Raw genomic sequence first — 57,671 nt, forward strand, 5'->3', positions numbered from 1 at the left:
AGGAAAGGCCCACACCAGAGATGGTGTGGGCCTTTTCTGTGTCCACCCACCGGCCGGGTCGGCCGGCTCGGGGCCGGCCGTTCTCAGTGTCGCGTCTGTGCGGCGGAGCGGATGTCGCCGAACAGCTTCGCAGCGTCGTCGACCGTGCGGCCGGGGAACATGGCCAGGGCGAGACTGCCGTGGTCGGCCCAGCCGCAGACCGGCATGTCGGCGCCGTCCGCCTTCGTCGTACCGCACTTCATCGTGCCGCCGAGCGGGCCGGCCGGCACGTCGTGCAGCCCCGTGACCGCCCCCTGCTCGTCGGCCACCAGGTCGAAGGCCGTCACCAGGTCGCTTTCCGGCGTCCAGAACAGGGTCGTGCCGCCGAAGAACAGCACGTCGTTGCCGGAGCCGTCGGTGAGCACCGCCCCGACCGCGCGGTCCAGATCCACGTCGGCCGACAACGCGGTCTGCAGGTAGTCGGCCGTGGTCCGGCCGTCGTCGCTGCTGTCGACGCTGAAGCCGGCGACCTTCGTGGGCACCGTCAGCGTCGCGTCCTTCTGCGAGGCGACCCGCCAGCCCGCGTACCCCAGGACGGACGCGCCGGCCAGGCCCACCGCCAGCAGTGAGCTGAGCACGATGGTGCGGGTCTTCGACCGGGGAGCGCGGTCCTCCGGCTCGTCCTCGCCGGCGGTCTCGGTGAGCGGGAACGGGTCGTCGGCGATCTCCACCGGCGCTGCGTCGGGAAGCGGAGACGGACCTGGGCGTTCGGACATCGTGCGAGCCTAACAACCGTCATTTTCCGGCGGGCGTTATCCACAGACCCGCCCTGTCCACAGGAAGGTGATGCGATCGCAGGTCCCCGCCGCGGCCTCCGTAGACTTGTCGGGTGAGCGAAGCAACCGACACCCGTACCCCCGACACCCGGCCCACCGGTGGCCTCTCCGCCCAGTACCAGCCGGGCGAGGTAGAGCAGCGGCGGTACGAGCAGTGGGTATCGGCGGGTTACTTCACGGCGGACCCGGCCAGCGACAAGCCACCCTTCTCCATCGTCATCCCGCCGCCCAACGTCACCGGCTCCATGCACGTCGGCCACGCCCTCGAGCACACCATCATGGATACCCTGAGCCGCTTCAAGCGGATGCAGGGATTCGAGGTGCTCTGGCTGCCCGGCATGGACCACGCCGGCATCGCCACCCAGAACGTCGTCGAGCGGCAGCTCGCCGCCCAGCAACTCTCCCGCCACGACCTCGGCCGGGAGGCGTTCGTCGAGAAGGTCTGGCAGTGGAAGGCCGAGTCCGGCGGTGCGATCACCGGGCAGATGCGCCGTCTCGGCGACTCCGTCGACTGGAGCCGCGAGCGGTTCACCATGGACGAGGGCCTCTCCAAGGCCGTGCAGACCATCTTCAAGCGGTTGTACGACGACGGCCTGATCTACCGCGCCGAGCGCATCATCAACTGGTGCCCGCGCTGCCTCACCGCGCTCAGCGACATCGAGGTCGAGCACACCGACGACGACGGCGAGCTGGTCTCCATCCGCTACGGCGACGGTGCCGACGCGATCGTCGTCGCCACCACGCGGGCCGAGACGATGCTCGGGGACACCGCGGTCGCGGTGCACCCCGACGACGAGCGCTACCAGCACCTGATCGGCACCGAGGTCGAGCTGCCGCTGACCGGGCGGCGCATCCCGATCGTCGCCGACGAGCACGTCGACCCCGCGTTCGGCACGGGCGCGGTCAAGGTCACGCCCGCGCACGACCCGAACGACTTCGAGATCGGCCGGCGGCACAACCTGCCGAGCATGACGATCATGGATGAGCGGGCCGTCGTCACCGTACCGGGGCCGTTCGAAGGGCTCGACCGGTACGAGGCGCGTCCGGCTATCGTCGCGGCCCTGCGTGAGCAGGGGCGCATCGTCGCCGAGAAGCGGCCCTACCAGCACTCCGTCGGGCACTGCTCGCGGTGCAAGACGACCGTGGAGCCGCGTCTGTCGCTGCAGTGGTTCGTCAACACCGGGCCGCTCGCCAAGGCGGCCGGCGACGCCGTGCGCGACGGCCGGGTGTCCATCGAGCCGCCGGAGCTGGCGAAGCGGTACTTCGCCTGGGTCGACAACATGCACGACTGGTGCATTTCCCGCCAGCTGTGGTGGGGACACCGCATCCCGGTCTGGTACGGCCCGGCCGGCGAGGTCGTCTGCGTCGGACCGGACGAGGAACCGCCGAGCGGCGAGGGCTGGCGGCAGGACGAGGACGTGCTGGACACCTGGTTCTCGTCCGGGCTGTGGCCGTTCTCGACGATGGGCTGGCCCCAGCAGACCGAGACGCTGGCCAAGTTCTACCCGACCAGCGTGCTGGTCACCGGCTACGACATCCTGTTCTTCTGGGTCGCCCGGATGATGATGTTCGGCCTGTACGCGATGGACGGCGTGCAGCCGTTCGACGTGGTCGCGCTGCACGGCCTGGTCCGCGACGCGCACGGCAAGAAGATGTCCAAGTCGTTCGGCAACGCCGTCGACCCGCTGGACTGGATCGAGCGGTACGGCGCCGACGCCACCCGCTTCACGCTGGCCCGCGGCGCCAACCCAGGCTCCGACGTGCCGATCAGCGAGGAGTGGTGCCAGGGCTCGCGCAACTTCTGCAACAAGCTCTGGAACGCCACGCGGTTCGCGCTGATGAACGGGGCCACCGTCGAGGGCGAGTTGCCGGCCTCGGCCGAGCTGTCGAGCGTCGACAAGTGGATCCTCTCCCGGCTGCAGCACGTCATCGCCGAGGTCGGCGAGCAGCTCGCCACCTACGAGTTCGCCAAGGCCTGCGACACGCTGTACCACTTCGCGTGGGACGACGTCTGTGACTGGTACGTCGAGCTCAGCAAGCCGGTGCTGGCCACCGACGGCGCCGAGGCCGCGCGTTCGCGCCGGGTGCTCGGGCACGTCCTCGACCAGCTGCTGCGCCTGTTGCACCCGGTCATCCCGTTCGTCACCGAGGAGCTGTGGACGGTGCTGACCGGCGCCGAGTCGGTCGTCGTCGCGGCGTGGCCGGTGGCCGACGCCGCCCGCATCGACGATGTGGCCGAGGAGGAGCTGGCGGCGCTGCAGAAGGTTGTCACCGAGGTGCGGCGCTTCCGTTCCGACCAGGGGCTGCGTCCCGGCCAGCGGGTCAGCGCCGCGCTGACCGGCCTCGGCAACGTCGGGATCGACGTGCACGAGCCGTTGATCCGGGCGCTGGCCCGGCTCGACGCGCCCAGCGCCGAGTTCGCCGCCACGGCGACGCTCGCGGTCACCGGCGGCATCACCGTCGACCTGGACACCCGGGGCACCATCGACGTCGCGGCCGAGCGGGCCCGTCTCGACAAGGACCGCGCCGCCGCCGAGAAGGAAGCGGCGCAGTGCCGGGCCAAGCTCGACAACGACGCGTTCATCGGCAAGGCGCCCGAGCAGGTCGTGGCGAAGATCAAGGATCGGCTTGCCACGGCGGAGGCCGACCTCGCAAGAATTGCGGCGGCCCTGAAAGCGTTGCCCTCAGCATGAGCACATACCAAGAGGTGGTCGCCGCGCTCGACGGGCGCGGCTTCACCCGCATGGCCTTCGACATGCAGAAGATCCGTGACCTGATGGACGTGCTCGGCAGTCCGCAGCGGGCGTACCCGTCCATCCACCTGACCGGGACCAACGGCAAGACGTCCACGGCCCGGATGATCGACGGTCTGCTGCGGGCGCACGGTCTGCACACCGGTCGCTACACCAGCCCGCACCTGGAAACGGTTCGCGAGCGGATCAGCCTCGACGGCGAGCCGGTCTCCGAGGAACGGCTGGCCGCCGTCTACGACGAGATCGCCCCGCTGGCCCAGCTGATCGACGAGCGGTCGGCCGAGCCGCTCACCTACTTCGACATGACCACGGCGCTGGCGTACGCGACGTTCGCCGACGCGCCCGTGGACATCGCCGTGGTGGAGGTCGGGCTCGGCGGCGAGGAGGACGCCACCAACGTCCTCGAGGCCGCCGTCTGCGTCATCACCCCGATCGGCCTCGACCACACCGAGTGGCTGGGCGACACGATCGAGGACATCGCCTGGGCCAAGGCCGGCATCATCCACAAGGACGCCACCGTGATCAGCGCGCTGCAGACCGAGGACGCGATGCGGCCGCTGCTGGAACGCTCCGCACAGGTGGGGGCGACCGTGGCCCGCGAGGGCAGCGAGTTCGGCGTGATCCGGCGGGACCAGGCGGTCGGCGGCCAGGTCCTCACCATGCAGGGCCTCGGCGGCGTGTACGACGAGGTGTTCCTGCCGCTGTTCGGCGCCCACCAGGCGCAGAACGCCGCCCTCGCCCTCGCGGCGGTCGAGGCGTTCCTGGGCGCCGGCGCGGCCAAGCAACTCGACGTTGACCTGGTCCGGGAAGGCTTCGGCGGCGTCGACTCGCCGGGCCGCCTCGAACGGGTACGCAGCGCGCCGACCATCCTGCTCGACGGCGCCCACAACCCGCACGGCATGGCGGCGACCGTGACCGCCCTGGAGGAGGAGTTCGCGTTCCGCCACCTCGTCGCGGTCGTCGGGGTGCTCGGCGACAAGGACGTGGCCGGTCTGCTCGAGCTGCTCGAGCCCGTCGCGGCTCAGCTCGTGGTGACGCAGAACAGCTCACCGCGGGCGATGCCGGTCGACGAGCTGGCCCAGATCGCCGAGGAGATCTTCGGCGAGGACAGGGTGACCATCACGCAGAACATGCCGGACGCCATCGAAGAAGCGGTCGTGCTGGCCGAGACGAACACGGACGGCGAGCACAGCGGCGTCGCGGTGCTGATCACCGGCTCCATCGTGACCGTCGCCGACGCGCGGAAGCTGCTGAAGAAATGACCACGCCGCCGCCCGAACCGGCCTCGCCCGTGTCGCCCGAGGATGCACCGGGCGGCGTCGAGGGAGACGAGCCGCGGCGCTCCGGCCTGCGCAACCCCGAGGCGGCGGTACGCGGGCTGGGCGCGGGCACGCTCGCGCTGGAAGCGATCGTGCTGCTGCTGGCGATCCAGCCGATCCGCATCCTGGGTGGCGACCTCAGCGGCTGGGGCATCGGCGCGGTGGTGACCCTGGCGGTGCTGGCGGCCGTGGTGGCGGGAAGCATGCGCCGGCCGTGGGCCTGGCACGCGGGTACGGCGCTTCAGGTGCTGCTGCTGGCCTCCGGGCTGCTGCACTGGTCGCTGGCGGCGCTGGGACTGATCTTCGGGGCGGCTTGGGGATACGCGACTTCGGTGCGGCGGCGGATTCTCGGATAGGGCGCCGGAGCCTGGCCGGGATCGACCGGCCGCGGGGTGGTTTGCGGCCGGGCCGCCCGCTTCGGGTTGACTGCCACCATGACACCGACCGGCGCGCGACGGGCGTGCCTGTTGCCCGTTGCAGGGCAGCCGCCCGGTTGCGAGCACGGGCAGGCCGTATGCCGCTAGCTGGTGCTGCCCGTCATTCGGCTGCCCGTCATGCGGCGGCGAGGATCCCGCTCGTGTTGAGGCGCACCGGGGCCTGCCCGCTCGTGCCAACCCGGGCCGACCGCGCCTGGGCGGACCCTGCACGCCGACCCCGCGCGGGCCTGAGTGCGTGCCCAGTCCCCCGCGCGGGTCGCAACCCGGCCACTCGCGCCGAGCCGTCACCCGTCCTGGGGCGCGGCTGGCGGGTCGTCGGGTGGGGTCAGCGGATGGCGCGCCACTGGGTGATGGCGATGTTGTGCTCGTCGGGGTCGTGGAACGCGGCCGCCCAGAGTTCCAGCTTTTCGCCGCGGTTCACCGGACGCGGGCCGTGGACGAACTTGGCGCCCTTGCGCTTCAGTTCCTCGTAGACCGCCTCCACGTCGCCCACCTCGAGGTTCAGGTAGATCTGGCGGCCGGCGACGCCGGACAGGTCGCGGACGGTGCGCAGGACAAGCCTGGTGTCGCCCGAGGCCAGCACCGCGCTTCCGGAGCCGGTGTCGATCTCGTAGAAGCCGAGCATCTCGCGGTAGAACGCCACCGACCGTTGCAGGTCCGTTACCAGCACGGTGATTCCCACGCCGTGGATGGCGCCGGCCGGGCCCGGGCGGGCGCTCGGATAGGCGGTGATGACGTCGTCGGCTCGTTCGTCGGGCTCGAAGCCGCCGTCGAGGTCGGCCCAAGGCCGTCCGCGCCGGGGCGAGGCTGCCTTGGCAGCCGCGCCGGTGGTGACCGCTCCGGCGGTGGCCGAGCCAATCGAGGCCGAGCCCTTCGCCTCAGGGCCGACGGCGGCCCGGCCGGTGGCCACCGAGCCGGTGTTGGCTGAGCCGGTGCTGGCGCTCGTGGGCGAGCCGGTGCTGGGCGCGCTGGCGGTCGCGGGAGCGGCGGTGCCGGGGGCGGGGTCAGCCGGGCTGGAAGCGGGGCCGGCGGATGAGGTTGCTTCAGCGGCGGGAACCGTTGGTGGGGCGGCCGGGGGAGATCCGGCTTCGGTGGTGGGGATGGCTTCCGGGCGGGTCGGGGCCGGGGCGCGGCGCGGCTTGATGTCGGCTGGATCGCCGGTGCCGGAGCCGCCGCCCGGGCCGAACGCCGTCGGGGAGGCGTAGACCTGTCCCGGGACCGCCGTGCGGCCCGGCGTCGGGGCGGGACCGCCGTCGGGGGCCGGTGCGGCGTTCGGGGCGGTGGCAGATACGGCTCCGGGCGGCGCGGTGGGATCGGCGGGTGGGGGCGTGCCGGTGTCTGGCTCGGGGGACGGGCTGGTTGCCGAGACCGCACCCAGGCGGGTCGACCGGGCACCGGTAACGGGCTCGGCGGGCGCGTTCGGGCGGGGAGGAGTGGCCGTGTCGCGTTCGGGGGATCGGCGCTGTTCGGCGGTGGAGGGTTCGGTGGGGCCGGAGGATGCGACGGAATCCTGGTCAGCAGCTGAACTCGCGGGCCGGGGTGCGGTCGGAGCGGCTGGAGCAGCAGCCCGACTCGCGCCGGCCGACGGGCCGGGCGGGGGTCCGGCCGAAGCAGCCGGCTCCGGAGCCGCAGGAACGGCCGGGTCCGGACCGCCCGGGGCAGCCGGGTCCAGACCGCCCGGGGCAGCCGGGGCCGAGACGGCCGGGTCCGGGGCGGATGGAGCTGCGGTGGTCGGGGCTGCGGCGGCAGGGGCCGGGGCGGTCGGGGCTGCGGCGGGCGGGACCGGGGCGGATGGAGCTGCGGTGGTCGGGGCTGCGGCGGCAGAGGCCGGGGCGGTCGGGGCTGGGGCGGGCGGGGCCGGGGTGGCCCTGCCTGCCGGTTGGGGACGGTTGGCGGTCGGGCTCGGGCGGGCGGCCGACGGGCGGCGTTCCTCCTGCTTCTTGCCTCGGAACGCCTTGCCGAGAGCTGCGAATCCCGCCGCCACGGCTGCCCCCGCTGCCGCGAGGCCGGTCGTCTGGGCCGCGGTGCTCGGCTGGTCGACGCGGGACGGGTCGGTTGTCGCCGACGGGTGGGGGCGTGGCCGGGGGCGGGGCTCCGGCGTCGGGCGCGGTGGCTCGTAGGTCAGGTCCAACGGGTCGCCGGGGAGGATGTCGCGTTCCGGGGTGGTCTGTGAGGCCGCACCCGGGTCCGATGTCTCGGGGGAGGCCGAGGAAGACCGGGAGGGCGAAGATTCATCGGGGTCGGACGGTGGCTGGGCGCGTACCGCCCAGGGCGGTGGTTCCAGGTCACCGAGCAGGTCGTCGTCCGCCGATCTGGGTGGGGCGGCGGCCGGTGGGGCCATGATGTCCGCGTCCATCGCCGCGCGGGCCTGCGGCCTGGTCTCCGGGGCCGGTTCCGGGTCCTCGTCCAGCGGCAGGTCGATCTCGGGATCGTAGTCGGCCGGCGCGGCGGCGGCCGGGGGTGTGCGTTGGGCCGGGGCGGGGTTCGACGGCTCGTCCTCCGGAGCGTCCGACGAGGCCTTTGCGGCGGACGGCGAGGCCTCCGGAGCGACCGACGAAGCCCTTGCGGCGAACGGCGAGGCGTCCGGGGCGACCGACGAGGACTGGGGGGCGAACGGCGAGGCCTCCGGAGTGAGAGGCGGGGCCTCCGGAGTCAACGGCGAGGCCTCCGGGGCGGCCGACGAGGACTGGGAGGACGCGGTGGACGGGGTAGACGGGCGGGAGGACGCGGTGGACGGGCGGGAGGGTGGCGTGGGGGCGGGGTGGGGTGCTGCTTCTGGGGGCTCTGTGTCCGTACCCTCGTCGGTTTCGGGGTCCAGGGTTGCCGTTGCCTGCGGCCTCGGCCGGGGCCGGGGTTTCTCCGCCGCGCGCGGCGGCGCTGCCGTCGCCGTGCGGGCGCGTTGCGGCAGTGGCGTCGTGTAGTCGTAGTCCGGCTCCACCAGCTGGCCTTCGACGATCGGGCCGCCGGGGGCGTCGCGGACGATCACCGGCGGGGGCGGGTCCTCCACCAGGCCGGCGCGCGGGGGCGGCGGCGGGGGCGGGTCGTCGAAGTCGCCGGTGCGGGGGGACGGCGGGGGCGGCGGGGGCGGTTCGTCCGGGCCGCGGCCCCACTGCCTGTCCCGGTTGGCCCACGGCGGGGGTTCCGGTTCGCCGCCGAGCAGGTCGTCGTCCGGCAGGTCGTCCTCGTAGTACGCCGGCGGCGCGTTCAGCGTCGTGGTCCCGTAGGTCTCCGCCTCGTCCCAGTCGATGCGGACCCGGCGCATGTCGTCCACGTCCACCGTCACCGGCAGGGTGTCGCCCACCCGCGGCCACTTCGAGACCGGGACGCGGGGGTCGCGCACCGTGACCTCCGAGGTCGGCAGGCCCGGCGCCACGATCACGATGAGCAGCTCCGCGCGGCCGTAGATCGCCGTCGCGGGAGGCTCGGACACCGCCTTGACCTGCGCCGATCCGGCCACCCAGGCGCGGGCGCCGCGGCGCACCACGTTGACCATGCCCAGCGCCACCGCCAGGATCAGTATCGCCAGGCCCAGCGCGACGATCGCCCAGCTCGACATGCCTAGGCCGAACAGCATCACGAAGACCGCGATCGTGCCGACGACCGCCGCCACGAGCTTGCGGGCCGGTGCGACCGGCCGGCCGTTCTGGTTCGCCACAGTGGACCTCCCGGGTTACTCGTCAGGTTACGTAGCGCGACCGCCGGTGGAAAGTGCGCTACCGGGCGGTTGCCGCTCGCGCCGTGGGCGGTACCGATAGGCTGACATCCCGGTGTCATCACCCGGCGTGTCGGCTTCCCCATGTACTGACCAGGAGGATCTTCCGGTGTCCACTGCCACCGAGCGCACGCTCGTGCTCGTCAAGCCCGATGCGCTGCGGCGCGGCCTGCTCGGGGAGATCCTCGGCCGGTTCGAACGCAAGGGCCTCACGATCGACGCACTCGTGGTGCGGACCATGGACGCGCAGCTGGCAGACCAACACTACGCCGAGCACGTGGACAAGGCCTTCTACCCGCCGCTGAAGGAGTTCATGACCAGCGGGCCGCTGGCCGCCCTGGTGCTCTCCGGCGACGAGGTCATCGCGGTCGTCCGGGCCCTGGTCGGCGCCACCGACGGGCGCAAGGCCGCCGCGGGGACGATCCGCGGCGACCTGTCGCTGTCGAACCGGGAGAACCTCGTGCACGCCTCCGATTCCCCCGACAGCGCCAAGCGCGAGCTGGCGCTCTGGTTCCCCGAGCTCTAGACCTCCAGCGGGGGCTCCTTGCGCGTGGCGATCGAGAGCCGGTTCCACACGTTGATCGTCGCGATCGCCATGAGCAGGTTGCCCAGCTCCTCCGCGGAGAACGCCTTGGCGGCCGGCGCCCAGACCTCGTCCGGGACGCCGTGCTCGCCGAGGCGGGTCACCGCGTCGGTCAGCGCCAGCGCGGCCCGCTCCCGCTCGGTGAAGAACGGGGCGTCGTGCCAGGCCGCGACGGCGAACAGCCGCCGGCTCGACTCGCCGGCGGCCAGCGCCTCGCGGCTGTGCATGTCGGTGCAGAACGCGCAGCCGTTCACGATCGAGGCGCGCAGCTTGACCAGCTCGTACAGGACCGGGTCGACGTTCTGACGGCAGTACCTCTCCATCCCCAGGACGGCGCGCTGCGCGCCCGGTGCCACCTCGTCGATCGCCAAGCGGGACATGGGTCCTCCTCGTAGTGGGTTACCGAGCAGGGACGATCCGGCGTTCGGGAACGTGACAGCGGGCGGCCACGGCCGGGACACGTGTGCTTCACGTCATACCGAGAGTCTTCGGTCATGACCCCCATCGATCGACGCAGCCTGCTGCGGGCCGGCCTGGCCGGCGGAGTGCTCGGAGTCCTGCCCGCCGCCCCCGCCTTCGCGGGCTGGTCGGCGAGCCGCCCGGTGCTCACCCACGGCGTGCAGACCGGCGACGCGGCCGCCGGCGGCGCGGTCGTCTGGAGCCGGGCCGACCGGCCGAGCCGGATGTGGGTCGAGGCGAGCCGGCGCCCGGATCTGCGGGGCGCGCGCCGGGTACGCGGCCCGGTGCTGACCCCGGACACCGATTTCACCGGCAAGGTGCGGCTGCGCGGCCTGCCCGCCGGGGAGAAGATCTATTACCGGGTACGGGCGGAGAGCCTCGACCGCCCGGGCCTGCTCAGCGAGCCCCTCGACGGCTCCCTGAGCACCGCCCCGGCCCGCCGGCAGGACGTCGCCTTCGTCTGGACCGGCGACGTCGTCGGCCAGGGCTGGGGCATCGACCCCGCGTACGGCGGGCTGCGCCTGTTCGAGTCGATGCGCCGGCGGCAGCCCGACTTCCTGCTGCACAGCGGCGACACCGTCTACGCCGACGGCCCCCTCGTACCGGCGGTGACGCTGCCGGACGGCCGGGTCTGGCGCAACCTGGTCACGCCGGAGAAGTCCAAGGTCGCCGAGACCCTGGGCGAGTACCGCGGCCAGTACGCGTACAACCTGCTGGACGACGCGTACCGGGCGTTCGCCGCCGAGGTGCCGCAGGTCAACCAGTGGGACGACCACGAGGTGCTCAACAACTGGTACCCGGGGGAGATCCTGGACGACGCCCGGTACACCGAGAAGCGGGTCGACGTGCTGGCGGCGCGGGCGCACCGGGCGTACCACGAATGGGTGCCGACCCCGCGGCGCTCCGGGCCGGTGTACCGCAGGATCCCGTACGGGCCGCTGCTCGACGTGTTCGTGCTCGACATGCGCACGTTCAAGGACGTCAACGACGGCAACACGTACGCCGACCCGGACCGCGGCCTGCTCGGCGCCGAGCAGCGCGAGTGGCTGATCCGCGGGCTGCGCTCGTCCCGGGCCACCTGGAAGGTGATCGCCAACGACCTGCCGCTGGGACTGGTGGTGCCGGACGGCCCCGCCGCGCAGGAAGGTGTGGCCCAGGGCGACCCGGGCGCGCCGCGGGGCCGGGAGCTGGAGTTCGCGCAGGTCCTGCGGTCGGCCCACCGGCACGGGGTGACCGGGATCGTGCTGCTCACCGCCGACGTGCACTACACCGCGGCGCACCACTACGACCCGGCCCGGGCCGCGGTGCCGGACTTCACGCCGTTCTGGGAATTCGTCTCCGGGCCGGCCCACGCCGGGGCGTTCGGCCCGAACGCGCTCGACGCCACGTTCGGGCCCGAGGCGGTCTTCGTGCACGCCCCGCCGGTGGCGAACACCTCCCCGGCCGACGGCTACCAGCACTTCGGCGAGGTCCGTATCGACGGGCGGACCGGTGCGCTGCGGGTCGACCTGCGCGACCGCGACGGCGTCTCGCTGTGGAGCACGACCCTGCCCGCGCCGTCGGGGAACAAATGACAGCCGGTATCGTTGTGTAGTCAGGCGCTGATCCGGCCATCACCGGGGAGCCTCCGGAAGAACAGACCCTCGCGGTCCCAGTAGAACCGGGCGGAACCGGCCCGCACCCCCAGCCGGCGAACGAGCGGGCGGCTCCGGCCGCCAAGCGAGGTGGTACCGCGGGCCCCGGCTCGTCCTCGCAGTCCACGACGTGTGAACTGCATGAGGAGCGAGCGCCCGATGGCCTACCCGAAGCACACCGACGCGGCCGGCGTACCGGCGAGCCCCGACCTGCCCGCGGTCGAGCGGGCCGTGCTCGAGCACTGGGCCGCCGACAAGACCTTCGAGGCCAGCGTCGACGCGCGCCCGGCCGGGCAGAACGGCAGCAACGAGTACGTCTTCTACGACGGCCCGCCGTTCGCCAACGGGCTGCCGCACTACGGCCACCTGTTCACCGGCTACGTCAAGGACCTGGTCCCGCGCTACCAGACCATGCGCGGCCGGCGCGTCGAGCGCCGCTTCGGCTGGGACACCCACGGGCTGCCCGCCGAGGTCGAGGCCGAGAAGCAGCTGGGCATCACCACCAAGGCGCAGATCCTCGAGCTGGGCGTCGACAAGTTCAACGACGCCTGCCGGACCAGCGTGCTGGCCTACACCAAGGACTGGGAGCGCTACGTCACGCGTCAGGCCCGGTGGGTGGACTTCGGCAACGACTACAAGACCCTCGACCCCAGCTACATGGAGTCGGTCATGTGGGCGTTCAAGACCCTGCACTCCAAGGGTCTGATCTATGAGGGCTTCCGGGTGCTGGCGTACTGCTTCCGGTGCGAGACGCCGCTGTCGAACACCGAGACCCGGATGGACGACGTCTACCGCGACCGGACCGACCCGGCGCTGACGGTGACCTTCGAGCTGGAGACCGGCGAGCGGATCGCGGTGTGGACCACCACGCCGTGGACCCTGCCGTCGAACCTTGCGCTCGCGGTCGGCCCGGACATCGAGTACGCGATCCTGGAGAAGGACGGCTCGCGCCTCATCGTCGGCGCGTCCCGGGTGGCCGCCTACGCCAAGGAGCTGGACGGGTACGAGCAGGTCGGCACGGTGCTGGGCCGGGAATTGGCCGGGCGCCGGTACACCCCGATGTTCGACTTCCTGGTCGAGCAGGCCGGCCCGAACGCCTACCAGGTGCTGGCGGCCGACTACGTGAGCGACGAGGACGGCACCGGCGTCGTGCACCAGGCGCCGGCCTTCGGCGAGGACGACCAGAACGTCTGCAACGCCGCCGGCATCCCCACCATCGTGACCGTCGACGACCACACCCGGTTCACCGCGCTCGTGCCCGACTACCAGGGCCAGCAGGTGTTCGACGCGAACAAGCCCATCACCGCCGAGCTCAAGAGCCGCGGCGTGGTGCTGCGGCACGAGGGTTACACGCACTCGTACCCGCACTGCTGGCGCTGCGACACCCCGCTGGTCTACAAGGCCGTGTCCTCGTGGTTCGTCGCGGTCAGCACGTTCCGGGACCGGATGGTGGAGCTGAACCAGGAGATCACCTGGACGCCGGCGCACATCAAGGACGGCTCGTTCGGCAAGTGGCTGGCCAATGCCCGGGACTGGTCGATCAGCCGGAACAGGTTCTGGGGCTCGCCCATCCCGGTGTGGAAGTCCGACGACCCGACGTACCCGCGGGTCGACGTCTACGGCTCGCTGGCCCAGCTCAGCGAGGACTTCGGCGTGGAGGTCACCGACCTGCACCGGCCGTACGTGGACGAGCTGACCCGGCCCAACCCGGACGACCCGACCGGGCGGTCCACCATGCGCCGGGTGCCCGAGGTGCTGGACTGCTGGTTCGAGTCCGGCTCGATGCCGTTCGCCCAGGTGCACTACCCGTTCGAGAACAAGGAGTGGTTCGAGCACCACTACCCGGGCGACTTCATCGTCGAGTACATCGGCCAGACCCGCGGCTGGTTCTACACCATGCACGTGCTGGCCACGGCCCTGTTCGACCGGCCGGCGTTCCGCAACTGCCTGAGCCACGGCATCCTGCAGGGCGCCGACGGCCGCAAGATGTCCAAGAGCCTGCGCAACTACCCGGACGTCTACGAGGTCTTCGACTCCTACGGCTCGGACGCGATGCGCTGGATGCTGATGTCGTCGCCGGTGCTGCGCGGCGGCGACATGCCGGTCACCGAGGTGGCGATCCGCGACTCGGTGCGCCAGGTGCTGCTGCCGCTGTGGAACGTCTGGTACTTCTTCAGCCTGTACGCCAACGCGGCGAACTACACGGCGCGCTTCCGTACCGACTCGACGCACCTGCTGGACCGCTACATCCTGGCCAAGACCAGCGAGCTGGTCGCCGACACCACCCGGCAGCTCGACGACTACGACATCTCGGGCGCGGCCGCGTCGGTGCGGTCGTACCTGGACGCGCTGACCAACTGGTACGTGCGGCGCTCCCGGGACCGCTTCTGGGCCGGCGACGCCGACGCGTTCGACACTCTGGCCACGGTGCTGGAGACGCTGTGCCGGGTGATGGCCCCGCTGGCGCCGCTGACCGCCGAGGAGATCTGGCGCGGCCTGACCGGGGAGCGGTCGGTGCACCTGACCGACTGGCCGGCCGCGGACGCGTACCCCGGCGACCACGAGCTGGTCGCCTCCATGGACGCGATCCGCGAGGTGGCCTCGGCGGCGCTGTCGCTGCGCAAGGCCAAGGCGCTGCGGGTGCGGCTGCCGCTGGCCCGGCTGACCGTCGCCACGCCGGCCGCCGAGGCGCTGCGGCCGTTCGCGGATCTGCTGGCCGACGAGGTGAACGTCAAGGACGTGCAGCTCAGCGCCGATCTGGCCGCGTACTCCGAGCAGGTCCTGACCGTGGTGCCGCGGGCCCTCGGCCCGCGCCTGGGCAAGCAGGTCCAGATGGTCATCAAGGCCGTCAAGGCCGGCGACTGGGAGCTGGTCGACGGCGCGCCGGTCGCCGCCGGCGTCACCCTGCAGGAGGGCGAGTACGAGCTGAAGCTCGTCGCCGCCGACGCGGAGAACTCCGCGCCGCTACCGGCCGGCCGGGGTGTGGTCCTGCTCGACACCGAGGTCACGCCGGAGCTGGCGGCCGAAGGGCTGGCCCGGGACATGATCCGGGTCGTGCAGCAGGCCCGCCGCGACGCCGACCTGGACGTGTCCGACCGCATCGCCCTGCGGATCGCCGCGGCGCCCGCGGTCGCGGCGGCCGTCGAGGCGCACCGGGACTTCGTCGCCGCGGAGACCCTGGCCACCTCGCTGACCCTGGACGAGGCGGCGACCGGCTTCAGCGGTGAGGTCGGCGACGGCGAATCGGTAACGGTGGCCGTCACCCGCGCGGTGTGAATCCCGCCTCCCGGCTCGGCATTTGCCGCATTGCGCGGTAAATGCCGAGCCGGCCGGCAGTCGCTCGACGGGAGTTTTCCGGGCTGTTTCCGTTAACCTCACATCGCCCCCCACTTGGTTTGCAGTCCCCGCCCGGAGGAACACGTTGCCGCTGCTCTACTCGATCGGCAAAGTCACTGTCGGTCACGCGATGACCCTCGGCTGGCGGCCGCACGTCGAAGGCCTGGAAAACATCCCGAAGACCGGCGGCGCCATCTTCGCCGGTAACCACCTGTCCGTCGCCGACGAGCTCTTCCTCGGCTCGGTCGTGCCCCGGCACATCGCCTTCTGGGCCAAGGCCGAGTACTTCCGCGGCGGCGGCATCGGCGGCAACATCACCAAGTTCGTGATGCATGGCCTCGGCGCGATCAAGGTCGAGCGCGGCGGCGGCCGGGCCGCACTGACCGCCTTCGACGGCGCGATCCCGGTGCTCAAGGCCGGTGACATGGTCGCGGTCTACCCCGAGGGCACCCGCTCGCCGGACGGCCGGCTCTACCGCGGGCGCACCGGCGTGGCCCGGCTGGCCGTCGCGGCCGGCGTGCCGATCATCCCGGTGGGCATGCTCGGCACGGACAAGGTCCAGCCGATCGGGCAGCGCCTGCCCCGGCCCGGCAAGGGCAAGGTCGTCGTCAAGTTCGGCACGCCCATCCCGACGGCCGGGCGCAGCGACGACCGCACCGCGCTGCGCGCGCTGACCGACGAGGTCATGGCCGAGATCCAGAAGCTCACCGGCCAGGAGTACGTGCCCCGGTACGCCCCGCCGCGCGGGACCACCCCGCCGGCCGACTAGGGCGCCCGGGAGCCGCGGGCCTGCTCCTGCTCGACCAGGGCGTCGAGATCGGCGAGCCGGTGCAGGCCCTGCACCGGCCGGCGCATCCGGTGGTTCCCGGCCAGCCGCTGCTCGTTGCGGGCCAGGAAAGCCCAGTAGCCGGCCGTGTACGGGCAGGCGTCGTCACCCACGCGCACCTTGGGGTCGTACCGGCAGCCGCCGCAGTAGTCGCTCATCCGGTTGATGTAGGCCCCGCCGCCCGCGTACGGCTTGGTGCTCATCCGGCCGCCGTCGGCGTACTGGCTCATGCCGACGACGTTGGCGGTCATCACCCACTCGTAGCCGTCGACGAACGCCCGGTGGAACCAGTCGGCCATCGCCCCCGGCCGCCAGCCGCGCTGCATCGCGTAGTTGCCCAGCACCATGAGCCGGGGGATGTGGTGCACCCAGCCGCGGTCGCGGACCCCGGCCAGCACGTCGGACAGGCACCGGGCCTCGACCGCGTCGGCGTCCAGCTCGGCGAACCAGCGCGGCAGCGGCTCGCTCGCCCCGAGCTCGTTGGCGCGCCGGTAGCCGGGCTCGAAGTACCAGTACAGGTGCCAGACGAAGTCGCGCCAGCCGATCAGCTGCCGGACGAAGCCCTCCACGCTCGCCAGCCCGGCCCGGCCCGCGCGGTACGCCGCCTCGGCCTGCTCGACGGCCTCCAGCGGGTCGAGCAGGCCCAGGTTGAACGCGGCGCTGAGCCGGCTGTGGGCCAGGAACGGGTCCCCGGCCAGCATCGCGTCCTCGTGCGGCCCGAACGCCGGCAGCCGGTGCCCGACGAAGTGCCGCAGCCGCTCGACCGCCTCGGCGCGGGTGGCGGGGAACAGCCGCGGGCCGTCACGGCCGATGAAGGTGATGCCGTCGTCGCGTTCCCAGCGGTCCAGATCCTCCCGGACGGCCGCGTCGATGTCGTCCTCGCGGATCTCGGGCGGCTCCGGGACGTCGAGCCGGGTGACGCCGCGCGGCGGTGGCTCCCGGTTCTCCGCGTCCAGGTTCCAGGTGCCGCCGGCCGGCTCGGCGCCGTCCATCAGGATGCCCAGGCGCCGCCGGGCGTCCCGGTAGAAGTCCTCCATCCGCAGGCCGCGCCGCCCGCCGGCCCAGGCGGTGAACTCCGGCGGGGCGGTCACGAAGCCCCGCGGCGGCAGCAGCTCGGCGCCGAGGCGCTGGACCAGGCCCCGGGCCGCGCGGGAGGTGGGGTGGCAGACGCTCAGTGGTTCGCCGAGGTCACGTACCGCCTCGCCGTACGTCTCGGTCCGCACGAACACCGCCTGCTCGCCGAGCTCGGCCGCCCGGTGCCGCAGCGCCGAGAGCACCAGGTGGGCCTTCTGCCGGTGGAACGCCCGGCGCCGGAACACCGCCCGGGACTCCACCAGCAGCACGGGCTGGGCCGGGTCGTCGAGGAAGTGCGGGCCGAGCTGATCGGCGAACAGCCAGCGTCGGGTCATCCCGCCGTTCTACCCGCGGGTGAGCGCCGCACTCCGCAGGACACCCGTGAGATCCGCGCTTTCCTCGACGGAACGCCTGGTCAGCAGCACCGTGGCCAGGCTGCCGTGGTCGGCCCAGGCGCAGACGACGACGCCCTTGCCGCCGGAACGGCCGACGCCGCAGCGTTCGTGCGCGCCGGTCTCGCCCAGGTCGAAGGACTGGACGTCCTTGATGTCGTACTCGCCGGCCAGGTGGGCGATCTCGGCCTCGACGTCCGATTCCGGGGTGAGGCGCAGCCCGGTGGCGCCGAAGACGGTGACCCGCTTGCCGTTGCCGTCGGCATAGACCCCGGAGAAGACGTCGCCCTCGATCAGGCTGCTGCCGCTGAGCTGCTCGGACAGCCGCTCGACGGCCCGGCGGCCGGCGCCGTCGTCGCGCAGCTCGAGGTCGGACACCTCCCGGGGCAGGGCGGCCGAGACCGGATACTGCCGGGCGGCGGGCCAGCTGAGATAGGCCGGTACGCCGCCGCAGCAGAGGAGGCCCAGCAGCGCGAGGGTCAGGAGCCGGCGTGGCCGGCGGCGCTGACGCCGGGGTGGCGGCGGTGGTCCCGGTGGTGTCGGCCGGCCCTGCGCGGGCCGGGCGGGCGGGGGTGGCGGCGCGGGCCGGGACTGGACCGGGATGCGGTTGGCCGGGGCAGGCGCCGGTTGCGCTGCCGGCCGGCGGCGTCCCCACCCGCGCCGGCGTGGCGGGCTGGGGGCGGGCGGCGGGGGAGCGGCTGCGGGCGGGCCGGCCACCGGCAGCTGCACCCAGGTGGGCCGCGGGGGTGCCGGCGCGTGGCCCGGCGGCTGGGCCTGCGCGCGCCGCAGCAGCGCCTCGGCCTGCGCGGGCGGCAGCGGCGCTGGGGGCGCTTCCATCCGGGTGGGCGGCAGCGGTGGTTCCGTCCGGGTCGGCGGGAGCGGCGCCTCCATCCGGGTCGGCGGGAGCGCGCTCTCGACCCGGGTCGGCGGCAGCGCCTCGGGGAACGGCAGCTGGGGTTCCCAGGGGGTGTCCTGGTCGGCCCACGGGTCGACCGCCGGGGTGGCCGACCAGTCCTCGCTGTCGGCCCACGGATCGGCCGGCGGGGCCGGTTCGGGATCCGCTTCGCCGCGGCGCGACCACCACGGGCGCTTGGCCACGGGCGCGGGAACCGCCGCGGATCCGCTCCAGCGCGCGGGGGCCGGGTCCGGGCTCTCGTCCCCGGGCGCGGCGGCCTCGGCGGGCGGCGCCGCCGGGCCGGTGTCGACGCGGGTCGGGTCGGGGGTGGTCCGCGGGGCCCCGGCGGCCGGGTCCGCCGGCTGCTCATCGGTCATCCGTCGTGCTCCTCCCGCTGCTCAACCCGAGTCCGCGCGCCGCCTCGAGGCCGGGCGTCCATCGCCAGGTTAGAGCCGGCCCGCCACCCATCGCCGCTGATCGAAGCGGAGGATCGACGGGCGTGCGGCCCGGCTATGGTGAGCACGGTTCGTAAAAAACGGACACCCGGGGCGATGTGAGGGACGGTGCGGAGTCGTATGGTGACCCGGGGGTGAGTGCGGAATGACGAGGATCGAACGCAACGCGGTGACCGTGACCGGCCGGGCGCACGGCCAGCCGATGATGTTCGCGCACGGCTACGGCTGCGATCAGAACATGTGGCGCTCGGTGGCGCCCGCGTTCCTCGACACCCACCGGGTGGTGCTCTTCGACCACGTCGGCGCCGGCCGTTCCGACCTGCGCGCCTACGACGACCAGCGGTATTCCACCCTCGACGGCTACGCCGAGGACGTCCTGGAGATCATTCACGAGCTGGACCTGCGGGACGTCGTCTTCGTCGGCCACTCCGTGAGCGCGATGATCGGCGTGCTGGCGGCCAACCGGGAGCCGGAGCGGTTCGCCAAGCTGATCCTCGTCGGCCCGTCGCCCCGCTACCTCAACGACGGTGACTACGTCGGCGGCTTCGACAAGGCCGACATCGAGGCCATGCTGGAGTCGCTCGACAGCAACTACCTGGGCTGGTCGAGCGCGATGGCGCCGGTCATCATGGGCAACCCGGACCGGCCCGAGCTGGGCGCCGAGCTCACCAACAGCTTCTGTGCCACCGATCCGGACATCGCCCGCAAGTTCGCCCACGTGACCTTCATGTCGGACAACCGGGACGACCTGGGCCGGGTCCGGGTCCCGGTCCTCATCCTGCAGTGCACCGACGACGTCATCGCGCCGGCGGTCGTCGGGGACTACGTGCACGAGCACGTCCCCGGGAGCACACTGGTCACCATGAATGCGACCGGGCACTGCCCCAACCTCAGCGCGCCGGAGGAGACCATCGCCGCGATCAGGACCTTTCTGTAGAGCGATGACGGAGAACGGTGGCGGTGGGCCGGAAGTGACGCACGATCTGCGGGTTCCGTGGGAAGAGGATCCCGGAGATCTCTACGAGCACGCGCCGTGCGGCTACCTGACGATGTTGCCGGACGGCACGATCGTCAAGGTCAACGAGACGTTCCTGGCCTGGACCGGCTACGCCCGCGCGGAGCTGATCGGGCAGCGGCGGTTCCGGGACCTGCTCAGCGCCGGCGACAAGATCTACTACGAGACCCACTACGCGCCGCTGCTGAGCATGCAGAACGACGTGCACGAGCTGGCCTTCGACCTGATCCGCGCCGACGGGGAACGGCTGCCCATCCTGGTCAACTCCGTCCTGGGCCGCGACGACGCGGGGCTGCCCCGGGTCATCCGCACCACCATCCTCAACGCCACCGAGCGGCGCGGCTACGAGAAGGAGCTGCTCGCGGCCCGGCGGGCGGCCGAGGCGTCGGAGCGGCGCGTCCGGGTGCTCCAGCAGATCGTGGCCGATCTCGCCGCCGCCCCGACCGCGGCCGAGGCGGCCGACGCCATCGTCCGGGCGCCCGGCCCGGCGTTCGGCGCCGCGTCGGCGACCGTGTGGCTGGCCCAGGCGGACCGCGACCAGCTCGCGGCGGTGGCCGGCACCGACTCGGCGGCCCTGACGGACGCCCCGGTCCCGCGCGACTCGTCGCGGGCGATCGCCGAGGTGGCCCGCCGCGGCGACCTGCACGTGATCGGCTCGCTGGCCGAGGCCGAGCAGCATTTCCCGGAGCTGGCCGACACCATGCGCCGCACCGCCCGGGCCGCGGTCGTGCTGCTGCCGCTGACCGCGGCGTCCGCCGACGACCCGGGCGCCGCCGAGGTGCTCGGCGTGCTCGGCTTCGACTTCGCCACGCCGCGGGAGCTGACCGACAGCGAGTTGCGGGTGGTCCGGCTGCTCGGCCACCAGGCCGGGCAGGCCCTGGACCGGGCCCGGCTCTACGACGACGCCCGCCGGCGCGAGGAGCGGGCGACGTTCCTGGCCGACACCACCCGGGCGCTGGAGGTGCTGCCGCGGCTCATGCCGCGGGCCCGCACGCTCGTCGAGCGGATGGTTCCGCGGGTCGCGCGGTGGGCGGCGGTCCGGCTCCAGGTCGGCCCGGCCGGCCTGCTCGCCGAGGCCGGCGAGCCCGCGCCCGAGCCGCACCGGCTCGCCGACCGGGTGGCCGAGGTGCTGCTGAGCGGCCAGGCCCAGCTCACCGACGACAAGGAGCCCGACGGCGGCTGCGCGGTGCTGCCGCTGGTCGCCAACGGCCGGGTGTTCGGCACGCTCGCGCTGCGGCCGCCGCTCGGCCGGCGTACGGCGACGGCCGAGGTCGCCTTCCTGCGCGACCTGGCCGACCGGGCCGCGCTCGCCCTGGAGAACGCCCGCCTCTACGAGCAGGAACGGGCCATCGCGCGGACCCTGCAGCGCAGCCTGCTCGCCGGCGACCTGCCCGCCGACCCCCGGTTCGCGGTCGAGACGCACTACCAGGCCGCCGCGCAGGACCTCGAGGTCGGCGGCGACTGGTTCGACGCCTTCCTGATCACGCCGGACAAGCTCGCCGTGGTCGTCGGCGACGTGGTGGGCCGGGGCATCGACGCCGCCACCACGATGGGTCAGCTGCGCAGCGCCATCCGCGCCCTGGCCTCGGCCGAGGCGGGCCCGGCCCGGCTGCTGGAACGGCTGGACCGGTTCGTCGAGCGGGTCGAGTCAGCCCGGATGGCCACGGTGGCGTACGCGGAGATCGACCTGGCGGCCAACGAGATGACCTACGCCTGCGCCGGCCACCTGCCGCCGCTGCTCGCCGAGCCGGGTGAGTCGCCGCGCTACCTGCTCGACGCCCGGTCCGGGGCGATCGGGTCGCGGGCCGGGCGCCAGGCCCGCATCGAGGACCGCATCCACCTGCCGTCCGGCAGCCGGCTGCTGCTCTACACCGACGGGCTCATCGAGCGGCGCAACCGCCGCATCGACGCCGGCTTCGAGCTGCTGGCCCGCACGTACGCCGGCAAGCGCGACTCCCCGCTGCCGGGACTGACGGCGTCGCTGGCCGACATGCTGGTCGGCCCGGAGCACGCCGACGACGTCTGCCTGCTGTGCCTGTCGCTGGGCACCGAGCGGCGGCTGGAACGCACGATCGGCGCCGACCCGGTGCAGATCGCCCTGCTGCGCAAGGACCTGCGGGGCTGGCTGGTGGCCCACGGCGTCGACGACGAGAGCACCCAGGCGGTGCTGCTGGCCTCCTCCGAGGCGGTGGCCAACTCGATCGAGCACGGCTACCGGGCCGACCCGCTGGGCGTGGTCGAGATCGTCGCCACGGTGTCGCCGGAGGCCATCCAGGTCCGGGTGGCCGACACGGGCGTCTGGATCGCGCCCAACGCCCGCGGGGCGCGCGGGCGCGGCCTCCAGCTCATCCGCCAGGTGATGGACGACGTGACGTTCGACCACGACGACGGGACCACAGTGACGATGCGACGGCTTCGCCGGGGAGCGCGGGAATGACGGACCAGTGGGTGACTTTCGCCAAGTTGGGCACGGCCGACCTGGTGCGGCTGGCGGGCGAGATCGACCTGGCCAACGCCCCGGAGATCGGCCGGGAGATCGTCCGGCAGACCGGGCGGGCCGGGGCCGTGGTGATCGACCTCACGGCCGTGTCGTTCCTGGACAGCGCCGGGGTGCGGCTGCTCGACGCGCTGGTCGGCGACCTCGATGATCAAGGTACGCCGATCCGTCTGGTGGTCGGCGAGACGGGCGCGGCCCGGATGACGCTGCAACTGTGCGCGTTCCGCGATGATCTGCTGGCGACCGACCTGGACCGGGCCGCGGACGAATTGGGGGGTTGAGCCGCGTACCCTGGTGCCTCATGAGCGTACGTTCCGTGTTCCCGCAGCTCGAGCAGCTGCTGCCCAGGGTCAGCAAGCCGATCCAGTACGTGGGCGGCGAGCTCGGCGCCGTCGTCAAGGACTGGGACGCCACCACCGTGCGGTGGGCGCTGATGTATCCCGACGCGTACGAGGTGGGCCTCCCCAACCAGGGCGTGCAGATCCTCTACGAGGTCCTCAACGAGCAGCCCGACGTGCTGGCCGAGCGCACGTACGCGGTCTGGCCGGACCTCGAGGCGCTGATGAAGGAGCACGGCGTCCCGCAGTTCACGGTCGACGCGCACCGCCCGGTGCACGCCTTCGACGTGCTGGGCCTGTCCTTCGCCACCGAGCTCGGCTACACCAACATGCTCTCGGCCCTGGACCTGGCGGGCATCCCGCTGGAGTCCAAGGACCGCACGGTGGACCACCCGGTCGTGCTGGCCGGCGGCCACGCCAGCTTCAACCCGGAGCCGATCGCCGACTTCATCGACGCCGCCGTGCTCGGCGACGGCGAGGAGGCGGTTCTCGAGATCACCGGGATCATCCGGCAGTGGAAGGCCGAGGGCTGCCCCGGCGGCCGCGACGAGCTGCTGCTGCGCCTGGCCCGCACCGAGAGCATCTACGTCCCGCGCTTCTACGACGTCGACTACCTGCCGGACGGCCGCATCCAGCGGGTCGTGCCGAACCGGCCGGACGTGCCGTTCCGGGTGCACAAGCGCACGACCATGGACCTCGACGCCTGGCCGTACCCGAAGAAGCCGCTGGTCCCGCTGGCCGAGACGGTGCACGAGCGGTACGCCGTGGAGATCTTCCGGGGTTGCACCCGGGGCTGCCGGTTCTGCCAGGCCGGCATGATCACCCGGCCGGTGCGCGAGCGCTCGATCACCACGGTCGGCCAGATGGTCAAGGAGGGCCTGGAGTTCTCCGGCTTCTCCGAGGTGGGCCTGCTGTCGCTGAGCAGCGCGGACCACTCCGAGATCGGCGACATGTGCTCCGGCCTGGCCGAGCAGTACGCCGACACCAACGTGTCGCTGTCGCTGCCGTCGACCCGGGTGGACGCCTTCAACATCGACCTGGCCCAGGAGCTGTCCCGCAACGGGCGGCGCACCGGCCTGACGTTCGCGCCCGAGGGCGGCTCGGAACGGATCCGCAAGGTCATCAACAAGATGGTGACCGAGGAGGACCTGATCCGTACGGTCGTCACGGCGTACTCCAACGGCTGGCGCAGCGTGAAGCTGTACTTCATGTGCGGCCTGCCCACCGAGACCGACGACGACGTGCTGCAGATCGGCCGGATGGCGCACGAGGTCATCAAGGCCGGCCGGATCGCCACCGGCACCAAGGACATCAAGTGCACGGTCTCCATCGGCGCGTTCGTGCCCAAGCCGCACACCCCGTTCCAGTGGGCCGCGATGGAGCGCCCCGAGGTGATCGACAACCGGCTGCGGATGCTCAAGCAGGAGATCAACAGCGACCGCTCGCTGGGCCGGGCCATCGGCTACCGCTACCACGACGGCCAGCCGTCGCTGATCGAGGGCCTGCTGTCGCGCGGTGACCGCCGGGTCGGCGCGGTGATCCGCCGGGCCTGGGACAAGGGCCAGCGGTTCGACGGCTGGAGCGAGCACTTCTCGTACACCCGCTGGGTCGAGGCCGCCGCCGAGACGCTGCCGGCGTTCGGGGTGGACCTGGACTGGTTCACCACCCGTGAGCGCGAGCAGCTCGAGGTGCTGCCCTGGGACCACCTGGACTCGGGCCTGGACAAGGACTGGCTCTGGCAGGACTGGCAGGACTCGATGAGCTCCTACGAGCAGGACGACTGCCGGTGGACCCCGTGCTTCGACTGCGGCGTCTGCCCGTCGATGGACACCGAGATCCAGATCGGCCCCACCGGCAAGAAGCTGCTGCCGCTCACGCCCGTGAAGTCCCTGCGGGTACCGGTCTGAGATGGCGAAGAATCAGCCGGTGGGCGGCCAGGCCCCCGTGGTGCAGCGCGTCCGCCTTCGCTACGCCAAGCGCGGACCGCTGCGCTTCACCTCGCACCGGGACTTCGCCCGGGCCTTCGAGCGGGCGCTGCGCCGGGCGGCCGTGCCGATCGCGTACTCCCAGGGCTTCACCCCGCACCCCAAGATCTCGTACGCGAGCGCCGCGCCCACCGGCGTGGGCAGCGAGGCGGAGTACCTGGAGATCGGCCTGCAGGCCGAGGTCGACCCCGCGCAGCTGATCGTGGCCCTGGACGCGGCGCTCTCGCCCGGGATCGACATCCTGGAGGCCGTGGTGGCCCGCGAGGGCAGCAGCCTGGCCGACCGGATCGACGCCTCGCGCTGGCTGATCGAGCTGCCCGGGATCGAGCCGCAGGCGGCGGCCGACGCCGTCGCGACCTTCCTGGCGGCGCCGGAGGTGCAGGTCGAGCGCATGACCAAGCAGGGCCGGCGGTCGTTCGACGCCCGGTCCGCAGTGACGTTCTTCGCTGTGACCAAGCAGTCTGGCGCACCTTCCGAGGCGGCGGCCGCACCGTGTGCGATAATCGACCTTGTCGTGCGGCAGGTCACTCCCGCCGTACGGCCCGATGACGTCCTTTCCGGCCTGCGTGTGGTGGCTGGCCTGGAGCCGCCGGTGCCCCCTCGGGTGACCCGGCTGGCGCAGGGCACTCTCACGCCGCAGGGGGAGATCGTCGATCCGTTGGAAGCGGATCGCGAGGACGCCCCCATCGGAGGGCACTGACCGACTCGGTCGGCGTCCGCGTTGGCAGACTTCGGCAGCCCGTCCGACTCGGTCGGGGCCGAAAAACTTGCGGCGACCCTGCGTGGCAGCGCTCACCCGCGCCCGGGGCCGCCAGAACTGGAGAGCGCCCCATGCTCGATAACGAGCCGCAGGGCGGTGAACGGGACGGAGCTACCACTCCTTCCGTCGATGCCGCCGAAAGCACCACACCCGTGCGCCGTACGCGTGCCCCGAGGCGGAAGGCGACCCCGGCCGCCGCTCCGGCGGTGGACGCTCCCGGCGCCGAGCCGGGTGCGGCCGACGAGGCCGCCGGCGCGGTCGACGCGGCGGCGGAGCAGGCGCCCGCCGCTCCGGTCCGCCGCCGTCGCAAGGCTGCGGCGCCCGCCGCCGCCCCGGCCGCCGAGCCGATAGCCGCCGACCCGGCCCCGGTGGCCGAGGACGCGCCCGGCGACAGTGAGCCGGTCGCGCCGGTGAAGGCCGTCCGCAGCCGCCGCAAGAAGGCCGTGCCGCCCGCCGCGCCGGTGGAGCCCGTGGAGCCCGTGGTCGAGGAGCCCGCCGCGGAGGAGGAGGAGCCGGTCGCCGAGGCCGCTCCCGCCGAGCCCGTCGCGCCGCCGGCCGCTCCGGTGATCGGCGTGCTGCCGCTCGACAACGACCTGGTGGAGGAGACTCCCGCCCCCCGCACCCGGGCCCGCAAGGCCGCCGCCCTGCCCCCGGCCGTGCTGTTCATGCCGCCGGAGCCCGAGACCGAGCCGGCGCCCACCCGTCGGACCCGCCGGGGTGCCGCGGCCGCTCCGGTGGCCGCACCCGTGGCGGACGAGACCGTCGCCGACGAGCCGCCGGCCGACGAGGTGGACGAGGCCGTCGAGGCCGAGGTCGCCGAGGCGCCGCGCCGGGCCACCCGCAGCCGGCGCCGCCGGGGCGCGGCCGCCGACGAGCCGGCCGAGGTGGCCGAGGTCGCCGAGCAGCCCGTGCTCGAGGAGGTCGACGAGACCGCCGACGACATCGAGGACGGCGCCGAGGACGAGCTCGACGAGGACGGCAACAGCCGCCGCCGTCGCCGGCGCGGGCGCCGGGGCCGGGGCCGCGGCAAGGGCCCGTCCGACGAGGGCGACGACATCGACGGCGAGGCCGAGGCCGGCGCGGAGGGCTCCGCGGAGACCGAGGCCGAGGACGAGGAGGACGCCGAGGACGGTGACGGGGTCACCCGCCGCCGGCGCCGCCGGCGTCGCAAGGGCGCCGGGGACGGCGAGACCGGTGGCATCGAGGACGGCGTGCACACGGTCGTCCGGGTCCGCGAGCCGCGCACCCGGGAGCGCTCGGACGAGGTCCAGGGCGTGTCCGGTTCGACCCGGCTGGAGGCCAAGCGCCAGCGTCGCCGGGACGGGCGCGAGCAGCGCCGCACCCGGCCGCCGATCCTGAGCGAGTCGGAGTTCCTGGCCCGCCGCGAGGCGGTCGACCGGGTCATGGTCGTGCGGCAGAAGCCCGACCGGACCCAGATCGCCGTGCTCGAGGACGGCGTGCTCGTGGAGCACTACGTCTCCCGCACCACGTCCGGGACCATGGTCGGCAACGTCTACCTCGGCAAGGTGCAGAACGTGCTGCCGAGCATGGAGGCGGCGTTCGTCGACGTCGGCCGGGGCCGCAACGCGGTGCTCTACGCCGGCGAGGTCAACTGGGACGCGACCGGGCTGGAGGGCCGGGCCCGCTCCATCGAGCAGGCGCTGCGCTCCGGCGACTCGGTGCTGGTGCAGGTCACCAAGGACCCGATCGGGCACAAGGGCGCCCGGCTGAGCAGCCACATCGCGCTCTCCGGCCGGCACCTGGTCTACGTGCCGAACGGCAACGCGTCCGGGATCAGCCGCAAGCTGCCCGACAACGAGCGCAAGCGCCTGCGCGACGTGCTGAAGAAGCTGGTGCCGGACGGCGCCGGGGTCATCGTGCGGACCGCCGCCGAGGGCGCCAGCGAGGACGAGCTGGCCCGCGACGTCAAGCGGCTGCAGGCGCAGTGGGACGACATCCAGGCCAAGGCGGCCGAGGGCCACGCGCCCGCGGCGCTGTCCGAGGAGCCCGACCTGGTCATCCGGGTGGTCCGGGACCTGTTCAACGAGGACTTCCGCGAGGTGGTCATCCAGGGCGAGCAGGCCTACGGCGAGGTGGAGAGCTACCTCGAGTCGGTCTCGCCCGAGCTGCTCGAACGGCTGCACCGCTACACCGGCACGGCCGACATCTTCGCCGACAAGCGCATCGACGAGCAGATCCTCAAGGGCCTGGACCGCAAGGTCTTCCTGCCCTCGGGTGGCCACCTGGTGATCGACCGCACCGAGGCGATGACGGTGGTCGACGTCAACACCGGCAAGTACACCGGCGCGGGCGGCAACCTCGAGGAGACGGTCACCCGCAACAACCTGGAAGCGGCCGAGGAGATCGTCCGCCAGCTGCGGCTGCGCGACATCGGCGGCATCGTGGTGATCGACTTCATCGACATGGTGCTGGAGAGCAACCGCGAGCTGGTGCTGCGCCGGCTGACCGAGTGCCTGGGCCGGGACCGGACCAAGCACCAGGTCACCGAGATCACCTCGCTGGGCCTGGTGCAGATGACCCGCAAGCGGATCGGCGCGGGTCTGCTCGAGGCGTTCACCGAGACCTGCGACCACTGCAAGGGCCGCGGTCTGATCATCCACACCGAGCCGGTGCCGGAGAAGCGGGTACCGGGCGCGGCGACCCAGGTCAAGGCGGTCGCCGCGGCGGCCCGCACCGAGGCGCCGGCCCAGCCGGCGGGCACCACCAAGTCGCGCCGCCGCCGTGGCGGCGGCAGTGCCGAGCAGGCCCCGGTCGAGACCGAGCCGGTCGTCGCGGAAGCGGCTCCGGCTTCGACCCCGGCTCCGGCTCCGGCTTCGACCCCGGCCCCGGCCGTGGCGCCGGCGGTCCACGACCGGACCACCGAGGACCCGGCCGCGGAGACGGCCGGTCTGCCGGCCGGCGAGTCGCCGACCCGGGCCTCCGGTTCCGGCGCGGCCCCGGCGGCGGGTTCCGGGATCGTCGCGCGTACGGCGCCGGCGGCCACCACGGCCGGCGACGACGAGTACGACATCAGCGGCTACGACCTGTCCCGGTACGAGGGCGGCGCCGGCACGGCGTACCCGGCGGCCGAGCCGTTGCAGCTGACCGGCTCCGACGACCCGGACGCGGCCGAGGAGGACGACGAGGACGGCGACGACGACGAGCCCGTCGGCGCGGGAGCGGGCGGCCGGCGTCGTTCGCGGCGCGGCGGCACCCGGCGGCGGACCCGCCCGTAAGCGTGGTGGCCGGCGGCCTCGGCGGGGTTCTCCCGGCCGGGGCCGCCCGGCGCAGCCACCATGATCTATCTCGGTTACCCTCGTGATTCCCCCGAGCCCCACCCGCGAGGAGTACCGATCCCCGATGCGACGCCTGCTGTGCGTGACCGCCGTGAGCGGCGCCTTCCTTCTGTCCGGCGCCGGTTGCTCGTCCGACGAGCCGGCGGGCACCGCCTCCGCGCCGACATCGGTCACCCCCGGGGCCTCGGCGCCGGCGGCCGGCGGCAGCGCCGGCCCGGCCGCGGCCGGCCCGTCGGCCGGCTCGGGTGACGCGGCGCTGTCGGGCAACAGCGAGGCCATCTGCCAGCAGGCGGCGAAGACCGGCGGCGACGCCGCCAAGAACTTCGCGCAGGACCTGAAGCTGCTCATCGACGCCCAGTCGGCGCAGGACGCCGACCAGGTCGCCAAGGCCAAGGCGAAGACCACCCGAGACGTCGAGAACTACTCGTACGCGCTGACCGACATGTCGAAGCTGGCCGCCGATCCCGCGCTCAAGGCGGCCCTGGCCGACATGGGCCGGCAGGTCACCGCCCTCAAGGGTGACGTGACCAAGCTCGACGCCGACCGGCTCACGAAGCTCCAGGAGACCCTCGACCAGGCCTGCGGCAAGGGCTGAGCCCTCCCCGGTTTGGGTCCCGGGCGTTCGATGAAGTAGTCTTTCTGACGGCGCATTTTCGTGCGCCTGTTCCGTGCGCGCCGTGGCCCTTCCCCCTCCGGAAGCCGGGCGCCCGCCGGGATTCAGTTTCATCCGCCAGCAGCTCTTTCGCTGCGTAAGTCTCAGGGAGTCCGCGTCGATGTACGCGATCGTCAAGACCGGCGGCAAGCAGTACAAGGTTGCCGAGGGCGACGTGATCGAGGTCGAGAAGCTCGCGGGTGTGCCCGGCGACGCCCTGACCCTCGCCGCGGTCCTCCTCGTCGACGGTGACAACCTGGTGACCGATGCGGCCAAGCTTGCCAGCGTGACGGTGTCCGGCGAGATCGCCGAGCACACCAAGGGTCCGAAGATCCGGATCCACAAGTTCAAGAACAAGACCGGCTACCACAAGCGCCAGGGGCACCGTCAGCCGCTGACCCGCGTCAAGGTGACCGGCATCAAGAGCGGGAAGTAGGGGCAGCCATGGCTCACAAAAAGGGTGCGTCCAGCTCCCGCAACGGCCGCGACTCCGCCGCCCAGCGGCTGGGCGTCAAGCGGTTCGGCGGCCAGCTGGTCAACGCCGGCGAGATCATCATCCGCCAGCGGGGCACGAAGTTCCACCCGGGAGAGCTCGTCGGCCGCGGCGGCGACGACACGCTGTTCGCGCTGGCCAAGGGCAATGTGCTCTTCGGCCACACGCGGGGTCGCAAGACCATCAGCATCGTGCCGGTGGCGGAGTAAAGCACCACGTCACAGCGGGCCGCGGACCTCTCGGGGTCCGTGGCCCGCTGTTTGCTTTTTCTGGTTGAGGTAGGAGAACACAGTGGCTACGTTCGTCGACCGGGTTGTGCTGCACCTGCAGGCAGGTGACGGCGGCCACGGCTGTGTCTCCGTGCGCCGCGAGAAGTTCAAGCCGCTCGGGGGTCCCGACGGCGGTGACGGCGGGCACGGCGGCGGCATCACGCTCGTCGTCGATCCGCAGCAGCACACCCTGCTGGACTTTCACTTCCATCCGCACGTCAAGGCGCCCAGCGGCACCGGCGGCATGGGCGCCAACCGCGACGGCGCCAAGGGCCGCGACCTGATCCTGCAGGTGCCCGACGGCACGGTCGTGCAGACGCCCGACGGTGAGGTGCTGGCCGACATGATCGGCGAGGGCACCACCTTCGAGGTGGCCCGCGGCGGGCGCGGCGGGCGCGGCAACGCCTCGCTGGCCAACGCCCGGCGCAAGGTGCCCGGCTTCGCCGAGCTGGGTGAGCCCGGCGACCAGCTCGACGTCGTGCTCGAGCTCAAGAGCGTGGCCGACGTCGGCCTGGTGGGTTTCCCCTCGGCCGGCAAGTCCTCGCTGATCTCGGTGATGTCGGCGGCCAAGCCGAAGATCGCCGACTACCCGTTCACCACGCTGGTGCCGAACCTGGGCGTCGTGCAGGCCGGCGACCAGACCTTCACGGTCGCCGACGTGCCCGGCCTGATCCCGGGCGCGGCCACCGGCAAGGGGCTGGGCCTGGAGTTCCTGCGGCACATCGAGCGGACCTCGGTGCTGGTGCACGTGCTGGACGCCGCGGCGCCCGAGATCGAGCGGGACCCGCTGGCCGACCTGGAGGCGATCGAGGCGGAGCTGGCCGCGTACGGCGGGCTCGAGGAGCGGCCGCGGCTGGTCGTGCTCAACAAGATCGACATCCCGGACGGCCGCGACCTCGCGGAGATGGTGCGCCCCGAGCTCGAGGCCCGCGGCATGCCGGTGCACGAGGTCAGCGCGGTGACCCGGGAGGGCCTCAAGGAGCTGGTCTACGCCCTGGCCGAGGCCGTCGCGGCGCACCGGCTGGCCAAGCCCGCCCCCGAGGCGACCCGGGCCGTGGTGCGGCCCCGCGCGGTCGACGAGAAGGGCTTCACCATCGAGGTCGACGGCGACGGCGTGTACGTCGTCCGCGGCGCCCAGGTGGAGCGCTGGGTCCGGCAGACCAACTTCGACAACGACGAGGCGATCGGCTACCTCGGCGACCGGCTCGACCGCCTCGGCGTCGAGGCCGCGCTGGCCAAGCAGGGCGCCAAGGCCGGTGACCCGGTGCGGATCGGCGACCGCGAGTTCGACTGGCAGCCCAACACCGGCGAGTACATCTCGGGCCCGCGGGGCACGGACATCCGGCTCGAGGAGACCAACACCCGGGCCAGCGCCGCGGCGCGGCTGGCGGCCCGCAAGGCCCGCCGGGTCCGCGGCGACGACGAGCTGCTGCACATGGCCGAGGACGGCACCGTCTCGACGGTCTCCATGGCGTCGCGGCCGGTGCTGGTCTCCGACGACGAGGACGACGACGAGTAGGCCGTTTCGCCGGGTGCCGGCCAGATCCCCGCAACCCGGCGGAAACGGGCCCGATCTAGGGTGACCGGCGTGCTGATCGAATCGCGTGCCTCGTCCGACGCCGAACTGTCCGCCCTGGTGATCGCCCAGCAGAAGGAGCTGAGCGACGCCGACGGCGGGGCCGACGGCGTCGTCTACATGCCGCGCGACGACGCCGCGTACCTGGTGGTGGTGCTGCACGGTCGGGCGGTGGCGTGCGGTGCGTGGCAGCCGCTGGAGCCCGGCGTGGCCGAGCTGAAGCGGATGTACGTGCGTCCGGCGTTCCGTGGCCGCGGCATCGCCCGCCAGCTCATCGTGGCGCTCGAGGAGGAGGCGCTGGCCGACGGCCGGCCGGTGCTGCGGCTGGAGACCGGCACCTACCTGCCGGCGGCGATCGGCCTCTACCGCTCGGCGGGCTACCACCCGATCCCGGTCTTCGGCGAGTACCTCGGCAACCCGTACAGCGTGTGCTTCGAGAAGTCGCTGGTGGCGGCCCCGGCCCGGGGATAGGCCGGCGGTCACCGGGAGTCGGACTGCGTCATGACCATGGCGACCGGCATGATGGGCGGATGCCGAGCCTGACCCGCGCCGAGGCCACCGCCCGGGCCGCCGCCCTGACCGTCACCGGGTACGACATCGATCTCGACCTGACCGGCGGGGGTGACACCTTCCGGTCCCGGACGGTGCTGCGCTTCGCCGCCGAGCCGGGCGGCTCGGCCTTCGTCGAGTTCGAGCCGGCCGAGCTGGTCTCGGTCACGCTCAACGGCAAGCCGGTGGACCCGGCCGAGCCGGTCGGGGAACGGCTCGCCCTCACCGGGCTGGCCGAGCGCAACGAACTGGTCGTCGAGGCGCTGATGACCTACTCGAACACGGGGGAGGGGCTGCACCGCTTCACCGACCCGGCCGACGGCTGCGTCTACCTGTACGCGCACATGTTCCTGGACGGCGCCCGGCGGATCTTCCCCTGCTTCGACCAGCCCGATCTCAAGGCGCCGTTCACGCTGGCCGTGACCGCTCCCGACGGCTGGCTCGTCGCCGCCAACGGGGAGCCGGCCGGCGCCGCCGACGGCGGGCGGTTCACCTTCGCGCCGACCAAGCCGCTGGCGACGTACTTCGTCTCGCTCATCGCCGGGCCGTACCACGCGCGCACCGACTCCCACGACGGCATCCCGCTGGCCCTCTACTGCCGCCGGGCGCTGGCCGAGCACCTCGACGAGCAGGCCGCGGAGATCTTCACCGTCACCAAGCAGTGCCTGGACCGCTACCACGAGCTCTTCGCGGTGCGGTACCCGTTCGGCCACTACCAGCAGGCGTTCGTCCCCGAGTTCAACTTCGGCGCGATGGAGAACCCCGGGCTGGTGGTCTTCCGCGACGAGTTCATCCACCGTTCGGCGGTCACCGACGCCGAACGGGAGCAGCGCGCCATGGTCATCGCGCACGAGATGGCCCACCAGTGGTTCGGCGACCTGGTCACCATGGCCTGGTGGGACGACCTGTGGCTGAACGAGTCGTTCGCCGAGTACCTGGGCACCCGGATCACCGCCGAGGCGACCGCGTTCACCGAGACCTGGACGACGTTCGCGATGCAGCGCAAGGCCTGGGGCATGCGCGCCGACCAGCGCCCGTCCACCCATCCGGTCGCGCCGACCGACGTCGACGACACCGCGCTGGCCCTGCTCAACTTCGACGGCATCTCGTACGCCAAGGGCGCCGCCGTGCTGCGCCAGCTGGTCGCCTGGGTGGGCGACGAGGCGTTCCTGGCCGGGCTCAACGAGCACTTCGCGGCGCACGCGTACGGCAACGCCACCCTGGCCGACCTGCTCGCCGCCGTCTCGAAGGCCTCCGGCCGGGACCTGACCGGCTGGGCCGACGTCTGGCTGCGCCGCGCCCAGCTGAACACGCTGCGCGCCGAGGTCGAGCGCGACGAGCAGGGCCGCTACACGGCGGTCGGCCTGGTCCAGACGGCGCCGGAGGACTATCCGACCCTGCGGCCGCACCGGATCGGGGTCGGGCTCTACGACCGCGGGCCGGACGGCGCCGTGGTGCGGCGCCGGCTGCTGGAGGTGGACATCGACCCGGCCGCGGACGGTGGCCGTACCCCGCTGCCCGAGCTGACCGGGGAGCCGGCGGCGGAGCTGCTGCTGGTCAACGACGGCGACCTCGCGTACGCCAAGATCCGGCTGGACGCGGCGTCGGCGGACGCCGTACCGCAGATGTTGCCCCTGCTGGACGATTCGCTGGCCCGCGCGCTGGTCTGGGGGGCCACCATCGATGCCGTCGCCGACGGCGAGCGGCCGGTCGCCGAGCTGGTCACGCTGGTCCTGGCCGCGCTGCCGGTCGAGCGCGAGGTGGCGCTGGTCGAGGACGTGTTGCGGATGACCCGCTCGCTGGTCGACCGCTATCCGGCCCCGGAGTCGCGGCCCGCGGCCCTGGACATGCTCGCGCGGGCCGCCGACCGGCTGCTGTCGGCGGCCGAGCCGGGTGGTTCACGCCAGCTCGCCGCGGTACGGGGGCTGATCAGCGCGAGCACCGACGAGCCGCGGCTGCGCGGCTGGCTCGCCGGCGAGGGCGTGCCGCGGGGCGTGACCGTCGACGAGGACCTGCGCTGGCTCATCCTGTACCGGCTGGTCGTGCTCGGGGCGGCCGGGCCGGAGGAGATCGAGGCCATGCTGGCCGCCGACCTGAGCGCCACCGGTGAGCAGCGGGCGGCGCTCTGCCGGGCCGCGCTGCCGGACGCCGGGGCCAAGGCCCGGGCCTGGGAGCTGATCATCAACGACACGACCGCCTCCAACCGGATCCTGGAGGCCACCGCGCACGGCTTCTGGCAGCCGGAACAGCTCGAGCTGACGGACGGCTACGTGGCCCGTTACTTCTCCGACATGCCGGGCATGCTGGGGCGGCGGACCGGGATGAGCGGAGAGCGGGTGGCCGTCGCGGCGTACCCCTCGGTGGTCGTCAGCCCGCGGACCAGGGAGCTGGCCGCGGGGCTGTTGGCAGCCCCGGATCTCTCCTCGATCCTGCGGCGGGTCGTCATGGACGGCGACGACGACGTCCGTCGAGCCCTCTTGGCCCGGGGATAGCGGATTCGGCCCGTTGTCCCGGTATGAGCCGTTAGCCTCGGCTTAACGGGGGTGGGGGCTGGTGGAGTGGTCCGAGGAGCTGTCCAGTGGTCTGCTGCAGGCCGCGCCGGACGCGATCCTGGTGATGGACGAGGGCTACATCGTCCTGGTCAACGACCGCGCCGAGGACGTCTTCGGCTGGCCCCGCGGTGAGATGCTGGGCCGCCGGGCCGACATGCTGCTGGTGGACGCCGGACGGGTGCCCGAGCTGGCGGAGCTGCGCCGCGACGCCGACGACCGGGGCACCCGCACCAGCCTGATGGGCACCCTGGCCCTGCAGGCGCGCCGCCGCAACGGCACGTCGTTCCCGGCCGAGGCCTCGCTGTCCCGGGTGCAGACCCCGCACGGCCGCCTCACGGTCGCCGTGGTCCGGGACATGACCGAGCGGCAGCGGCTGCAGGCCGAGGCCGACCGCCAGCGCGGCGAGGTGCAGGAACACCGCAGTCAGCGGCTGGAGGCGCTGGGCCAGCTCGCGGGCGGCATAGCCCACGACTTCAACAACATGCTCGGCGTGATCGTGAACTACGCCAACTTCGTGATCGAGGAGGCCGAGGCGCCGGAGCCCGATCTCCAGGCGATCGCCGCCGACGCCCGCCAAGTCATCCGGGCCGGCCAGCGCGGCACCGACCTGACCCACCAGCTGCTCAAGTTCGCCCGCCGCGAGGTGGTCCGCCCGCGGGTGCTCGACCTCAACGCGGTCCTGGCGGAGAACGCCGACCTGCTGCGCACCTCGACCGGCGACCGGATCACGCTGATCATCCGGCCGGCCGAGAAGCTGCCGCCGGTCACCTGCGATCCCGGGCAGATCGAGCAACTGCTGGTCAGCCTGGCGGCGAACGCCCGCGACGCGATGCCCGACGGCGGCAACCTGGTCATCGACACCGCCGGCGCCCGCCTGGAGGCCGGCGACCACGCCGACCTCGCGCCCGGCGACTACGTCCGCCTGCGGATCTCCGACTCGGGGGCCGGCATGGCCGCCGACGTCGTCGAGCGGGCCTTCGAACCGTTCTTCACCACCAAGGCCAACGGCGAGGGCACCGGGCTGGGCCTGGCGACCGTCTACGGCATCGTCACCCAGGCCGGCGGGAGCGTCAGCCTGACCTCCGAGCCCGGTCTCGGCACGACGGTCACCGTGCTGCTGCCGGCCGGCGCCACCGAGGAGACCGTCGTCGCCGCGCCCGAGCCGGTCGCCACCGCCGGGCACGGCGAGACGCTGCTGGTCGTCGAGGACGAGGACGCGCTGCGGGACGTGGCCGGCCGGATCCTGTCGGGCGCGGGGTACCACGTGCTCACGGCGGACGGCGGCACCCAGGCCCTGGAGCTCGCGGCGGTGCATGAGGGCGCCATCGACCTGCTGGTCAGCGACGTGGTGATGCCCGGAATGCTGGGCAAGGAGCTCGCCGAGCGGCTGACCGACGTGCGGCCCGACACCCGCGTGCTCTACATGTCCGGCTACGCCCAGCCGGTGCTCGCCTCCCAGGGCACCCTGGATCCCGGGGTGGCGCTGCTGGAGAAGCCGTTCACCGCCGCCGCGCTGCTCACCGCCGTTCGGCGCCGCCTCGACGGCTGATCTAGGATTCGCCGGATGCGGGAGCGGCGACGGATCGGGATCATGGGCGGCACCTTCGACCCGATCCACCACGGTCACCTGGTGGCGGCGAGCGAGGTGCAGAGCCGCTTCGGGCTCGACGAGGTGGTCTTCGTGCCGACCGGGCAGCCCTGGCAGAAGGGCCCGGTGAGCCCGGCCGAGGACCGCTACCTGATGACGGTGATCGCGACCGCCTCCAACCCGCACTTCCAGGTCAGCCGGGCCGACATCGACCGCGACGGGCCGACGTACACCGTCGACACCCTGCGGGACCTGAACGCGGTGTTCGGCGCCACGGCCGACCTGTTCTTCATCACCGGCGCGGACGCGCTCGCGAAGATCCTCTCTTGGAAGGACGCCCTCGAGATGCTCTCGCTGGCCCACTTCGTGGGGGTCACCCGGCCGGGCTTCGAGCTCTCCGACGCGCACCTGCCGGCCGACACGGTCACCCTGGTGGAGGTGCCGGCGATGGCGATCTCGTCGAGCGCCTGCCGGGAGCGGGTCGCCGAGGGTCAGCCGGTCTGGTATCTCGTACCCGATGGTGTGGTGCAGTACATCGCAAAGCGGGGACTTTATCGGGGCGAGAGTCCGGTTTAGGGCTATTCATCCGGGTAGAGATGTCATACCGGTATGAGAGGCTGGTAACTCTGAAACCGAACGAGGGGAGACCGGTGCCCGTCACCGAACGCGCCCGCGAGCTCGCGCTGACCGCCGCGCAGGCCGCGGCCGACAAGAAGGCTCAGGACATCGTCCTGATCGACGTCGCCGACCAGCTCTACATCACCGACGCTTTCGTCATCGCCTCGGCCGCCAACGAGCGCCAGGTCGGCTCGATCGTCGACGCCATCGAGGAAGCCCTGCTCAACCTGCCGGAGAAGGCCAAGCCCGTCCGTCGCGAGGGTGAGCGACAGGGCCGCTGGGTGCTGCTCGACTACATCGACGTCGTGATCCACATCCAGCACGCCGAGGAGCGCGAGTTCTACGCCCTCGACAAGCTCTGGAAGGACTGCCCGACCATCGAGTTCGTCGACCGCGACCTGGCCGAGGCGGATGCCTCGTCCGGCGCGGCATGACCACTCGGCTCATCGTCTGGCGGCACGGCAACACGGACTGGAACGCGACGCACCGCGTCCAGGGCCAGACCGACGTGCCGCTCAACGACCTCGGCCGGCAGCAGGCCGTCGACGCCGCCGAGCTGCTGGTCCGGCTGCGCCCCACCGCTCTGGTGGCCAGCGACCTGAGCCGGGCGGCCGACACCGCGGCGGCGCTGGCCGCGCTGACCGGCCTCTCGGTGACATACGACGAGCGGCTGCGGGAGCGCTCGTTCGGGCAGTGGCAGGGCCTGACCATGACGAAGGTGGCCGTGACCCGGCCGGTGGAGTATGCCCGCTGGGTGGCCGGCGCCGACGTCGTCGGCGGCGACGTGGAGACCCTGGACGACCTCGGCAAGCGCGTCGCCGAGGGCCTCCAGGACGCGGCCGACCTCGTGTCGCCCGGCGGCACCGTCGTCGTCGCCACCCACGGCGGTTCGGCCCGCTCGGGCATCGGGCAGCTGCTCGGCTGGCCGCGCGAGCAGCTGCGCACGCTGCGCGCCCTGCAGAACTGCCACTGGGCCGAGCTGACCCACGACGACGAACGCGGCTGGCAGCTCGGCAGCTACAACGTGGGCCCGTTCGGCGAGCGCCCCGTCCCGCCGCCGGTTTGATCTCGGTGCGGGGAACGGCCGGGGCGCCGGGTAGCGTCCAACGCACCATGACTATCCGACGCCTCAGCCTGCCTCTGCTCGTCGCCCTGGCCCTCGCCGGCTGCGCCAACGGCACCGCTGACCCCGCCGGCGGGCCCGCCTCCGCCGCGCCGCCCCCGGCCTCGCCGTCGGCCGACCCCGGCTCGGCGGCCCCGTCACCCTCGGCCTCGTCGCCGGCGACCGGCGTGGTCACGCTCACCGGCGTGATCACCGCCGGCGTCGAGCCGAACTGCCTCCTCCTCGACGACCACCTGCTGATCATCAACGATGACAAGCAGCGCGCCGCGGCCCGGGCCGGCGCCACGGTCACCGTCACCGGCCGCGCCGAACCGGGCATGATGACCACCTGCCAGCAGGGCACGCCGTTCGTCGTCGCCACCCTCCGGGCAAACTAGGCCACCATCGGCTACGGTGCCCGCATGCCCGTCGCGGTCGTCACCGACTCCACCGCGTACCTGCCGTCCGAGCTGAGCGGGACGTACGACCTCACCGTCGTCCCGCTCACCGTCGTCATCAACGGCGACGAAGGCCTGGAGGGCGCCGAGATATCACCGGCCGACGTGGCCCGGGCGCTGGGCCAGCGGCGGGTCGCCGTCAGCACGTCCCGGCCGGCCCCCGAACAGTTCGTGGCCGCGTACCGCCGGCTCCTCGACGCCGGTGCGGACGGCATCGTCTCCGTGCACCTGTCCGCCCGGCTCTCCGGCACCTACGACGCGGCCGCGCTGGCCGCCGCCGAGATCGGACCGCGGGTCCAGGTCGTGGACAGCGGCACGACCGCGATGGGCCTGGGCTTCGTCGCCCTGGGGGCCAGCACGCGGGCCGGCGAGGGCGCCACGCTGGAAGCGGTACGCCAGGCCGCGGTCGACCATTCCGCCCAGGTCAGCACGCTGTTCTACGTCGACACCCTGGAGTTCCTGCGCCGCGGCGGGCGGATCGGCGCGGCGTCGGCGCTGCTCGGCACCGCCCTGTCGGTCAAGCCGATCCTGCACATGGTCGACGGGGCGATCGTCGTCCGCGACAAGGTCCGCACGGCCGGGCGGGCCCTCGCCCGGCTGGTGGACCTCACGGTCGAGGCGTCCGGGGACGGCGCGGTGGACATCGCCGTGCACCACCTGGGCGCGGCCGACCGGGCGGCGGCGCTGGCCGACGCGGTGACGATGCGCCTCGGCGACCGGCTGCGGGACTGCTACATCACCGAGATCGGGGCGGTGGTCGCCGCCCACGTGGGGCCGGGCGTGGCCGGCGTCGTGGTGCACCGGCGCGGCTGAGGGGCGCCGCTCTCACGGCTGCTCGGTGGGCTTGGGCCAGGACTCGCCGCGCCAGCGCGGCGGGGTGAGCTGTACCTCGGTCAGGTGCGGCACGACCTCCCGCCAGGGCCGGACCGCCTCGCCGACCTGCACCTCGTCCGCCACCGGCAGCAGCGCCGGCCCGTCCTGCGGCCACAACGCCCGGGTGCGCCCGTCGTCGGCGACCAGCAGCTCGGCGGCCAGCGGCAACTGCTCCGCCTGGCGCGCGTACTCCCGGCCGGCGAACAGGCCCTGCGCCCGCCGCACACAGATCTCGTAGGGCGAGCCCGGCGCCGCCCTGTACGGCACCGTGCGGCCGTCGGCGTCGCTCACGTAGGCCATCGGGGTGATCGCCCGCGGCGACGCCAGATAGACGGCCTCAGCCTGCGCGAACAGCCCCGGCAGATGATCGCTGTAGTCGGCGGTGACCAGCAGCGTGCCGCGATCGGGCGCGAACGCCACCGGCTCGCCCCCGACCTGCCCGGCGAGCCCGGCGAGCCACCCGTCGAGCAGCAGGTGCGAGGTCCAGTACGCGTCCCCGTCGTCGACGAACTGCACCACGACCGGCTCGGTGGCCTTGCCCAGCAGCGTGGCGGCGCTCAGGTTGGCCCGCGCGGCGGCGAACACCTCCTCGGCGTCGACGCCCCAGCCGTTCTCGACGGACACGTAGGTCATCGTCTCGGGATGGTCCACCACCACGAACTCGGCCAGGAAGGGCAGCGCGGGCCGGCTCAGCGGCGTGCCGACGTCCGCCGGCGTGATGGCGCTGCGCAGCACCGGCCGCAACAACGGACGGGCCGCGTGCCAGTCCACCGGCAGCCCGGGGTTGCGGAGAAAACCCTCGACGAACCGGTCGACCCGCCGCCGGTGCTCCCGGCGCCCGCGCCGCCCCCGGGACCGCTGGACGAGCAGGCCGTCCAGCTGAAGGACACTCGGCACGTCGTCACCGGGAGGGGTGAACCGAACCGAGAAAGTAGCCGAGTGGTACCGGGCGTCGGCGAACCCGGCCCGGCGCAGCCGTCTGATGACCTGGCTGGCCAGCCGTGCCCGGGCGACCCTGCGGAAAAAACCCACGCGCAGTGCCTCCTTGCTCTGCCCCCCGGCATCGGCCGCTGACCCTATCGCAGCGCGGTGACCCCTGGAAGCTCCCGCCGCCGGCCGGTGACGGCTCTCGCGTCCAGGTCCTCATCCTCGACGACGGCGGCAACCAGGCCGGCGGCGCGGACGGCGGCGAGGGCGGGACCCGTCTGGGCCTCGGTGATCTCGGAAAGCAGCAGCCCGCCGGGGGCGAGCCACTCGGCGGCGCCCGCCACGACCGCGCGGAAGACATCGAGTCCGTCGGGACCGCCGTCCAGGGCGGTGCGCGGCTCGTGCAGGCGGGCCTCGGCGGGAAGCAGCGGGATGTGCTCGGTGGCGACGTAGGGGACGTTGGCCAGCAGGACGTCCACGCGACCGCGGAGGGCGTCGGGGAGGGCCGCGAAGAGGTCGCCCTGGAACACGTCCCGGCCGAGGTTGTCGCGGGCGCAGGCGACGGCCACGGAGTCGCTGTCGGCGGCCAGGAGGCGGATGGCGGGGGCTTTCTCGCGAACGGCGAGACCGAGCGCGCCGGAACCGCAGCAGAGATCGACCACTGTGCCGGCGTTGCCGGCCCCGTCGATCTCGGCCACGGCGGTGCGTACGAGAAGCTCGCTGCGGACCCGGGGGACGAAGACGCCGGGGCGCAGGCGGACCCGGACACCGCAGAAGTCGGCGAAGCCCACGACCTGTTCCAGAGGCTCGCCCAGGGCGCGGCGATCGACCAGCGTGCGGAGATGGGCCGAATCCGTGGCCGCCGCGCTGAGCACGGCGGCCTCGTCCTCGGCGAAGACGCAGCCGGCGGCGCGCAGCCGGATGATCGTCTCGGTCAGGTCGGTAACTGTCACGACGCCATGGTCCAGGACGGTGGGGTGGACGGGTAGCGGTTATCCACAGGGCCTGGTTGTCCACAGGGGGTGGAGCGGGGGAGGGGGTGGAGGTCTTAATTTCGGCCGGTGCTTGAGGCGAGGAAGTCCGACGATGTGAGGGCCAGGTTGCGGACGGTGGCCGCTCCGGTGCGTGCCCGGGCGGCTTTTCGGGCGGGTGAGGGGTGGCCTGCGGGGTCGCCGTGGGCTGTGCCGCCGGGCGGGTTGGTGGGCGGCTCCGGTGGCCTGGGGGATGCTGCGTCCGTGGTGCCTTCGCGCGGGGTGCCTTCGCCGGTTGGGCCTTCCTCTGTGCCTGCTGAGGTTCCGGTGTTTGTCGCTGGTGAGGCTGGGGCTGCGGTTCCGCCTTCGGCGTCGTGGGCCGTGTTGCCTGCTCCCGGTGTGGATCCGCCGCCGGGGCCGGCCGCTTCGTCCGGCCGGACGGCTGGTTCCTTCCCTCTGCCCTGGGATTCCGCCGGGCCGGGCCGTGGGGGTGATGCCGGGGCGGCGGGCGGCTGGCCGGTGCCGGGTGGGCCACCGCTCTCCTGGGCCGATCTGCTGCCCGGCTGGCCGGACGATCTGACGCTGGAGCCCAACGAGTCCCGCGATCCGTCCGCCCCCACGCAGCCTTCGCCACCCACCACCCCTGCGGCTGAGGAACTGGCCACCCGGCCACCTTGGGGTCCCGCCACACCCGTCCCTCTCGCTCCGGCTGCCTACGACGAGGAGGAACAGCCCCTCAGCGGAGCGGGCGCGTTCGACAGTGCTCCCCGTACCCGGTTCGGCGCGTTCGATCCGGGGCGCCGAGGGGTGCGGGCGCTCGCCGCGGTCGCGGTGTTCGTCGTCGTGATCGCGGCGTTCCTGGCCTGGCGCGCCCGCCCGCGGGTGGATCCGGTCGTGCCGCCGGGTCTCGATCCCGCCGCGGCTGATGCCGCACTGACCGGCGGGCCGGGTTCGACCGGAAAGCGGGCGGGCGGAGTCCCCGCCGCCGGTGGCCCGGCGGCTGGTGCGCCGGCCGCGCCCGGGGTGACGCCGTCCGCCGTCGTGGTGGCCGTCGGCGGCAAGGTCCGCAAGCCGGGTCTGGTCGAGCTGCCGCCCGGCGCCCGCGTCGCGGACGCCTTGCGGGCGGCCGGCGGCGCGGGCCCGGGCGTGGATGTCGCACCGCTCAACCTGGCCCGCAAGGTCACCGACGGCGAACTCATCATGGTCGGCGTCACCCCGCCGCCGGGTGCCGCCCCGACAGCCGCCGCTGGTGCCGCGGCGCCCGGTCAGCCCGGGGCCGGCCTGGTCAACCTGAACACGGCGACCCTGGCCGAGCTGGACACCCTGCCCGGGGTGGGGCCGGTCCTGGCCCAGCGGATCCTGGACGCGCGCGACGCCCAGGGCGGGTTCAAGGCGGTCAGCGACCTGCGCAACGTGAGCGGCATCGGCGCGTCCCGCTACGAACAACTCAAGGATCTGGTGACCGTGTGAACCCGCGCCACGGCCCGCCTCCTCGACGAGCCCGGCGGGGCTCGGCTGGGCCGCCCCGCGGTAGTTCCCGCCCGGCGGCCTCGGCGACGCGGGATGAGCATCCGCCGGATCTCCGGCTGGCCGGCTTCGCGGTCGCGCTGTGGCTTGCCGCCCTGGCCTCGCTCTACCTGTCCGCCCGCTCGGGCCTGATCCTCGGCGGCGGGGCGCTCGCCGCCGCGACCGGCGCAGCCCTGACGGATCGGCTGCCGGGTGTTCACGCGCTGGCACGTCGCGGGCCGCTGTCCCGGGCGACGCCGTCCCGGGCGACGCTGTCTCGGGCGGGGAGCTCCTGGCTGGGCCGGGCAGCGTCCGCAGGTCGGTGGGCGGCGGTGCGGTGGCTCGTCGCGGCGGCCTTGCTCGGTGCCGGCTGCGGGGCCCTGGCCACCGCCGCCCGGGTCAGCGTCCGGGATGCCGGGCCGCTGGTGGCGCTGGTCCACGCCGGCGCCACCGTACGGGCCGATCTCGTGGTCCGGGATGACCCGCGGGCGTTGCGGGGCTCACCCGGGCTGCCACCCACCTACCTGGTCGCCGTGGAACTGACCGCGGTGCATCCCCAGGACGGACCCGACCTGCGACTGTCCGTACGAGCGCTGGTGCTCGGCTCCGGACCCGAGTGGCGTTCCCTGTTGCCGGGCCAGCGCGCCTCGGTGACCGGCCGGCTGGCCCCGCCGCGCGGCGGGGACCTGCGCGCCGCCGTGCTGTCGGTGAAGGATCCACCCCGCCTGCACGGGCAGCCCTCCTGGGCCCAGCGTGCCGCCGGGGACCTGCGGGACGGCCTGCAACGCGCCTGTGCGCCGCTGCCCGACGACGTGGGTGGCCTGCTGCCCGGCCTCGTGGTCGGTGACACCAGCCGGCTCGACGAGGCGCTCGAGGAGGACTTCCGCGCCACCGGCATGACCCATCTCAACGCCGTGAGCGGGGCCAACGTGGCGATCATCCTGGGTGTCGTGGTGTTCGCGGTGCGCTGGACCCGAGCCGGGCCGCTGCTGACCGCGGTGCTCTGCGCGGTCGCCCTGGTCGGTTTCGTGATCCTCGCGCGGCCGTCGCCGAGCGTCGTACGGGCCGCTGCGATGGGGGCGATCGGGCTGGTCGGGCTGGCCGCCGGGCGACCGCGCGCGGCCCTGCCGGCCCTGGCCGCCGGGGTGGCGGTGCTGATCGTCGTCGACCCGGAGCTCGCCGGTGACGTCGGCTTCGCGCTGTCCGTGCTGGCCACCGGCGGGCTGCTGCTGCTCGCCCCGAAGTGGCGGGACGCCCTGCGGCGGCGCGGCTGGCCGCTGCCGGCCGCCGAGGCGCTGGCGGTGCCGGCCGCCGCGCAGGTCGCGTGTGGCCCCGTCGTCGCCGGGGTCTCGGGGTCGGTGAGCCTGGTCGCCGTACCGGCCAATCTGCTGGTCGTGCCCGCGATCGCGCCCGCCACCCTGTTCGGGGTGTCGGCCGCGGTGCTGTCGCCGGTCTGGTCGTCCGGTGCCGAGTTCGCCGCCTGGTGGGGACAGTGGCCGGCCCGGTGGCTCGTGCTGGTCGCCACCTACGGCGCCCGGGTGCCCGCCGGGACGCTGCCCTGGCCGGGCGGAGTGCTGGGCGCGGTGCTGCTGGCCGCGGTGACGGTCGCGCTGCTCGTCGCCGTACGGCGGCCGCTGGTCCGGCGGCTGGTGGCGGTCGTCTCGCTGGGCGCGATGCTGGGCACTCTGCCCGTACGGCTGGTCGCCGCCGGGTGGCCGCCGCCGCGCTGGCTGATCGTGGCCTGTGCCGTCGGGCAGGGTGACGCCGTGGTGCTGCCGGCGGGCGCCGGGCGTGCCGTCGTGGTGGATGCCGGGCCGGAGCCGACCCCCGTCGACCACTGCCTGCGCCGGCTCGGCGTGCGACAGGTCGTGCTCTTCGTCGTCAGCCACTTCCACGTCGACCACATCGGCGGGATCGCCGGCGTGTTCCGGCACCGCACCGTCCTGGGCGTGATCACGCCGGACTGGCCCGAGCCGCCGGGCGGGCGCGCCGTGGTGGCCGCGCAGGCCGCCGGCGCCCGGGTGCCGATGGCTGCCGTGGGACCGGGCTGGTCGTACACGGTGGCGGGGCTGGCGCTGACGGTGCTCGGTCCGTGCGAGCCGCTGCACGGGACCAACTCCGATCCCAACAACAACTCCCTCGTCCTGCGGGTCCGCGTCGACGGTCGCACGCTGCTGCTGCCCGGCGACGCCGAGACCGAGGAGCAGTACGAACTGCTCAACCACCTCGGACCCGCCGCGGTACGGGCCGACGTCCTGAAGGTGGCGCACCACGGTTCGGCGTACCAGGCGCCGGAGTTCGTGGACGCCGTCGACCCCGCGGTGGCCCTGGTGTCGGTGGGGGCCGGCAACGTGTACGGCCATCCGAGCCTGCCCCTGCTCGGGCGGCTGAGCCGGGGCGGGGCGCGGGTGCTGCGTACCGATCAGGGCGGCGACCTCGCCGCGATCAGCACTCCCTCGGGCCTCGCGGTCGTGGCCCGCGGTGATCCGCCGTCGTGAGCTGTCACGTCCGGCCGTGCTGTCTCGTCCAGACGATGAACCAGAACGGAAAGAGGGAACGCGCATGAAGATCGCAGTAGCCGGCGGTACGGGCCTGACCGGCCGCCACGTCGTCGAAGAGCTCGAAGCGGCGGGACACCGGCCGGTGGTGCTCGCCCGCTCCCGGGGTGTGGACCTGGTGACCGGCGCCGGGCTCGACGCCGCGCTCGCCGGCGTCGACGCCACGATCGATGTGAGCAACGTGACGACGATGAAGCGCGCGGAGGCGGTCAGCTTCTTCGAGCGGGCCGGGCGGCACCTGCTCGATGCCGCCGCGCGGGCCGGGGTCCGCCATCACGTGGCGCTGTCCATCGTCGGCATCGACCGGGTGAGCACCGGCTACTACCAGGGGAAACTGCGTCAGGAGGAGATCGTCCGCGAGGGCGCCGTGCCGTGGACGGTGCTGCGGGCGACCCAGTTCCACGAGTTCGCCGAGCAGATCCTCGAGCGGGTGCCGGGGCCGATCGCGGTGGTGCCGCGCCTGACGGTGCAGCCGGTGGCCGTACGTGAGGTGGCCGCGGCCCTCGTCGCGCTCGTCGCCGGCGAACCGCAGAAGGCCGCGCCCGATCTTGCCGGTCCGCGCGTCGAATCCCTGCCGGACATGGCGCGGCGGCTGGTCCGGACCGGCACGGTCCGCCGGCGGCCCGTGCTGCCGCTCTGGTTGCCCGGGCCAATGGCCCACGGCGGGCTCCTACCGGCCGGCCCGGGCCCGCGGGGTACGCAGACCTTCGAGGAGTGGCTGGCCGAGCGGCGGCGATGACGCCTCACCGACACGCCCGGGTTAGGCCGAGTGTTCCTTCGACCCCCGGCGATCGGTTCGGATGTGGGTCGGATCACCTTCCGCCGGCAACTCAGACATTCAGCCTGATCGAGGACCTCTCCCGCTTCGCCCCCATGGCCGATGACCTATATGTCCGCTTTCGTGAACCTCGCGTCGGGCCTTCGCCGGCCCGTGAGCCGTGCCGAAGCGTCGGACCCCCGTGCGAAGATTTCAGGCGTGAACACCGCGTCCCCGGCACCGCTGCTGCTCGTTCAAGGCGACGAGGAGCTGCTCGCCGCCCGGGCGATCGCCGCGGCGGTCGCCGCCGCGCGAGCCGACGAGCCCGGCGCCGATGTGCGTGAATACGAGGCAGGCGCGCTCAGCGCCGGCGAGGTCGCCGAGATGCTCAGCCCGTCATTGTTCGGCGGCCGCCGGGTCCTGGTGGTGCGCAGCGGCCAGGATGCGCGCAAGGACCTGGTCACGGCGCTGCTGGCGTACGCGAAGAACCCCGACCCCGACGTCTCGTTGATCGTCTCCCACGTGGGCGGCGCCAAGGGCAAGGCCTTCGCCGACGGGCTGCGCGCCGCCGGGGCGACCGTCGTGAGCGTCGCCAAGCTCAAGGGCGACCGCGAGCGGATCGCGTTCGTGCGCGACGAGTTCCGGCGCAACGGCGGGCGCTGCGACGAGCCGGCGGCGGCCGCGCTGCTCGCCGCGGTCGGCACCGACCTGCGCGAGATCGCCGCGGCCTGCTCGCAGCTGCTGGCCGACACCGACGGCAAGATCAGCGCGGCGGTCGTGTCCCGCTACTACCGGGGCCGCGCCGAGGTCAGCGGCTTCGCGGTCGCCGACGCCGCCATGGTCGGCGACGTTCCGGGCGCCCTCGAGGCGCTGCGCTGGGCGCTGCACGTCGGGGTCGACCCGGTGCCGATCGCGGACGCCATCGCCGACGGCGTGCGCACGGTCGCCCGGGTGGCCTCCGCCGGGCGCGGCAACCCGTACCAGATGGCCAGCTCGCTCGGCATGCCGGCGTGGAAGATCCAGAAAGCCCAGGAGCGCAGCCGCGGCTGGACCCCCGAGGGCCTGGTCGACGCGATGCGCGCGGCGGCCGACTGCAACGCGGCGGTCAAGGGCGGTGCCGAGGACCGGGGGTACGCCCTGGAGCAGGCCGTCTTCGCCGTCGCGGCTGCCCGCAACTCGGGCGGCGCCCGGTGACCCGGTCCCGCCGGGCCGGCCTGTCCCGCGACGAGGCCCGTCAACAGCCGCTGTACGCCCGCATGCTCGGCCTGCAGTATCTCGCGCCGGGTGGCTTCCTCTGCTTCGTGTTCCTGGAGGGCGCCGTCGCGCTGGGCATCCTGCTGGCGCTCGCCGAGCTGGTCAGCTGGTGGGGTGTGCTGGTGCTGCCGGTGATGGTCGCGGTCATGGTGAAGCTCAACGACGTGGTCGCGGGCTCACTGATCCACCCGGCCCCCGCCACCCGGCCGGCGCCCGACGCGGCAGCGCCCGACGCGGCGCCCGGATCGCCGGGAGCCGAGACTGTCCGGTTGTCGGCCGCGGTGATCGCCCAGGTCGTCCGGCCGCCGACCAGGGACGGCGCACCCGCGTTGCGCCCGGCGGCGATCCGGCGGGGGGCGACGACCGACGCGGTGCGCTCGGCGGTGCGCGACGAGGACCGCTGGAGCGTGCCGGGCCTGGACGCGAGCGCGCTGAACGGGCCGCCGGTGACGCGGCAGTGGAGCGAGGATCTGGACGACAGCCGGCAACGGGCGCGGCAGTCGGGCTCCCGGCGCTACGAGTAGGTCGTTGCGGCGCCCTCGTTGGTATGGGCGCTGTGCTGGGTCGGCGGAGTGCTCGGCCGGAGGCGGTGGCTGGCCCCTGCGGCGCGGGGCCGGGCGGGCGGCGGGGTCGGCCTGTGTCGGGGCGCCGGACTCGCGGGTCGGCCTGTGTCGGGGCGTCGAGTTCGCGGTTTGGTCTGGGCTGTCGTGCTGGGTCCGCGGCCGCGACTCGGCTCGCCTGCGGTGGGTGCCTTCGGATGCCGGTCACTGGCTTGCGCTGGGCCGCCTGCCGCCTGCCGCCTGCGTTGGCTCTGCCTGCGTTGGCTCTCTGCGTGCGCTTGCTCTGCCTGCACGCGCTCTGCCTGCGCCTGCGCGCGAGACTACGGACGGCCGGGATCGCCTATCCGGGCCCACAGTGGCGCCGCGTCCGGCTCGCCGGAGCGACCGTGAGCCGACCGCCTCCGTCAACCTCGGCCACCCGCATCACTCCGCCGGCCACCGCTCACTCCGCCGGCCAGCCCGCATCACTCCGCCGGCTCGCCCGGACCAGACCGCGGCAAGCCCCCGGACCCTGCTCCGGATACAACTCAGGCACCGCTGAACCCGAAGGTTCGGCGGTGCCCAGAGGTGTGTGCTGAAACCGGCCTGCGGTCAGGCAGACAGCGAGGCGATCCGCTTGGCGATGGCCGACTTGCGGTTCGCCGCCTGGTTCTTGTGGATGACGCCCTTGCTCGCGGCCTTGTCGAGCTGACGCGAGGCGTCACGCAGCAGCGCGGTAGCCGTCTCGGCGTTGCCGGCCGCGCTAGCCTCGTTCAGCTTGCGGATCACGGTCTTCAGCGACGACTTGACCGACTTGTTGCGCAGCCTGGCCTTCTCGTTCTGCCGGTTGCGCTTGATCTGGGACTTGATGTTCGCCACGCGACAGCCTTGTCCTGACTAGTTCGGATGATGTACTCGGACGGTGGCAACGCAGCAGAAAACAACGTCACCACACGCGACGAACTAATGTATCAGGCCCGCTTCGCGCCGCCCAAATCGCGCGGCTGCCGCTGCGCCCGCGCCCGCCGGGGAAGCCCAGCTGGCGGGGCTATTCCGGCGGTGCCCAGCCGCGGCGCTCGGCCAGCCAGGCGAGCGCCTGCCCGCCGCTGAACCGCTGGTGCTGGCGGCTGTGCGGCGAGGCGCTGCCGGCTCCGCGCGCGGCGCTGGTCAGCCAGTATCCGCCGAGCGCGGCCAGGGCGCCGTCGACGCCCTCGGCGGGCGGTTGCCACGGTTCCAGCGCGGCGTCCGCGTCCAGCCCGCTCGCGTACGCCGTGACCAGCAACGTCACCGTGTCGAACCACGGCTCGCCCAGGCACGGCCAGGTCCAGTCGCAGAGCCACGCTCCGCCGTACCCGTCGATCATGACGTTGTCCACCCGCAGGTCGCCGTGCAGCAGGCCGGGCCCGGTCACCAGCTCCGGCAGCCCGCGCTCCAGCGCGGCCAGCTCGCCCAGCCGGCCCGGCACCCAGCCCGGCGCCGGCGGCAGCGGCGCCCGCCCGGCCGCGACCTCCGACCACCAGGACAGCTCGTCCCGCACGATGTCGCCGAGCCGCGGCAGGCCCAGGCTGAGCAGTTCCGGACCCGGCCGGCTCAGGGCCCCGGCCGCGGTCCGCCAGGCCGTCAGCGCCGCGCTCAGCTGCTCGGGCGCCCACGGCAGCGCCGGCACGTGCCCCTCGACCGCCTCCAGGCACAGCACGAAGTACCCCTCCGCCACGAGGGTCCATCGCGGGCGGGCGGCCGGCACCTCCGCCGGCAGCAGCGCTGTGACGGTCGCCTCACGGGCGTACCAGTCGGCGGTCGGCTCGGTCAGCGGCGCGGCCTTGACGAAGGCCCGGTCCCCGCTCGCGGTGCTCAGCACGGCCGCGAAAGACCTGGTGAAACCGCCGCCCGCGCTGGTCGCGGACGCGACCGGCGCGCCGAGGCGCAAGCCGATCGCCGCGCGCAGGGTCGCGGGCAGATCACCCCAATCCGGACGTACGGCGGTTGCGCCGTACGCGATCTCGGGCACGGAGACGGCGCGCATGCCCCCATCCTGCCTCCCCGTTTTTGTCGTACCCGGCTGGCAGGCTGTGCCCATGCGAACGGACGACTTCTGGGCGGTCATCGACCGGGCTACCGCCGACCGGCCGGGCTCGCCCGACGAGGTGGCCAAGCGCGCCACCGCCGAGCTCGTGGGGCGTGACCCCGACGAGATCGTGGCCTGGGGCCGGCATCTCGACAAGGTGATGGCCGCTTCCGGCAAGGAGGACCTGTGGGCGGCGGCCTACCTGATCAACGGTGGCTGCTCCGAGGACGGCTTCGACAACTTCCGCGGCTGGCTGGTGGCCAACGGGCGCGACGTCGTCGCGCGGGCGGTCCGCGAGCCCGACTCGCTGGCCGAGCTGCCGGCGGTGCGGGCGGCGGCCACGACCGGGGCCGTCTTCGAGGCCGAGGAGGTGCTGTCCATCGCGGGGGAGGCCTATCGGCAGGCCACGGGCGATGAGCTGCCCCCGAGCGAGACGCCGAGGAGCCGCCCGGATCCGGCGATGCTGTGGGACTTCGACAACGAGGAGGAGATGCAGAAGCGGTTGCCCCGGCTGTCCACTCTCTTCCTGGAGCCGCCGGACTGATCGGCTGGGTGCCGCCTCCGTGGCCGCCGGTCCCGGAGGCAGCGGGTGCCCGACCAGCGGGCGGGAAATCGGTCGAGAGAGGTGGTGGGGCATGGGCAGACTCGGGCGCATGGACCTTCCTCAGCAGAAAACGACCTCCGCGGATCTGCCGGCCTCACGACTGTCGCTGCGGGGCACGGTCGCGTCGGTGAGCTGCAACGACGCGTACTCGTTCACCAAGCCCACGCGCGACGAGATCACGCTGGTCGCCGGCCTCGGCGTGGCCGGCGATGTGCACGCGGGGGTGACGGTCCGGCATCGCAGCCGGGTGGCGGCGGACCCGGACCAGCCGAACCTCCGCCAGGTGCACCTGATCCGCGGCGAGCTGCACGACGAGCTGCGCGAGGCAGGCTACGAGGTGCCGGCCGGCGGCCTGGGCGAGAACGTCACCACGACCGGCATCGACCTGCTCGCCCTGCCGGTGGGCACGGTTCTGCGTTTCGGCCCCCCGCCGGTGAGGGGAGTCGCTCCCGCAGCGGCAGCCACCGACCCGGGCCAGCCGACCGCAGTGGCCGAGCGGGGAGAGACGGCCGCAGCAGGCGAGCGGGGAAAGATGGCCGCAGCAGGCGAGCAGGGAGAGACGGCCGGAGCCGCCGAGCCGGATGAGACGGCCGCGGCCGCCGCGGTCGTCGCCGCCGCGGAGCGCGTCACTCTCGACGCCCCCACCGCCGAGGCCGTCGCCGTTCTCGCTGCCCGGCTCGCCGCCGACCGCAGCGGGGGCGCCGGGCGGGAAGCCACCCCCGACCCCCGCCCGGCGATCATCGTCACCGGCCTGCGCAACCCCTGCCAGCAGATCAACAACTACCGTCCGGGACTGCTCAAACGCGTCCTCGTCCGGGAGCCCGACGGCACCCTCAACCGCCGGGCGGGGATCATGGCCGTGGTCCTGCGGGGTGGCCCGGTCCGGCCCGGCACGGAGATCCACGTCGAGCTGCCGCCTCCGCCGCACCGGCCGCTGGACCGGGTGTGATCCGGGCTCGCCGCGCCGCGTGGGACGATAGACGTCGCCGGTGCTTCCATCGGCAGCCAGCCCACTCGAGGCAGCCCGCTGAGGCCGCCGGCCCGCTTGAAGAGAACGGACGATCGTGCCTGGACCGCTCGACCCCGGCGTGAACATCATCGGAGCGACCGATCCCGGTCGGATCCGCAACTTCTGCATCATCGCGCACATCGACCACGGGAAGTCGACCCTGGCCGACCGGATGCTGCAGATCACCGGCGTGGTCGACCCGCGGCAGATGCGCGCCCAGTATCTCGACCGGATGGACATCGAGCGCGAGCGCGGCATCACCATCAAGAGCCAGGCCGTGCGCATGCCCTGGGTCGTCCGCGAGGGCGACCGCACCGGCGACACCGCCGTGCTCAACATGATCGACACCCCGGGCCACGTCGACTTCACCTATGAGGTCTCGCGCAGCCTGGCCGCCTGTGAGGGCGCCATCCTGCTGGTCGACGCCGCCCAGGGCATCGAGGCGCAGACCCTCGCCAACCTGTACCTGGCGATGGAGAACGACCTGCACATCATCCCGGTGCTCAACAAGATCGACCTGCCGGCCGCGCAGCCGGAGAAGTACGCCGAGGAGCTCGCCAAGCTCATCGGCTGCGAGCCCGGCGACGTGCTGCGCGTCTCGGGCAAGACCGGCGAAGGCGTCGCGCACCTGCTCGACGAGGTCGTCCGCCAGTTCCAGCCGCCGGTCGGCGACGCCGCCGCCCCGGCCCGCGCGATGATCTTCGACTCGGTGTACGACGTCTACCGCGGCGTGGTCACCTATGTCCGGGTCATCGACGGGCGGATCGAGGCGCGCGACAAGATCAAGATGATGTCCACCGGCACCGTGCACGAGCTGCTCGAGATCGGTGTCGTCTCGCCCGAGATGGAGAAGGCCGGCGCGCTCGGCGTGGGCGAGGTCGGCTACCTGATCACCGGCGTGAAGGACGTCCGCCAGTCCCGGGTCGGCGACACCGTCACCGGCAACAACCGGCCGGCCAAGGAGGCCCTCGGCGGCTACTCCGACCCGAAGCCGATGGTCTACTCCGGGCTGTATCCGATCGACGGCTCGGACTACCCGGCGCTGCGCGACGCCCTGGACAAGTTGCAGCTCAACGACGCCTCGCTGACCTACGAGCCGGAGACCAGCGCCGCGTTGGGCTTCGGCTTCCGGTGCGGCTTCCTCGGCCTGCTGCACCTGGAGATCATCGGCGAGCGGCTGGAGCGCGAGTTCAACCTCGACCTCATCTCCACCGCGCCGAACGTGGTCTACCGGGTCTTCACCGAGGACGCGGCCGAGTTCGTGGTGACCAACCCGAGCGAGTTCCCGAACGGCAAGATCGCCGAGATCCACGAGCCCGTGGTCCGCGCGACGGTCCTGGTCCCCAACGAGTACGTCGGCGCGGTCATGGAGCTGTGCCAGAGCCGCCGCGGCCAGCTGCTCGGCATGGAGTACCTGTCCACCGAACGGGTGGAGCTGCGCTACACCCTGCCGCTCGGCGAGATCATCTTCGACTTCTTCGACCAGCTGAAGTCCAAGACCAAGGGCTACGCGTCGCTGGACTACGAGCCCTCCGGCGAACAGGTCGCCGACCTGGTCAAGGTCGACATCCTGCTGCACGGCGAGCCGGTCGACGCGTTCAGCGCGATCGTGCACAAGGACAAGGCGTACAACTACGGCGTCACGATCGCCGCCAAGCTGCAGAAGCTCATCCCGCGCCAGCAGTTCGAGGTGCCCATCCAGGCCGCCATCGGCAGCCGCATCATCGCCCGCGAGACCATCCGTGCCATCCGCAAGGACGTGCTCGCCAAGTGCTACGGCGGTGACATCAGCCGCAAGCGCAAGCTGCTCGAGAAGCAGAAGGAAGGCAAGAAGCGGATGAAGATGGTCGGCCGCGTGGAGGTGCCGCAGGAGGCCTTCATCGCCGCCCTGTCGACCTCCGATTCCGCCGACCCGAAGACATCCAAAAAATAGGGCGGTTTGGTTTTCGGCCGGGTCGGGAACTCTTGGGGCCAGACGAACGCAACAACTGCTCTACCCCCCAAGGAGACCTTCAATGACCGTCACCGGCATCATCACCGCGCTCATCGTCGGCCTGATCATCGGCGCCCTCGGGCGCCTGGTCGTACCCGGCAAGCAGAACATCCCGATCTGGCTGACCATGGTCATCGGTGTCGTGGCCGCTCTGCTGGGCACGGTCATCGCCCGCGCCTTCGGCGTGGAGTCGACCAGCGGCATCGACTGGATCGAGCTGCTGTTCCAGGTCGTGCTCGCCGCCGTGGGTGTGGCTCTGGTCGTCGGCATCAGCGGCCGTCGCGGCGTCACTCGCTGAACCTGGGTCAGCCTAGGCTGATCTGAGCTGCACAAGGAACGCCGGACCGCGAGGTCCGGCGTTCCTGCTCTGTCCCCGGCCGGGGAAGTGTTTCTTCAAGATCAAGATCAAGATCAAGGTCAGATTCATGTCGTGCCTGGTTGCCGATAACTGACCGTCGCTCCCGCCGATTGCCGGCTGCGTGCTTGGCTCCATCCGGTTCCGGCTGGCTGCACGGCGGGCCTGGGGATTGTTACTTCTGGGTGCGGTGAGGCTCGATCGGTGCGTTGACGTCCTTTAGGCGCAGCGGATCTCCCCGGCGCCGGGCGCTCCCGCAAGCTGAGGGGCCCAGCTCGCTGGGCTGCCCTTCGCCCGACGGATCTGCGACGGCGGCGAGTTTGTTCCCGCTCGGCCACGCACGACGTCATGCCGCGGCTACACCAGGGCCACGCGTGGGCAAAGCCTGATCTGACCTCGCCGAACGGCATCGCACGCCAGCTTCACCGTGGCGCGGCGCAGCTTGTGGATCGTCCCTTCCGCCACTTGTAGACCATGCGCCTCATCCACCGCCGAAGGCGTCACCACACCGAGAGTGCCCCGGTTGAGCGGCGGGCGGCGGGCGGCGGGCGGCGGGCGGCGGGCGGCTCTGCTCAACTCCCGCGCCGCTAATCTGGACTAGCCAGCGGGCTCGCCTGTGCCTCGGCGCCCCCTGTGTGCTGAATCTTGAGCCGCCAGAGCCAAAACCTGCGGCGCTTCTCCACAAGATCCGCAAGGGCTGTCGGGCTGTCGGGCTGTCGGGCTGGCGGGCTGGCAGGCTCGCGGGCTCGGGCTGGCGGGCCGGCTGGCGGGCTGGCGGGCTGCGCGGGCTGGCTGGCGGGCTGCGCGGCCTAGCTGACGCGTGGCGATTTCCACACCACTGTTTCCGCTGAGGCGACGTCGTCTCACGGTCCACCGCTGATGGTGCATATTCCGCCCAAGCCTGGGGCGGATCTTGAGGCGCCGGCGCCAAAGCCCACGGCGCGCCTCCACAAGATTCGCAAGCATCTAGGGCACACAGGCGCCTTGGGGCGTGCTGTGCGGCGGCGGACGCCCCGTCGGCGGATGTGACTGACACCTCGGCGCACCCTGTGTGCTGAATCTTGATGCGGCAGCGCCAGAACCCACCCCGCGCCTCCCCAAGATCCACGAGGGCCGGCGATCTGAGCGGCCTGGCTCATACGCGGCTGTCCGCACCACGGTTCCGTTGATGCGACAGCCGTCGTCTTGAGGGGCGCGCTGCTAGAGACACACCGGCATTTCGGGCAGATGGGCGGACGAAAAGGTACTGGTCACGGAATGCGGCGTAGGTGCTGGAAACCAATTTCTGCACCCGTCATCTCTGTGAACCGGAATCCCACCTTCTCGCCGCATGATGCATCCACGAGGGTGAGGGGCTGTGGTGGGCGACGTCACATTCCCCTTGGCGTTATCGCGATGCGGGCTGCGCTACACCGCCTTGGCCACTTGCCGCCGTGAAAAGCCGCGCGCTGGGCTCGTAACGACGAAAGGTCCGCGCTCTCAGTAGCGGAACTTGTGCTGCGCGCTCCTCCGGTTCACCCAGGCCGGGAGCTCGTCCACGTGCTCCAGGTGCGGCATCTGCTCGCGGGGACCGGACGACTCCGTCACCTTCTGCATCGTCACCACGTACCCCTGGACCAGGCGGTCCTCGCGCAGGTCGCGGTAGGTCGCCTCCACCATCACCTGGGTCTGGTCGGCCCGTTGCAGGGCGCAGTAGACCACCCCGTCGCCCTCGTCGCGCAGGGCGCGGCGGATCTGGCCGCGGTCGTCCGGGTGGACCAGGTCGGGCAGGGTGGTGAACGGGGGCAGTTCCTTCTCGCCGAGCAGTTCGTGCAGCGCCGGGCTCGCGTACCGGATCTGCTGGTCTTCGTCGATGACCAGCATGATGTCCGCGGTGTTGCGGATCACGGCGCGCAGGTACAGGTCGCTGTCGCGGCGGCCGACCGCCTCCACCAGGGAGATCCGGTCCAGGGCCAGCGCCGCCTGGCCGGCCAGCACCTCCAGCGCGTCGCGGCTGGCCGTCAGCATGTCGAGCCGGCCCGCCAGCACGAGCGCGCCGCCGTTGGGGCGGGCCACCGCCAGCGGCTCCAGCCACAGCGGGCAGATCAGCGTCGCCTCGGCGGTGTCCGTACCCCCCTCGGCTTTTGCCTTGTCGTCCAGCCACCAGCTGCGCGGGCGCGGGCCCGCGGCCGCGGCCGGCAGGGCCTGGAGCGTCAGTTGTCGGTCGTCGGTGGCGAAGACCACCCGCTTCACGTCGTGCGGGGGCAGCAGCTGGGCGACCGCCGAGCGGACCGCCTCGTCCACGGCGGCCTCGTCGGCCGCCGCGACCAGTGCCGCGCTCGCCTCGCGGAGCACGCGCTCGCGGGTCAGGGCCTGGGTGTTCTGGGCCACCGAGTCGGCCAGCCGGGTGAAGGCCAGCACGACCGTGAGCGCGGCCGCCACGGCGATCACCACGCCGTCGCGGACCTCGCCCTGCAGCGCCTCGACCAGCAGCACCAGCGGGGGCGTCGCCACGGACACGCCCAGCAGGGTCACCCAGCGTCCCTGCCAGGGCTTCGGGCGGGTCGGCAGCGGGGCCGTCAGCTGGACCATCGACGGGTGCAGAGCCGCGGCGCCCCAGGCCACGTAGAGCAGCATGAAGCCGGTCTGGCTCCACAGGTAGGGCGCCAGCGGGTAGGCGATGTCACTGGCCAGCGTGCCCACCGCGCCGATCGTGAGCAACACCGCCGACCAGTTGAACCAGACCGCCGCGGCGAGCCGGGCGCAGATGCCCACGAGCAGGACGGCGCCCAGCACGTCCTCGGCCGCGATCTTGCCCACGTGGCTGCTGCCGCCCATCAGGACGACCCAGATCGCCAGCAGGGCCGCGCAGGCGAACGCCACCAGGTCGATCACCCGGGCCCGGTCCATCAGCATCGCCCCGCCCCGGGTGAGCTGCAGCAGGGCCAGGGCCACCAGGGCGAACATGGTCAGATAGGCGATGTCCGCGGCCGAATCGTCGGCGAGCGCGTGGAAGGCGTCGCCGATGCACACCGCGACGACGGCGGCGGCCAGCAACAGCCAGGGTCCGATGCGCGCGGGCCGGTGCCGGCAGATCCCGACGATGATGGCGGCGGCGCTGACGGCTCCCTGGAGAATCCACGCGATGGCTTGGAGCACGACTAACTAGTACCAGCCCCGTCGCTGTCTGTCCACGTCGGTATATACGCAGCGCTATGACCAGGCAACATCGTGATCGTGACTCCGCAGCCCATGAATAAACGTGAATATGAAGGCAGATCGGCTAGTGGAAGACCTCGGCCACCACCGTGGCGTTCCCCGCCACCCCGTCGCCGGTTACGGGCTGCCACTTGCCGCCCGGCGCGCTCCACTCCAGATCGGCGAACCGGACCCGCTCCACCCCCGTGCTGCTGGCGTGCGAGACCAGCCAGTGGGCGTACCGCCAGCCCGCGCCGGCGTCCTTGACCGCGACGCTCAGGCCGCCGGCCTGGGTGGCCTCGATGGTGGCCAGGCCCTTGCCCCAGTCCAGCCGCATGCCCTCGGCCAGGGCCGCCGCCGCGGTCGCGCCCCGCAGCGCCGGCTCGCCGCTCACCGTGCACTCGACCGCCCCGGTCGCCCGTCCGGTGAGGGCCTTGGCGAGCACGGCCGACTCGTCGGCCCACTTCTCGTACGCGTTCGGGTAGGCCGACCGCTGCACCTTCTGCGCCGCGTCGGTGACCCGCATCTTCTGCCAGCCCTTGACCTTCTTGAGGGCCGAGTAGAACTTGCCCGCCGAGTACCGCGGGTCCTGGATCTTCTCCGGCGTGCCCCAGCCCTGGCTGGGGCGCTGCTGGAAGAGCCCGA

The 57,671-nt window shown here is 73.0% G+C and carries 45 protein-coding genes (1 of these 45 running past the window's edge); 34 read left to right on the forward strand and 11 right to left on the reverse strand.

Annotated elements, in window-relative coordinates:
- Nucleotides 1-83: 83 nt before the first annotated feature.
- A complete protein-coding gene (locus Ani05nite_RS21700; RefSeq protein WP_239130482.1) occupies nt 84-710 on the reverse strand; it encodes a hypothetical protein in 627 nt (208 codons plus the stop codon).
- A gap of 158 nt (nt 711-868) precedes the next feature.
- Between Ani05nite_RS21700 and Ani05nite_RS21705 the strand changes: the two genes are divergently transcribed.
- The 3 genes from Ani05nite_RS21705 to Ani05nite_RS21715 are packed head-to-tail and all read left to right on the forward strand — an operon-like array spanning nt 869 to nt 5,243.
- Entirely contained in the window at nt 869-3,508 is a 2,640-nt protein-coding gene (locus Ani05nite_RS21705; protein ID WP_203770824.1) for a valine--tRNA ligase, read from the forward strand.
- Nucleotides 3,505-4,830: a bifunctional folylpolyglutamate synthase/dihydrofolate synthase gene (locus tag Ani05nite_RS21710; protein WP_203770826.1), complete on the forward strand. Its 1,326-nt coding sequence runs from the start codon at nt 3,505-3,507 to the stop codon at nt 4,828-4,830. Before Ani05nite_RS21705 ends, Ani05nite_RS21710 begins: the two co-directional genes overlap by 4 nt.
- The gene (locus Ani05nite_RS21715) at nt 4,827-5,243 is read left to right on the forward strand and encodes a DUF4233 domain-containing protein (RefSeq protein WP_203770828.1); all 417 of its coding nucleotides are present in this window, start codon (nt 4,827-4,829) and stop codon (nt 5,241-5,243) included. The genes Ani05nite_RS21710 and Ani05nite_RS21715 overlap by 4 nt, the downstream gene beginning before the upstream one ends.
- Nucleotides 5,244-5,649: 406 nt before the next feature.
- On the opposite strand, the gene Ani05nite_RS41940 is transcribed toward Ani05nite_RS21715, so the two are convergent.
- Nucleotides 5,650-8,979 carry a VOC family protein gene (locus Ani05nite_RS41940; RefSeq protein ID WP_275410601.1) on the reverse strand — a complete coding sequence of 1,110 codons (3,330 nt, stop codon included), beginning with the start codon at nt 8,977-8,979 and terminating at the stop codon, nt 5,650-5,652.
- A 166-nt stretch (nt 8,980-9,145) separates the two neighbouring features.
- Here Ani05nite_RS41940 and ndk point away from each other — a divergent pair, with 166 nt between their 5' ends.
- Nucleotides 9,146-9,562: a nucleoside-diphosphate kinase gene (ndk, locus tag Ani05nite_RS21725; protein ID WP_203770830.1), complete on the forward strand. Its 417-nt coding sequence runs from the start codon at nt 9,146-9,148 to the stop codon at nt 9,560-9,562.
- Here ndk and Ani05nite_RS21730 read toward each other — a convergent pair.
- The gene (locus tag Ani05nite_RS21730; RefSeq protein WP_203770832.1) at nt 9,559-9,999 is read right to left on the reverse strand and encodes a carboxymuconolactone decarboxylase family protein; all 441 of its coding nucleotides are present in this window, start codon (nt 9,997-9,999) and stop codon (nt 9,559-9,561) included. The two genes, ndk and Ani05nite_RS21730, sit on opposite strands and share 4 nt — an antisense overlap.
- A gap of 114 nt (nt 10,000-10,113) precedes the next feature.
- Between Ani05nite_RS21730 and Ani05nite_RS21735 the strand changes: the two genes are divergently transcribed.
- The 3 genes from Ani05nite_RS21735 (at nt 10,114) to Ani05nite_RS21745 (ending at nt 15,817) form a co-directional block, all read left to right on the forward strand.
- Nucleotides 10,114-11,652 (forward strand): alkaline phosphatase D family protein, encoded by a 1,539-nt coding sequence (locus Ani05nite_RS21735; RefSeq protein ID WP_203770834.1) that lies wholly within the window; start codon nt 10,114-10,116, stop codon nt 11,650-11,652.
- A gap of 219 nt (nt 11,653-11,871) precedes the next feature.
- On the forward strand, nt 11,872-14,988 hold the full coding sequence (ileS, locus tag Ani05nite_RS21740) for an isoleucine--tRNA ligase (protein ID WP_203770836.1): 3,117 nt from the start codon (nt 11,872-11,874) through the stop codon (nt 14,986-14,988).
- Nucleotides 14,989-15,133: 145 nt separating this feature from the next.
- The gene (locus Ani05nite_RS21745; protein ID WP_203770838.1) at nt 15,134-15,817 is read left to right on the forward strand and encodes a lysophospholipid acyltransferase family protein; all 684 of its coding nucleotides are present in this window, start codon (nt 15,134-15,136) and stop codon (nt 15,815-15,817) included.
- Here Ani05nite_RS21745 and Ani05nite_RS21750 read toward each other — a convergent pair.
- Together Ani05nite_RS21750 and Ani05nite_RS21755 are read right to left on the reverse strand one after the other, a co-directional pair.
- On the reverse strand, nt 15,814-17,283 hold the full coding sequence (locus Ani05nite_RS21750; protein WP_203770840.1) for a cryptochrome/photolyase family protein: 1,470 nt from the start codon (nt 17,281-17,283) through the stop codon (nt 15,814-15,816). The genes Ani05nite_RS21745 and Ani05nite_RS21750 overlap by 4 nt on opposite strands.
- 9 nt (nt 17,284-17,292) lie before the next feature.
- Nucleotides 17,293-18,612: a hypothetical protein gene (locus tag Ani05nite_RS21755; protein ID WP_203770842.1), complete on the reverse strand. Its 1,320-nt coding sequence runs from the start codon at nt 18,610-18,612 to the stop codon at nt 17,293-17,295.
- A 223-nt stretch (nt 18,613-18,835) separates the two neighbouring features.
- On the opposite strand from Ani05nite_RS21755, the gene Ani05nite_RS21760 reads away from it, so the two are divergent.
- From Ani05nite_RS21760 to Ani05nite_RS21845, 18 genes are all read left to right on the forward strand, one after another.
- Nucleotides 18,836-19,627: an alpha/beta fold hydrolase gene (locus Ani05nite_RS21760; RefSeq protein WP_203770843.1), complete on the forward strand. Its 792-nt coding sequence runs from the start codon at nt 18,836-18,838 to the stop codon at nt 19,625-19,627.
- 34 nt (nt 19,628-19,661) lie between these two features.
- A complete protein-coding gene (locus tag Ani05nite_RS21765; protein WP_239130483.1) occupies nt 19,662-22,142 on the forward strand; it encodes a SpoIIE family protein phosphatase in 2,481 nt (826 codons plus the stop codon).
- The gene (locus Ani05nite_RS21770) at nt 22,139-22,483 is read left to right on the forward strand and encodes an STAS domain-containing protein (protein ID WP_203770847.1); all 345 of its coding nucleotides are present in this window, start codon (nt 22,139-22,141) and stop codon (nt 22,481-22,483) included. The genes Ani05nite_RS21765 and Ani05nite_RS21770 overlap by 4 nt, the downstream gene beginning before the upstream one ends.
- Before the next feature lie 20 nt (nt 22,484-22,503).
- Nucleotides 22,504-24,447 (forward strand): TIGR03960 family B12-binding radical SAM protein, encoded by a 1,944-nt coding sequence (locus tag Ani05nite_RS21775; protein WP_203770849.1) that lies wholly within the window; start codon nt 22,504-22,506, stop codon nt 24,445-24,447.
- Between the two features lies 1 nt (nt 24,448).
- Nucleotides 24,449-25,225, forward strand: coding sequence for a TIGR03936 family radical SAM-associated protein (locus Ani05nite_RS21780; RefSeq protein ID WP_203770851.1), 777 nt, complete (start codon nt 24,449-24,451; stop codon nt 25,223-25,225).
- Nucleotides 25,226-25,356: 131 nt separating this feature from the next.
- Nucleotides 25,357-28,521 carry an Rne/Rng family ribonuclease gene (locus Ani05nite_RS21785; protein WP_203770853.1) on the forward strand — a complete coding sequence of 1,055 codons (3,165 nt, stop codon included), beginning with the start codon at nt 25,357-25,359 and terminating at the stop codon, nt 28,519-28,521.
- A gap of 124 nt (nt 28,522-28,645) precedes the next feature.
- Nucleotides 28,646-29,176 (forward strand): hypothetical protein, encoded by a 531-nt coding sequence (locus tag Ani05nite_RS21790; protein WP_203770855.1) that lies wholly within the window; start codon nt 28,646-28,648, stop codon nt 29,174-29,176.
- A gap of 178 nt (nt 29,177-29,354) precedes the next feature.
- Complete coding sequence (rplU, locus tag Ani05nite_RS21795) at nt 29,355-29,669, forward strand: 50S ribosomal protein L21 (RefSeq protein WP_203770857.1); 315 nt, start codon at nt 29,355-29,357, stop codon at nt 29,667-29,669.
- A gap of 8 nt (nt 29,670-29,677) precedes the next feature.
- Nucleotides 29,678-29,935, forward strand: a complete 258-nt coding sequence (gene rpmA, locus Ani05nite_RS21800; protein ID WP_203770859.1) for a 50S ribosomal protein L27 — start codon at nt 29,678-29,680, stop codon at nt 29,933-29,935.
- A gap of 82 nt (nt 29,936-30,017) precedes the next feature.
- On the forward strand, nt 30,018-31,514 hold the full coding sequence (gene obgE / locus Ani05nite_RS21805; protein WP_203770861.1) for a GTPase ObgE: 1,497 nt from the start codon (nt 30,018-30,020) through the stop codon (nt 31,512-31,514).
- A 69-nt stretch (nt 31,515-31,583) separates the two neighbouring features.
- Complete coding sequence (locus Ani05nite_RS21810; protein WP_203770863.1) at nt 31,584-32,042, forward strand: GNAT family N-acetyltransferase; 459 nt, start codon at nt 31,584-31,586, stop codon at nt 32,040-32,042.
- Nucleotides 32,043-32,101: 59 nt separating this feature from the next.
- Nucleotides 32,102-34,612 carry an aminopeptidase N gene (pepN, locus tag Ani05nite_RS21815; RefSeq protein WP_203770865.1) on the forward strand — a complete coding sequence of 837 codons (2,511 nt, stop codon included), beginning with the start codon at nt 32,102-32,104 and terminating at the stop codon, nt 34,610-34,612.
- 61 nt (nt 34,613-34,673) lie between these two features.
- The gene (locus tag Ani05nite_RS21820) at nt 34,674-36,221 is read left to right on the forward strand and encodes an ATP-binding protein (RefSeq protein WP_203770867.1); all 1,548 of its coding nucleotides are present in this window, start codon (nt 34,674-34,676) and stop codon (nt 36,219-36,221) included.
- A gap of 15 nt (nt 36,222-36,236) precedes the next feature.
- On the forward strand, nt 36,237-36,836 hold the full coding sequence (nadD, locus tag Ani05nite_RS21825; RefSeq protein WP_203770869.1) for a nicotinate-nucleotide adenylyltransferase: 600 nt from the start codon (nt 36,237-36,239) through the stop codon (nt 36,834-36,836).
- A 74-nt stretch (nt 36,837-36,910) separates the two neighbouring features.
- Nucleotides 36,911-37,312 (forward strand): ribosome silencing factor, encoded by a 402-nt coding sequence (gene rsfS / locus Ani05nite_RS21830; RefSeq protein ID WP_203770871.1) that lies wholly within the window; start codon nt 36,911-36,913, stop codon nt 37,310-37,312.
- The gene (locus Ani05nite_RS21835; RefSeq protein WP_203770872.1) at nt 37,309-37,944 is read left to right on the forward strand and encodes a histidine phosphatase family protein; all 636 of its coding nucleotides are present in this window, start codon (nt 37,309-37,311) and stop codon (nt 37,942-37,944) included. The genes rsfS and Ani05nite_RS21835 overlap by 4 nt, the downstream gene beginning before the upstream one ends.
- 47 nt (nt 37,945-37,991) lie before the next feature.
- A complete protein-coding gene (locus Ani05nite_RS21840) occupies nt 37,992-38,378 on the forward strand; it encodes a hypothetical protein (protein ID WP_203770874.1) in 387 nt (128 codons plus the stop codon).
- A 24-nt stretch (nt 38,379-38,402) separates the two neighbouring features.
- Nucleotides 38,403-39,251, forward strand: a complete 849-nt coding sequence (locus Ani05nite_RS21845) for a DegV family protein (RefSeq protein ID WP_203770876.1) — start codon at nt 38,403-38,405, stop codon at nt 39,249-39,251.
- 12 nt (nt 39,252-39,263) lie between these two features.
- Here the strand turns inward: Ani05nite_RS21845 and Ani05nite_RS21850 are convergent, their stop codons facing one another.
- On the reverse strand, nt 39,264-40,208 hold the full coding sequence (locus tag Ani05nite_RS21850; RefSeq protein ID WP_239130484.1) for a DUF1444 domain-containing protein: 945 nt from the start codon (nt 40,206-40,208) through the stop codon (nt 39,264-39,266).
- A gap of 179 nt (nt 40,209-40,387) precedes the next feature.
- On the reverse strand, nt 40,388-41,191 hold the full coding sequence (locus Ani05nite_RS21855; RefSeq protein ID WP_203770879.1) for a putative protein N(5)-glutamine methyltransferase: 804 nt from the start codon (nt 41,189-41,191) through the stop codon (nt 40,388-40,390).
- A gap of 594 nt (nt 41,192-41,785) precedes the next feature.
- Between Ani05nite_RS21855 and Ani05nite_RS21860 the strand changes: the two genes are divergently transcribed.
- From Ani05nite_RS21860 to Ani05nite_RS41275, 5 genes are all read left to right on the forward strand, one after another.
- Complete coding sequence (locus Ani05nite_RS21860) at nt 41,786-42,679, forward strand: ComEA family DNA-binding protein (RefSeq protein WP_239130503.1); 894 nt, start codon at nt 41,786-41,788, stop codon at nt 42,677-42,679.
- On the forward strand, nt 42,676-45,213 hold the full coding sequence (locus tag Ani05nite_RS21865; protein WP_203770881.1) for a ComEC/Rec2 family competence protein: 2,538 nt from the start codon (nt 42,676-42,678) through the stop codon (nt 45,211-45,213). The genes Ani05nite_RS21860 and Ani05nite_RS21865 overlap by 4 nt, the downstream gene beginning before the upstream one ends.
- Before the next feature lie 64 nt (nt 45,214-45,277).
- On the forward strand, nt 45,278-46,012 hold the full coding sequence (locus Ani05nite_RS21870) for an SDR family oxidoreductase (protein ID WP_203770883.1): 735 nt from the start codon (nt 45,278-45,280) through the stop codon (nt 46,010-46,012).
- 228 nt (nt 46,013-46,240) lie between these two features.
- The gene (gene holA, locus Ani05nite_RS21875) at nt 46,241-47,224 is read left to right on the forward strand and encodes a DNA polymerase III subunit delta (protein ID WP_203771209.1); all 984 of its coding nucleotides are present in this window, start codon (nt 46,241-46,243) and stop codon (nt 47,222-47,224) included.
- 62 nt (nt 47,225-47,286) lie between these two features.
- Nucleotides 47,287-47,808 (forward strand): hypothetical protein, encoded by a 522-nt coding sequence (locus tag Ani05nite_RS41275; protein ID WP_239130505.1) that lies wholly within the window; start codon nt 47,287-47,289, stop codon nt 47,806-47,808.
- 627 nt (nt 47,809-48,435) lie between these two features.
- Here the strand turns inward: Ani05nite_RS41275 and rpsT are convergent.
- On the reverse strand, nt 48,436-48,702 hold the full coding sequence (gene rpsT / locus Ani05nite_RS21885; protein ID WP_203770885.1) for a 30S ribosomal protein S20: 267 nt from the start codon (nt 48,700-48,702) through the stop codon (nt 48,436-48,438).
- Nucleotides 48,703-48,871: 169 nt separating this feature from the next.
- On the reverse strand, nt 48,872-49,846 hold the full coding sequence (locus tag Ani05nite_RS21890; protein WP_203770887.1) for a phosphotransferase family protein: 975 nt from the start codon (nt 49,844-49,846) through the stop codon (nt 48,872-48,874).
- Nucleotides 49,847-49,898: 52 nt separating this feature from the next.
- On the opposite strand from Ani05nite_RS21890, the gene Ani05nite_RS21895 reads away from it, so the two are divergent.
- From Ani05nite_RS21895 to Ani05nite_RS21910, 4 genes are all read left to right on the forward strand, one after another.
- Nucleotides 49,899-50,432 (forward strand): DUF4240 domain-containing protein, encoded by a 534-nt coding sequence (locus tag Ani05nite_RS21895; protein WP_203770889.1) that lies wholly within the window; start codon nt 49,899-49,901, stop codon nt 50,430-50,432.
- A gap of 109 nt (nt 50,433-50,541) precedes the next feature.
- Nucleotides 50,542-51,441 (forward strand): MOSC domain-containing protein, encoded by a 900-nt coding sequence (locus Ani05nite_RS21900; RefSeq protein ID WP_203770891.1) that lies wholly within the window; start codon nt 50,542-50,544, stop codon nt 51,439-51,441.
- Nucleotides 51,442-51,556: 115 nt separating this feature from the next.
- Nucleotides 51,557-53,434: a translation elongation factor 4 gene (lepA, locus tag Ani05nite_RS21905; protein WP_203770893.1), complete on the forward strand. Its 1,878-nt coding sequence runs from the start codon at nt 51,557-51,559 to the stop codon at nt 53,432-53,434.
- A gap of 82 nt (nt 53,435-53,516) precedes the next feature.
- Nucleotides 53,517-53,792: a GlsB/YeaQ/YmgE family stress response membrane protein gene (locus tag Ani05nite_RS21910; RefSeq protein WP_203770895.1), complete on the forward strand. Its 276-nt coding sequence runs from the start codon at nt 53,517-53,519 to the stop codon at nt 53,790-53,792.
- 1,536 nt (nt 53,793-55,328) lie between these two features.
- On the opposite strand, the gene Ani05nite_RS21915 is transcribed toward Ani05nite_RS21910, so the two are convergent.
- Entirely contained in the window at nt 55,329-56,987 is a 1,659-nt protein-coding gene (locus tag Ani05nite_RS21915; RefSeq protein WP_203770897.1) for a PAS domain-containing protein, read from the reverse strand.
- A gap of 124 nt (nt 56,988-57,111) precedes the next feature.
- A protein-coding gene (locus Ani05nite_RS21920) for a hypothetical protein (protein WP_203770898.1) crosses the window boundary here: on the reverse strand, nt 57,112-57,671 show its 3' portion. Its footprint extends 301 nt past the window's final position; the window shows 560 of its 861 coding nt (coding positions 302-861); its start codon lies off the right edge, out of view; the stop codon is at nt 57,112-57,114.

Source organism: Actinoplanes nipponensis, assembly GCF_016862275.1.
Taxonomy (GTDB): domain Bacteria; phylum Actinomycetota; class Actinomycetes; order Mycobacteriales; family Micromonosporaceae; genus Actinoplanes; species Actinoplanes nipponensis.

Excerpts from the sequence above, each read along its gene's own strand:
- Ani05nite_RS21710 (WP_203770826.1), top strand. The coding sequence starts at position 3,505 with ATGAGCACATACCAAGAGGTGGTCGCCGCGCTCGACGGGCGCGGCTTC.
- Ani05nite_RS21715 (WP_203770828.1), top strand. The coding sequence starts at position 4,827 with ATGACCACGCCGCCGCCCGAACCGGCCTCGCCCGTGTCGCCCGAGGAT.
- Ani05nite_RS21730 (WP_203770832.1), bottom strand. The coding sequence starts at position 9,999 with ATGTCCCGCTTGGCGATCGACGAGGTGGCACCGGGCGCGCAGCGCGCC.
- Ani05nite_RS21735 (WP_203770834.1), top strand. The coding sequence starts at position 10,114 with ATGACCCCCATCGATCGACGCAGCCTGCTGCGGGCCGGCCTGGCCGGC.
- ileS (WP_203770836.1), top strand. The coding sequence starts at position 11,872 with ATGGCCTACCCGAAGCACACCGACGCGGCCGGCGTACCGGCGAGCCCC.
- Ani05nite_RS21750 (WP_203770840.1), bottom strand. The coding sequence starts at position 17,283 with ATGACCCGACGCTGGCTGTTCGCCGATCAGCTCGGCCCGCACTTCCTC.
- Ani05nite_RS21755 (WP_203770842.1), bottom strand. The coding sequence starts at position 18,612 with ATGACCGATGAGCAGCCGGCGGACCCGGCCGCCGGGGCCCCGCGGACC.
- Ani05nite_RS21760 (WP_203770843.1), top strand. The coding sequence starts at position 18,836 with ATGACGAGGATCGAACGCAACGCGGTGACCGTGACCGGCCGGGCGCAC.
- Ani05nite_RS21770 (WP_203770847.1), top strand. The coding sequence starts at position 22,139 with ATGACGGACCAGTGGGTGACTTTCGCCAAGTTGGGCACGGCCGACCTG.
- Ani05nite_RS21775 (WP_203770849.1), top strand. The coding sequence starts at position 22,504 with ATGAGCGTACGTTCCGTGTTCCCGCAGCTCGAGCAGCTGCTGCCCAGG.
- Ani05nite_RS21780 (WP_203770851.1), top strand. The coding sequence starts at position 24,449 with ATGGCGAAGAATCAGCCGGTGGGCGGCCAGGCCCCCGTGGTGCAGCGC.
- Ani05nite_RS21785 (WP_203770853.1), top strand. The coding sequence starts at position 25,357 with ATGCTCGATAACGAGCCGCAGGGCGGTGAACGGGACGGAGCTACCACT.
- Ani05nite_RS21790 (WP_203770855.1), top strand. The coding sequence starts at position 28,646 with ATGCGACGCCTGCTGTGCGTGACCGCCGTGAGCGGCGCCTTCCTTCTG.
- rplU (WP_203770857.1), top strand. The coding sequence starts at position 29,355 with ATGTACGCGATCGTCAAGACCGGCGGCAAGCAGTACAAGGTTGCCGAG.
- rpmA (WP_203770859.1), top strand. The coding sequence starts at position 29,678 with ATGGCTCACAAAAAGGGTGCGTCCAGCTCCCGCAACGGCCGCGACTCC.
- pepN (WP_203770865.1), top strand. The coding sequence starts at position 32,102 with ATGCCGAGCCTGACCCGCGCCGAGGCCACCGCCCGGGCCGCCGCCCTG.
- nadD (WP_203770869.1), top strand. The coding sequence starts at position 36,237 with ATGCGGGAGCGGCGACGGATCGGGATCATGGGCGGCACCTTCGACCCG.
- Ani05nite_RS21835 (WP_203770872.1), top strand. The coding sequence starts at position 37,309 with ATGACCACTCGGCTCATCGTCTGGCGGCACGGCAACACGGACTGGAAC.
- Ani05nite_RS21840 (WP_203770874.1), top strand. The coding sequence starts at position 37,992 with ATGACTATCCGACGCCTCAGCCTGCCTCTGCTCGTCGCCCTGGCCCTC.
- Ani05nite_RS21845 (WP_203770876.1), top strand. The coding sequence starts at position 38,403 with ATGCCCGTCGCGGTCGTCACCGACTCCACCGCGTACCTGCCGTCCGAG.
- Ani05nite_RS21870 (WP_203770883.1), top strand. The coding sequence starts at position 45,278 with ATGAAGATCGCAGTAGCCGGCGGTACGGGCCTGACCGGCCGCCACGTC.
- Ani05nite_RS41275 (WP_239130505.1), top strand. The coding sequence starts at position 47,287 with ATGCTCGGCCTGCAGTATCTCGCGCCGGGTGGCTTCCTCTGCTTCGTG.
- Ani05nite_RS21890 (WP_203770887.1), bottom strand. The coding sequence starts at position 49,846 with ATGCGCGCCGTCTCCGTGCCCGAGATCGCGTACGGCGCAACCGCCGTA.
- Ani05nite_RS21895 (WP_203770889.1), top strand. The coding sequence starts at position 49,899 with ATGCGAACGGACGACTTCTGGGCGGTCATCGACCGGGCTACCGCCGAC.
- Ani05nite_RS21900 (WP_203770891.1), top strand. The coding sequence starts at position 50,542 with ATGGACCTTCCTCAGCAGAAAACGACCTCCGCGGATCTGCCGGCCTCA.
- Ani05nite_RS21910 (WP_203770895.1), top strand. The coding sequence starts at position 53,517 with ATGACCGTCACCGGCATCATCACCGCGCTCATCGTCGGCCTGATCATC.